General features: G+C 65.0%; 52 protein-coding genes and 1 tRNA gene (2 of these 53 running past the window's edge). 26 read left to right on the top strand and 27 right to left on the bottom strand.

Annotation, left to right across the window (positions count from 1 at the left end; all coding sequences use genetic code 11):
* The 3 genes from QO207_RS06850 to QO207_RS06860 all read right to left on the bottom strand — a co-directional run.
* Positions 1-172, bottom strand: partial view of a DUF4136 domain-containing protein gene (locus tag QO207_RS06850; protein WP_301531738.1) — the 5' portion only. It extends 326 nt beyond the left edge of the window; the window shows 172 of its 498 coding nt (coding positions 1-172); the start codon lies at positions 170-172; the stop codon falls past the left edge of the window.
* A gap of 88 nt (positions 173-260) precedes the next feature.
* Complete coding sequence (gene trmA, locus QO207_RS06855; RefSeq protein WP_301531739.1) at positions 261-1,346, bottom strand: tRNA (uridine(54)-C5)-methyltransferase TrmA; 1,086 nt, start codon at positions 1,344-1,346, stop codon at positions 261-263.
* Positions 1,347-1,537: 191 nt separating this feature from the next.
* On the bottom strand, positions 1,538-2,833 hold the full coding sequence (locus QO207_RS06860; RefSeq protein WP_301531740.1) for an NCS2 family permease: 1,296 nt from the start codon (positions 2,831-2,833) through the stop codon (positions 1,538-1,540).
* Positions 2,834-3,123: 290 nt separating this feature from the next.
* Here QO207_RS06860 and QO207_RS06865 point away from each other — a divergent pair, with 290 nt between their 5' ends.
* Positions 3,124-3,630 (top strand): hypothetical protein, encoded by a 507-nt coding sequence (locus QO207_RS06865; protein WP_301531741.1) that lies wholly within the window; start codon positions 3,124-3,126, stop codon positions 3,628-3,630.
* Positions 3,631-3,956: 326 nt separating this feature from the next.
* Here the strand turns inward: QO207_RS06865 and glyA are convergent, their stop codons facing one another.
* Both glyA and QO207_RS06875 read right to left on the bottom strand, forming a co-directional pair.
* Complete coding sequence (gene glyA / locus QO207_RS06870; protein ID WP_024763060.1) at positions 3,957-5,210, bottom strand: serine hydroxymethyltransferase; 1,254 nt, start codon at positions 5,208-5,210, stop codon at positions 3,957-3,959.
* 259 nt (positions 5,211-5,469) lie between these two features.
* Complete coding sequence (locus QO207_RS06875; RefSeq protein WP_301531742.1) at positions 5,470-9,651, bottom strand: EAL domain-containing protein; 4,182 nt, start codon at positions 9,649-9,651, stop codon at positions 5,470-5,472.
* A gap of 402 nt (positions 9,652-10,053) precedes the next feature.
* Between QO207_RS06875 and ettA the strand changes: the two genes are divergently transcribed.
* Entirely contained in the window at positions 10,054-11,718 is a 1,665-nt protein-coding gene (ettA, locus tag QO207_RS06880) for an energy-dependent translational throttle protein EttA (RefSeq protein WP_301531743.1), read from the top strand.
* A 66-nt stretch (positions 11,719-11,784) separates the two neighbouring features.
* Here ettA and QO207_RS06885 read toward each other — a convergent pair whose 3' ends face one another.
* Positions 11,785-12,081 carry a hypothetical protein gene (locus QO207_RS06885; RefSeq protein WP_301531744.1) on the bottom strand — a complete coding sequence of 99 codons (297 nt, stop codon included), beginning with the start codon at positions 12,079-12,081 and terminating at the stop codon, positions 11,785-11,787.
* A gap of 215 nt (positions 12,082-12,296) precedes the next feature.
* Between QO207_RS06885 and gdhA the strand changes: the two genes are divergently transcribed.
* Positions 12,297-13,631: an NADP-specific glutamate dehydrogenase gene (gene gdhA / locus QO207_RS06890; protein ID WP_301531745.1), complete on the top strand. Its 1,335-nt coding sequence runs from the start codon at positions 12,297-12,299 to the stop codon at positions 13,629-13,631.
* 240 nt (positions 13,632-13,871) lie between these two features.
* On the opposite strand, the gene QO207_RS06895 is transcribed toward gdhA, so the two are convergent.
* The 9 genes from QO207_RS06895 to QO207_RS06935 all read right to left on the bottom strand — a co-directional run bounded on the left by QO207_RS06895 (position 13,872) and on the right by QO207_RS06935 (position 21,133).
* Positions 13,872-14,903: a cytochrome-c peroxidase gene (locus QO207_RS06895; RefSeq protein WP_301531746.1), complete on the bottom strand. Its 1,032-nt coding sequence runs from the start codon at positions 14,901-14,903 to the stop codon at positions 13,872-13,874.
* Between the two features lie 124 nt (positions 14,904-15,027).
* Complete coding sequence (locus QO207_RS06900; protein ID WP_301531747.1) at positions 15,028-15,387, bottom strand: hypothetical protein; 360 nt, start codon at positions 15,385-15,387, stop codon at positions 15,028-15,030.
* Positions 15,388-15,488: 101 nt separating this feature from the next.
* A complete protein-coding gene (gene rtcA / locus QO207_RS06905; protein WP_301531748.1) occupies positions 15,489-16,514 on the bottom strand; it encodes an RNA 3'-terminal phosphate cyclase in 1,026 nt (341 codons plus the stop codon).
* The gene (locus QO207_RS06910; RefSeq protein ID WP_301531749.1) at positions 16,511-17,311 is read right to left on the bottom strand and encodes a nucleotidyltransferase domain-containing protein; all 801 of its coding nucleotides are present in this window, start codon (positions 17,309-17,311) and stop codon (positions 16,511-16,513) included. Before QO207_RS06910 ends, rtcA begins: the two co-directional genes overlap by 4 nt.
* Positions 17,312-17,329: 18 nt before the next feature.
* A complete protein-coding gene (locus tag QO207_RS06915) occupies positions 17,330-17,908 on the bottom strand; it encodes a hypothetical protein (protein WP_301531750.1) in 579 nt (192 codons plus the stop codon).
* A 9-nt stretch (positions 17,909-17,917) separates the two neighbouring features.
* Entirely contained in the window at positions 17,918-19,144 is a 1,227-nt protein-coding gene (locus QO207_RS06920) for an RtcB family protein (protein ID WP_301531751.1), read from the bottom strand.
* Positions 19,141-19,539, bottom strand: coding sequence for a zinc-ribbon domain containing protein (locus QO207_RS06925; RefSeq protein WP_301531752.1), 399 nt, complete (start codon positions 19,537-19,539; stop codon positions 19,141-19,143). Before QO207_RS06925 ends, QO207_RS06920 begins: the two co-directional genes overlap by 4 nt.
* A 31-nt stretch (positions 19,540-19,570) precedes the next feature.
* Positions 19,571-20,713 (bottom strand): slipin family protein, encoded by a 1,143-nt coding sequence (locus QO207_RS06930; RefSeq protein WP_239744888.1) that lies wholly within the window; start codon positions 20,711-20,713, stop codon positions 19,571-19,573.
* A 347-nt stretch (positions 20,714-21,060) separates the two neighbouring features.
* A tRNA-OTHER gene (locus tag QO207_RS06935) sits at positions 21,061-21,133 on the bottom strand.
* Between the two features lie 24 nt (positions 21,134-21,157).
* Here QO207_RS06935 and QO207_RS06940 point away from each other — a divergent pair.
* The 5 genes from QO207_RS06940 to QO207_RS06960 are packed head-to-tail and all read left to right on the top strand — an operon-like array spanning position 21,158 to position 25,619.
* The gene (locus QO207_RS06940; protein ID WP_301531753.1) at positions 21,158-21,421 is read left to right on the top strand and encodes a hypothetical protein; all 264 of its coding nucleotides are present in this window, start codon (positions 21,158-21,160) and stop codon (positions 21,419-21,421) included.
* Positions 21,418-23,028: an RNA repair transcriptional activator RtcR gene (gene rtcR, locus QO207_RS06945; protein ID WP_301531754.1), complete on the top strand. Its 1,611-nt coding sequence runs from the start codon at positions 21,418-21,420 to the stop codon at positions 23,026-23,028. Before QO207_RS06940 ends, rtcR begins: the two co-directional genes overlap by 4 nt.
* A gap of 35 nt (positions 23,029-23,063) precedes the next feature.
* Positions 23,064-23,633 carry an NADAR family protein gene (locus QO207_RS06950; protein WP_301531755.1) on the top strand — a complete coding sequence of 190 codons (570 nt, stop codon included), beginning with the start codon at positions 23,064-23,066 and terminating at the stop codon, positions 23,631-23,633.
* A complete protein-coding gene (locus QO207_RS06955; RefSeq protein WP_301531756.1) occupies positions 23,626-24,567 on the top strand; it encodes an SMI1/KNR4 family protein in 942 nt (313 codons plus the stop codon). Before QO207_RS06950 ends, QO207_RS06955 begins: the two co-directional genes overlap by 8 nt.
* Entirely contained in the window at positions 24,564-25,619 is a 1,056-nt protein-coding gene (locus tag QO207_RS06960; RefSeq protein WP_301531757.1) for a hypothetical protein, read from the top strand. Before QO207_RS06955 ends, QO207_RS06960 begins: the two co-directional genes overlap by 4 nt.
* 48 nt (positions 25,620-25,667) lie before the next feature.
* Here the strand turns inward: QO207_RS06960 and QO207_RS06965 are convergent, their stop codons facing one another.
* Both QO207_RS06965 and QO207_RS06970 read right to left on the bottom strand, forming a co-directional pair.
* Entirely contained in the window at positions 25,668-27,533 is a 1,866-nt protein-coding gene (locus QO207_RS06965) for a DUF4105 domain-containing protein (protein WP_301531758.1), read from the bottom strand.
* A 62-nt stretch (positions 27,534-27,595) separates the two neighbouring features.
* Positions 27,596-28,084: a DUF3015 domain-containing protein gene (locus QO207_RS06970; RefSeq protein ID WP_301531759.1), complete on the bottom strand. Its 489-nt coding sequence runs from the start codon at positions 28,082-28,084 to the stop codon at positions 27,596-27,598.
* Between the two features lie 237 nt (positions 28,085-28,321).
* Between QO207_RS06970 and QO207_RS06975 the strand changes: the two genes are divergently transcribed.
* The 6 genes from QO207_RS06975 (at position 28,322) to QO207_RS07000 (ending at position 33,603) form a co-directional block, all read left to right on the top strand.
* Complete coding sequence (locus tag QO207_RS06975; RefSeq protein ID WP_301531760.1) at positions 28,322-28,645, top strand: TraR/DksA C4-type zinc finger protein; 324 nt, start codon at positions 28,322-28,324, stop codon at positions 28,643-28,645.
* Positions 28,646-28,741: 96 nt separating this feature from the next.
* Positions 28,742-31,273 carry a Lon protease family protein gene (locus QO207_RS06980; RefSeq protein WP_301531761.1) on the top strand — a complete coding sequence of 844 codons (2,532 nt, stop codon included), beginning with the start codon at positions 28,742-28,744 and terminating at the stop codon, positions 31,271-31,273.
* 165 nt (positions 31,274-31,438) lie between these two features.
* Positions 31,439-31,780 carry a hypothetical protein gene (locus QO207_RS06985; RefSeq protein WP_301531762.1) on the top strand — a complete coding sequence of 114 codons (342 nt, stop codon included), beginning with the start codon at positions 31,439-31,441 and terminating at the stop codon, positions 31,778-31,780.
* A 202-nt stretch (positions 31,781-31,982) separates the two neighbouring features.
* Positions 31,983-32,477 carry a TIGR00645 family protein gene (locus tag QO207_RS06990; RefSeq protein ID WP_184592380.1) on the top strand — a complete coding sequence of 165 codons (495 nt, stop codon included), beginning with the start codon at positions 31,983-31,985 and terminating at the stop codon, positions 32,475-32,477.
* 128 nt (positions 32,478-32,605) lie between these two features.
* Positions 32,606-32,902 (top strand): DUF6482 family protein, encoded by a 297-nt coding sequence (locus QO207_RS06995; protein WP_301531763.1) that lies wholly within the window; start codon positions 32,606-32,608, stop codon positions 32,900-32,902.
* Positions 32,903-32,985: 83 nt separating this feature from the next.
* A complete protein-coding gene (locus tag QO207_RS07000; protein WP_301531764.1) occupies positions 32,986-33,603 on the top strand; it encodes an FKBP-type peptidyl-prolyl cis-trans isomerase in 618 nt (205 codons plus the stop codon).
* Between the two features lie 134 nt (positions 33,604-33,737).
* Here the strand turns inward: QO207_RS07000 and QO207_RS07005 are convergent, their stop codons facing one another.
* Together QO207_RS07005 and QO207_RS07010 are read right to left on the bottom strand one after the other, a co-directional pair.
* Positions 33,738-33,962, bottom strand: a complete 225-nt coding sequence (locus tag QO207_RS07005) for a hypothetical protein (protein ID WP_045217230.1) — start codon at positions 33,960-33,962, stop codon at positions 33,738-33,740.
* Positions 33,963-34,132: 170 nt separating this feature from the next.
* Complete coding sequence (locus QO207_RS07010) at positions 34,133-35,101, bottom strand: polyprenyl synthetase family protein (RefSeq protein WP_301531765.1); 969 nt, start codon at positions 35,099-35,101, stop codon at positions 34,133-34,135.
* A 241-nt stretch (positions 35,102-35,342) separates the two neighbouring features.
* Here QO207_RS07010 and rplU point away from each other — a divergent pair, with 241 nt between their 5' ends.
* The 5 genes from rplU (at position 35,343) to QO207_RS07035 (ending at position 39,017) form a co-directional block, all read left to right on the top strand.
* Positions 35,343-35,654 carry a 50S ribosomal protein L21 gene (gene rplU, locus QO207_RS07015; protein WP_138212169.1) on the top strand — a complete coding sequence of 104 codons (312 nt, stop codon included), beginning with the start codon at positions 35,343-35,345 and terminating at the stop codon, positions 35,652-35,654.
* A 23-nt stretch (positions 35,655-35,677) separates the two neighbouring features.
* Positions 35,678-35,935 carry a 50S ribosomal protein L27 gene (gene rpmA / locus QO207_RS07020; protein WP_017521622.1) on the top strand — a complete coding sequence of 86 codons (258 nt, stop codon included), beginning with the start codon at positions 35,678-35,680 and terminating at the stop codon, positions 35,933-35,935.
* 159 nt (positions 35,936-36,094) lie between these two features.
* Positions 36,095-37,315: an Obg family GTPase CgtA gene (gene cgtA, locus QO207_RS07025; protein WP_301531766.1), complete on the top strand. Its 1,221-nt coding sequence runs from the start codon at positions 36,095-36,097 to the stop codon at positions 37,313-37,315.
* A 116-nt stretch (positions 37,316-37,431) separates the two neighbouring features.
* Positions 37,432-38,550 carry a glutamate 5-kinase gene (gene proB, locus QO207_RS07030; RefSeq protein ID WP_301531767.1) on the top strand — a complete coding sequence of 373 codons (1,119 nt, stop codon included), beginning with the start codon at positions 37,432-37,434 and terminating at the stop codon, positions 38,548-38,550.
* 11 nt (positions 38,551-38,561) lie between these two features.
* A complete protein-coding gene (locus tag QO207_RS07035; RefSeq protein ID WP_301531768.1) occupies positions 38,562-39,017 on the top strand; it encodes a CreA family protein in 456 nt (151 codons plus the stop codon).
* Positions 39,018-39,148: 131 nt separating this feature from the next.
* Here QO207_RS07035 and rpsT read toward each other — a convergent pair whose 3' ends face one another.
* The gene (rpsT, locus tag QO207_RS07040) at positions 39,149-39,418 is read right to left on the bottom strand and encodes a 30S ribosomal protein S20 (RefSeq protein WP_009617555.1); all 270 of its coding nucleotides are present in this window, start codon (positions 39,416-39,418) and stop codon (positions 39,149-39,151) included.
* 253 nt (positions 39,419-39,671) lie between these two features.
* Between rpsT and murJ the strand changes: the two genes are divergently transcribed.
* The 6 genes from murJ to ispH all read left to right on the top strand — a co-directional run bounded on the left by murJ (position 39,672) and on the right by ispH (position 47,100).
* The gene (gene murJ, locus QO207_RS07045) at positions 39,672-41,210 is read left to right on the top strand and encodes a murein biosynthesis integral membrane protein MurJ (protein WP_301531769.1); all 1,539 of its coding nucleotides are present in this window, start codon (positions 39,672-39,674) and stop codon (positions 41,208-41,210) included.
* Between the two features lie 106 nt (positions 41,211-41,316).
* A complete protein-coding gene (gene ribF / locus QO207_RS07050; RefSeq protein WP_301531770.1) occupies positions 41,317-42,255 on the top strand; it encodes a bifunctional riboflavin kinase/FAD synthetase in 939 nt (312 codons plus the stop codon).
* 21 nt (positions 42,256-42,276) lie between these two features.
* Positions 42,277-45,111 carry an isoleucine--tRNA ligase gene (gene ileS, locus QO207_RS07055; protein WP_301531771.1) on the top strand — a complete coding sequence of 945 codons (2,835 nt, stop codon included), beginning with the start codon at positions 42,277-42,279 and terminating at the stop codon, positions 45,109-45,111.
* Entirely contained in the window at positions 45,104-45,613 is a 510-nt protein-coding gene (gene lspA / locus QO207_RS07060; RefSeq protein WP_301531772.1) for a signal peptidase II, read from the top strand. Before ileS ends, lspA begins: the two co-directional genes overlap by 8 nt.
* Positions 45,606-46,058 carry an FKBP-type peptidyl-prolyl cis-trans isomerase gene (fkpB, locus tag QO207_RS07065; RefSeq protein WP_301531773.1) on the top strand — a complete coding sequence of 151 codons (453 nt, stop codon included), beginning with the start codon at positions 45,606-45,608 and terminating at the stop codon, positions 46,056-46,058. The genes lspA and fkpB overlap by 8 nt, the downstream gene beginning before the upstream one ends.
* 97 nt (positions 46,059-46,155) lie before the next feature.
* A complete protein-coding gene (gene ispH, locus QO207_RS07070) occupies positions 46,156-47,100 on the top strand; it encodes a 4-hydroxy-3-methylbut-2-enyl diphosphate reductase (protein ID WP_301531774.1) in 945 nt (314 codons plus the stop codon).
* 67 nt (positions 47,101-47,167) lie between these two features.
* Here the strand turns inward: ispH and QO207_RS07075 are convergent, their stop codons facing one another.
* The 7 genes from QO207_RS07075 to QO207_RS07105 all read right to left on the bottom strand — a co-directional run bounded on the left by QO207_RS07075 (position 47,168) and on the right by QO207_RS07105 (position 54,676).
* Positions 47,168-47,605: a type IV pilin protein gene (locus tag QO207_RS07075; protein WP_301531775.1), complete on the bottom strand. Its 438-nt coding sequence runs from the start codon at positions 47,603-47,605 to the stop codon at positions 47,168-47,170.
* Positions 47,602-51,588, bottom strand: a complete 3,987-nt coding sequence (locus QO207_RS07080) for a pilus assembly protein (protein ID WP_301531776.1) — start codon at positions 51,586-51,588, stop codon at positions 47,602-47,604. Before QO207_RS07080 ends, QO207_RS07075 begins: the two co-directional genes overlap by 4 nt.
* Entirely contained in the window at positions 51,588-52,190 is a 603-nt protein-coding gene (locus QO207_RS07085; protein ID WP_301531777.1) for a PilX N-terminal domain-containing pilus assembly protein, read from the bottom strand. Before QO207_RS07085 ends, QO207_RS07080 begins: the two co-directional genes overlap by 1 nt.
* Entirely contained in the window at positions 52,187-53,002 is an 816-nt protein-coding gene (locus QO207_RS07090) for a PilW family protein (protein ID WP_301531778.1), read from the bottom strand. The genes QO207_RS07085 and QO207_RS07090 overlap by 4 nt, the downstream gene beginning before the upstream one ends.
* 9 nt (positions 53,003-53,011) lie before the next feature.
* Positions 53,012-53,512, bottom strand: a complete 501-nt coding sequence (gene pilV, locus QO207_RS07095; protein WP_301531779.1) for a type IV pilus modification protein PilV — start codon at positions 53,510-53,512, stop codon at positions 53,012-53,014.
* Positions 53,513-53,520: 8 nt separating this feature from the next.
* The gene (locus QO207_RS07100) at positions 53,521-54,012 is read right to left on the bottom strand and encodes a GspH/FimT family pseudopilin (RefSeq protein ID WP_301531780.1); all 492 of its coding nucleotides are present in this window, start codon (positions 54,010-54,012) and stop codon (positions 53,521-53,523) included.
* Between the two features lie 151 nt (positions 54,013-54,163).
* Positions 54,164-54,676, bottom strand: coding sequence for a GspH/FimT family pseudopilin (locus QO207_RS07105; protein WP_301531781.1), 513 nt, complete (start codon positions 54,674-54,676; stop codon positions 54,164-54,166).
* A gap of 194 nt (positions 54,677-54,870) precedes the next feature.
* On the opposite strand from QO207_RS07105, the gene thiO reads away from it, so the two are divergent.
* Positions 54,871-55,640 carry the 5' portion of a glycine oxidase ThiO gene (thiO, locus tag QO207_RS07110; protein ID WP_301531782.1) on the top strand. The gene runs 340 nt beyond the window's last position, so the window shows 770 of its 1,110 coding nt (coding positions 1-770); the start codon lies at positions 54,871-54,873; its stop codon lies off the right edge, out of view.

A 55,640-nucleotide genomic window follows, 5' to 3' on the forward strand; every position in this document is an offset into this window, starting at 1 on the left:
CGAGATCGAAGCGGTCTTCCAGGTCCTCGCGGTGGCCCTGGGCGCGCACGGCCTGGACGAAGAACGTGGTTTGCCGGCCGTTGGCGGCGGGCGAGACGCTGATGTTGGCGGGATCACTGCCGGCGCAGGCGGCCAGCAGCAGGCAGAGCAGGGGAAGGATCAGCCGGGACATGGACGTGCCTCTTGTCATTGTCCCGCAAGCGTAGCCGCCGTGTAGTGGCGCGCCGCCCAACCCTTGGTTGGGCGGCGGTGAGGCTGTGTCAGCGGCGCGTCAACAGCACGCCGGCTTCCATGTGGTGCGTGTAGGGGAACTGGTCGAACAGGGCGCAACGGCTCACCTGGTGGGTGTCGTGCAGCTGGGCGATGTTCTGCGCCAGGGTCTCCGGGTTGCAGGAGATGTACAGGATGTTGTCGAAGCGCCGGGTCAGCTCGCAGGTGTCCGGGTCCATGCCGGCGCGCGGCGGGTCGACGAACACGCTGCCGAACTCGTAGGACTTCAGGTCGACATCGGCCAGGCGGCGGAACGGGCGCACCTCGTTCAGCGCCTGGGTCAGCTCCTCGGCGGAGAGGCGTACCAGGGTGACGTTGTCCACGGCGTTGTCGGCCAGGTTGGCCAGGGCTGCGTTCACCGAGGTCTTGCTGATCTCGGTGGCCAGCACCTTGCGCACACGGGTGGCCAGCGGCAGGGTGAAGTTGCCGTTGCCGCAGTACAGCTCCAGCAGGTCGTCGTCGCGCTGGCCGAGGGCTTCGTACGCCCAGTTGAGCATCTTCTGGCAGACCTCGCCGTTGGGCTGGGTGAAGGCGCCCTCCGGCTGGCGGTAGCGGAAGAGGCGGCCGGCGACGGTGAGCTCTTCGCTGACGTAATCACGGCCGACGACAAGGCGCTTGCCACGGGAACGGCCGACGATGCTCACGCCCAACTCACTGGCCAGCTTCTCGGCGGCGGCCTGCCAGGTCGCATCCACCGGGCGGTGGTAGCACAGGGTGATCATGGCGTCGCCCGCCAGGGTGGTGAGGAACTCCACCTGGAACAGCTTGTGGCCCAGCGTCGGCTCGGCCCAGGCGGCCTTCAGGCGCGGCATCAGCGCGTTGATGCGCTGGCTGGCGATGGGGAATTCCTCGATCAGGATCGGCGTGTGCTTGTCGCCCTGCTCGAACATCGCGTAGTGGCGTGCCTCACCCTCGCGCCACAGGCGGAACTCGGCGCGCAGGCGGTAATGCTCGCGGGGCGAATCGAACACTTCCGGCTCGGGCGCGGCGAAGGGCGCCAGCAGCTCGCGCAGGCGCGCGGCCTTGTCGGCCAGCTGGCTGTCGTATTGGGCGGGATCGAAACGCGGACTGCTCATGGGGAAAACTCTTCAAAGGGCCCGGAGTTGCCGGGCCGCTTTTCATCTAATGACAACTCGGAACCATCGGGGCTCGCGAGCTAGGTCAGACAAGGCGCCAGGTCGATTCGGAAGCGGAGTTTACGACTGTAAATGAGCATTCCGGATTGACCTGGCAACGCAGTATGGCCGACGCGCAGCAGCCCCTTCACTCAAGCGTTGAACCAGCCCAGCTTGATCACGAACAGAATCGACAGGATGACCAGTGCCGGGTTCAGCTCGCGGAAGCGGCCGGACAGCAGCTTGCAGGCGGTCCAGGTGATGAAGCCGAAGGCGATGCCGTTGGCGATGGAGAAGGTCAGCGGCATGGCCAGGGCGGTCACTACCACGGGGGCGGCGACAGTCAGGTCGTCCCAGTCGATCTCGGCCAGGCCCGAAGCCATCAGCACGGCGACGAAGAACAGTGCAGGTGCGGTGGCGAAGGCCGGCACGTTGCCCGCCAGCGGGGCGAAGAACAGCGCCAGCAGGAACATCACCGCGACCACGATGGCGGTCAGGCCGGTACGGCCACCGGCGGAAACGCCCGCTGCCGACTCGATGTAGCTGGTGGTGGTGGAGGTGCCCAGCAGCGAGCCGACCATGGCGGCGGAGCTGTCGGCGATCAGTGCGCGGCCCATCTTCGGCATGTGCCCGTCCTTGCCCATCAGGCCGGCGCGCTTGGCCACGCCGATCAGGGTGCCGGAGTTGTCGAACAGGTCGACGAAGAGGAAGGCGAAGATCACGCTGAACAGGCCGATGTCCAGCGCGCCCTTGATATCCAGCTGCAGGAAGGTTGGCGCCAGCGACGGCGGCATCGACACCACGCCACCGAACTGGGAGACGCCGATGGCGATGGAGATGAAGGTGACGACCAGGATGCCGATCATCACCGCGCCGGTCACGCGGCGGGCTTCCAGGGCGACGATCAGGATGAAGCCGAGGATCGCCAGCAGCGGTGCGGGCTTGGCCAGGTCACCCATGCCCACCAGGGTGGCCTGGTTGGCGACGACGATGCCCGATTCCTTCAGCGCGATCAGCGCTAGGAACAGGCCGATGCCGGCGGCAATCGCCGAGCGCAGCGCCAGCGGGATGCTGTTGATGATCCACTCGCGGATGCGGAAGATCGAGATGATGAAGAACATGCACGCGGAGAGGAACACCGCGCCGAGGGCCACCTGCCAGGTGTGGCCCATGTGCAGGACCACGGTGTAGGTGAAGAAGGCGTTCAGGCCCATGCCGGGAGCCAGGGCGATCGGGTAGTTGGCGATCAGGCCCATCACTGCCGAGCCGATGGCCGCGGCCAGGCAGGTCGCCACGAAGATCGCGCCTTTATCCATGCCCGTCTCGCCGAGGATGCTCGGGTTGACGAAGAGGATGTAGGCCATGGTCAGGAAGGTAGTGATACCCGCCAGGATCTCGGTGCGCACGTTGGTGTTGTGCGCTTTGAGTTGGAACAGCTTTTCCAGCATGTTTGGCTCCCCGTGACGCTTTGCGCGCCGTTGTCGATCTGGCCGGGAAAAGCAAAGCACAGGCATGTCACATGCGCGTGCGATTCTTGTGGCCGGCAAAAGGCGCGCATAATACCAGCTTGCCCTGTGCCGGAGAATTTCTGACCGGACCGGCAGCATCCGTTCGTCTGCAAGCTTAGTCGCGAGCGCCGACCAAGGGAGTGCAACTTGTGTGCTGGCGGTGGTCTGACTCTTCATGACCTTGGCCATAACCCCGGCCTGACCGGGCCATCCTGTCCGATTCGTAGTCGATGAAACGCTCTATTCCGATCCTCTTGACCTCATTGCTGGTCACCTCATTGCTGAGTGCCTGCGCCGGTGCGCCGCCGTCGGCTCCGCAGCACACCTTCGATGTCCACGCCGTGGCCGAGAAGCCCACGGCCAGTACCCGCACCCTGGCCGATCCGCAGGGCAAGGCCGTGCTGGTGGCGACCCATCCCGCCCTGACCCAGCGCGATGTACAGCGCGCCGAGCTGGCCAGCGTGGCCGACGGCAAGCCGGCGGTGCGCGTGCTGTTCACCCCCGAGGCCAGCCAGCGCCTGGCGAAACTGACCCAGGAAGAGCAGGGCAAGGCGCTGGCGGTGGTCATCGATGGGCAACTGCGCCTGCTGCCGAAGGTGACGCGGGTAGTAACCGATGGGCAGGTGATGCTGCAGGGTTTTGCCAGCCAGAGCGAAGCGCAGACGCTGGTGCAGCGGCTCAACGAGCTGCGTGGTGTGCCGGTGCAGCCGGAGCAGAAGTCCGGTGGGCAGCCGTAGCTTCTTTATAGGGGCTTGAGAAAGCTGGCTCTGCGTAGGGCGAATAACCTGGAACAGGTTATCCGCCGCTTACCCGGTGGCGGATAACGCTGGCGCGTTATGCGCCCTACGAATATGCCACGCTCCCGTGGTCTACATCGGCACGGAATGCTTTTCGTAGGAGCGAGCTTGCTCGCGAACCGCACAACTCCGACGCCAGGCTGGAATCCGTTCGCGAGCAATAACGATGGCGTCCCCGCGCTCCTAATGGTCTGGCCCGCCTTCGGCCCCAATGAAAAAGCCCGGCAGATGCCGGGCTTTTTCTTTTCGCGGTTCGCGGGTTCGGCTTAGGCGCCGTACACCGGGAACTTGGCGCAGATGGCCTTGACCTTCTCGCGCACGCCGTCCACCACGGACTCGTCGCCCATGTTGGTCAGGATGTCGCAGATCCAGCCGGCCAGCTCGCGGCACTCGGCTTCCTTGAAGCCGCGGGTGGTCACGGCGGGGGTGCCGATGCGCAGGCCGGAGGTGACGAACGGGGAACGCGGGTCGTTCGGCACGCTGTTCTTGTTCACGGTGATGAAGGCACGGCCCAGGGCGGCGTCGGCGTCCTTACCGGTGATGTCCTGCTTGATCAGGGACAGCAGGAACAGGTGGTTCTGGGTACCGCCGGAAACCACGTCGAAGCCGCGCTCGATGAACACGCTGGCCATGGTCTGGGCGTTCTTCAGGACCTGCTGCTGGTAAGCCTTGAACTCGGGCTGCAGGGCTTCCTTGAAGCACACGGCCTTGGCGGCGATCACGTGCTCCAGCGGGCCACCCTGGGCACCCGGGAAGACAGCGGAGTTCAGCTTCTTCTCGATCTCTTCGTTCTTGCGAGCGAGGATCAGGCCGCCGCGCGGGCCGCGCAGGGTCTTGTGGGTGGTGGTGGTGACCACGTCGGCGAACGGTACCGGGTTCGGGTAGACGCCAGCGGCGACCAGACCGGCCACGTGGGCCATGTCGACGAACAGGTAGGCACCGACCTTGTCGGCGATGGCGCGGAAGCGGGCGAAGTCCAGCACCTGGGAGTAGGCGGAGAAGCCGGCGACGATCATCTTCGGCTTGTGCTCGACGGCCAGGCGCTCGACTTCGTCGTAGTCGATCAGGCCGGCGTCGGTGATGCCGTACTGCACGGCGTTGTACAGCTTGCCGGAGGAGGAAACGCTGGCGCCGTGGGTCAGGTGACCGCCGTGGGCCAGGCTCATGCCCAGGATGGTGTCACCGGCCGACAGCAGGGCCAGGTAGACGGCAGCGTTGGCCTGGGAGCCGGCGTGCGGCTGGACGTTGGCGTAGTCGGCGCCGAACAGTTCCTTGGCGCGGTCGATGGCCAGTTGCTCGACGACGTCGACGTACTCGCAACCACCGTAGTAGCGCTTGCCCGGGTAGCCTTCGGCGTACTTGTTGGTCAGCACCGAACCCTGGGCTTCCATCACCGCCGGGCTGGTGTAGTTCTCGGAGGCGATGAGCTCGATGTGCTCTTCCTGGCGCTGGGCTTCCTGCTCCATCGCGGCGAAGAGTTCGGCATCGTAGCGGGCGAGGGTCAAATCACGGCTGAACATGGCGGTCCTCTTAAGGATCGGGTGCTGGGGGAAAGGCGCGCATTCTAACCCAAGGCGCCGGTGCTGGCACATGAAAGGCGGTCATGTGGCGGACAAGCGGGGTTCAAGGCCAGGAGAGGCGCGGAATTAGGCGCAGATTGGCGCGCGCGTAGGAGCGGACTCCGTCCGCGATCGATTCCCGGGTGCTTCGAGCCGGCCGGTGGCACATCGCGGACGGAGTCCGCTCCTACGTTAAGCCGGAACCCAGCGCCGCTCGGCGTCAGCCGAGCAGGAACAGCGCGTTGCTGGCGAACAGCGCGGCGAACTGGTCGGGCGGTACCGGGCGGCCGAAGAGGAAGCCCTGCACCTCGTCACAGCCGTGCTCGCGAAGGAACTCCAGCTGCTCGTGGCTCTCCACGCCCTCGGCGATCACCATCAGGTTCAGGCTGTGGGCCATGGCGATGATGGCGCGGGCGATCTGCGCGTCCTGCTCGCCGTGGGGCAGGCCGTCGACGAAGCTGCGGTCGATCTTCAGCACGTCGATGGGGAACTGCTTCAGGTAGTTGAGCGAGGAATAGCCGGTGCCGAAGTCGTCCACCGCAATCGCCAGACCGAGGCGTTTCAGCCCGGACAGTATCTGCATCGCCTGGGAAACGTCGCTCATCAGGATGCTTTCGGTCAGCTCCAGCTCCAGGCAGGCCGGGGCGATGCCGGTGTCCTCGAGGATGCCGGCGATGCGCTCGCCCAGCTGGCCGTCGGCGAACTGCCGGGCCGAGAGGTTCACGGCGATCTTCGGCACCCGCACCTTGTCGCGGTGCCAGGCGCGCAGTTGCAGGCAGGCCTGCTCCAGCAGCCAGTCGCCGACCTGGGCGACCAGGCCGAGCTCTTCCAGCACCGGGATGAACTCGGCCGGCGGGATCAGCCCGCGGCGCGGGTGCTGCCAGCGCAGCAGCGCCTCGGCGCCGGTCAGGCGGCGGCCATCGCCGGTGAACTGCGGCTGGTAGTGCAGGACGAACTCGTGCTGCTCGATGGCGCGGCGCAGGTCGCTTTCCAGCTCCAGGCGTTCCAGGGCGCGGGCGTTCATCTCGGCCTGATAGAACTGGAAGTTGTTCTTGCCCATCTCCTTGGCGTGGTACATCGCCGTGTCGGCGTTCTTCATCAGTTGGCTGAGCTCGGCGCCGTCCTGCGGCGAGAGCGCCACGCCGATGCTGGCGGTGACGAAGAACTCGCGGCCCTCCAGGGTGAAGGGGCGGGCAAGGCTGGAGAGGATCTGCTCGGCAACCTGGATCGCCTGTTTCAGCGCCTTCTCGCGATCCTTCTGGCCGGGCAGCAGCAGGGTGAATTCGTCGCCGCCCATGCGCGCCACGGTGTCGTTGTCACTGACGCAATGGCTCAGGCGCTCGGCCACTTCCTTGAGCATGCGATCGCCCGCGGCGTGGCCGAGGGAGTCGTTGATCGGCTTGAAGCGGTCGAGGTCGAGGAACATCAGCACCACCCACTGCTGGTGCCGTTCGGCCTGCAGCAGGGCGGTGTGCAGGCGGTCCTGGAACAGCGTGCGGTTGGGCAGGTGGGTCAGGGCGTCGTAGTAGGCCAGGCGGTGGATGCGCCGTTCGCTGGCCTTGCGCTCGCTGATGTCGCTGAAGAAGCAGACGAAGCTGACCAGGTCACCTTCCTCGTCATGGACTGCGGTGATGCCGACCCAGCTCGGGTACAGCTCGCCGCTCTTGCGCTTCTGCAGGATCTCGCCTTCCCAGCTGCCGCTCTTGAGCAGGCTTTCCATCACATGCTTGAGCTGGTTGGCTTCCTGGCGGTCGGCGGTGAGCAGGCGCGGCAGCTGGTCCAGCACTTCGCGGTCGGAGTAGCCGGTAAGACGGCTGAACGAGTCGTTGATCTGCACGATGTAGCCGGCCGGGTCGGTGACCATGATCGCCGCCGTGGAGTGCTCGAATACCGTCGCCGCCATGCGCATCTCGCGCTCGGCGCGGCGCTGCTGGCTGACGTCGCGGGCGACGCCGAGCAGGCCCTCGAAGCGCCCGTGGTCGTCCCACATCAGGGCGATGCGCAGCTCCACCGGAATCTTGTGGCCGTCGGCGTGCAGGCAGTCGAGGCTGAACAGCTGCGGCTCGGTGCTTTCGCGCAGCTCGGCGAGGCGCTTGGGCTCGCCGATGGCGCCCTGCACGCGGTTCAGCAGTTCATCCAGGCGCTCCAGCTGCGCCGGGTTGGCGGCCACCTGCTGGAAACCGTTGGCGAGCACCCACTCGGGGCTGTAGCCGAGCACCTGCTGGATCGACGGGCTGAGGTAGTTGAGCTTGACCTGGGCGTCGGTGGAGAGGATCACGTCGCTGATGCTCTCGGCGAGCATGCGGTAGCGGCGGCCGCTCTCGCGCAGGGAGTTGTGCGCCTCGACGGTGTCGGTGATGTCCTTGGCCACGCCGATCAGGCGCGCCACGCGGCCGGCGGCGTCGCGGGTGAAGGCCTGCTCGCGGATGTCGAACCAGTGCCAGCTGCCGTCGCGATGGCGCCAGCGCAGCTGGCTGTCCAGCAGCAGGCCATCGCCCACCACCTGCTGCAGGTTGCGTACGCGCCAGTAGTACTCGACGTCGTCCGGGTGCAGGACCTTTTCCCAGAAGCGCTCGCCCATCTCGCGCAGCTCGTCGTTGTCGTAGCCGAGCTGGTGGCCGAGGTTGTGGTTGCTGAAGATCACCCGGCGTGCGGCGATGTCGTGGATGTACAGGGTGTCGGGCACCGCGCGCACCGCGTCGGACCAGAACTTCTCGCGTTCGATCAGCGACAGCTCGACCTGCTTGCGGCTGGTGATGTCCGACAGGCTCAGGGTGACGGCGTGGAAGTCCTGGATCATCTCCGGCACGCGCAGCTGCAGCCAGAGGTGGCGCTGCTCGCCCTGGCGGGTATGGATGCAGGCTTCCAGCTCGACCATGCCGTGGCCGTGCAGCACCGCTTCGAGCACCTTGCTGCGCACGCCGTCCGGGCGCATGCCGGCGTTGCCGATCAGCACCTGCCAGGCCTGCTCGGTGCTGCTCACGCCCATCAGGCGCTTTGCGACGTTGTTGATCTCGGTGATCCGCGCCTGGCGCAGCAGCCAGGGCAGGCGCTCGGGCTGCGAGGCGATCCACTCGCGCAGGTCGCTCTGGCGGCGCAGGTTGAGGTCCACCAGGCTCTGGCGCAGGGCGGAGAGGTCGAGCACGCAGAGCGCGACGCCGACGCCGTCGAAGATGTCCTGGTAGCGCCGACGGGTCTCTTCGAGGATGTGCAGCGCCTGCTGCTCCTCGGTGACGTCACGCAGCACCCAGACCTGCCCGCCCTGGGGCAGGTTGCCACGCAGCACCCAGGTCTGCTCCGGCGACAGCGGGCTGTCGTCCAGCGAGTGCTGGCTGACGGCGAACAGCCGTGGCTGGCCGGTGTGGTTGACCCGTACCAGCTCGGAGCCGTTGTCCGTTGCACCCTCGGCGCCGTTGAGCAGCGCCCCCAGGCCGGGCAGCAGCTCCAGCAGGTGGTGCTCGCCGGCCTTGTCGGCGGAAATCCCGAACAACTGCTCGGCCTGCGGGTTGAGATAGGCCAGGCGGCCGTCGGCGCGGGTCACCAGCACCCGCTCGTCGATGGCGCCCAGCGCCTGCGCGGCCTGGCGCAGGCTCTGCTGGGACTCGGCGGTCAGCGCACGCAGGTTCTGCTGTTCGCGTTGCAGGCGCAGCAGGGCGCCACCGGCGATCCCGGCGAGCACCAGCAGCAGCGCCAGTTCGCCGCCCAGGCGCGGCAGCAGGGTGGCGCGTATCTGCTGGCTGTCGAACTGCGGGCGCAGGTGCCAGTCGGTATTGGGGATTTCCAGGCCTTCCAGGCTCTGCGCCTGTTCCATCGGCGAGGCAGCAGACAGCGGGCCAGGGCGGTAGCCGCTGGAGCGGCCGAGGACCTTCTGCTGCACCTCGTCGACCAGGATCCAGCCGGGCGTTTCCGGGCGGATCTGCTCGGCCCAGCCGCGCCGGGCGATCTTCTCGTCGAGGCGGATGACGCTGTCGCCCTCGTCGGGCTCGGTCGCCTTCAGCCAGACATAGAAGTGGCCGCCATTCTCTTCGCTGAAGGCGTAGTGATAGTCCTCGCTTGCGCTGCGCTGGCGCAGGGCCTCGATGAAGGCAGCGTCCTTCATGCCACTGGTCGTATCGTGCACGGCGCGGCCGTCGGCATCCAGCCGCACCAGGCTATGGAAGGACGGGTAGATGTGTTTGAGGCCGGCAGTCAGCGCGGTGCGCGCCTCGCCATCGTTGTGCTCGCCTTCCTGCTGGAGCAGGGCCTGGGCCGCCACCGCCTTCAGGCCCAGGGTCAGCGACAGGCGCTGGGCCATCTGCTCACCGTGCAGGACCACCCGCTCACGCTCGAAGCGCTCCTGATTGCGGAACTCCTGATGCAGTTGCCAGCCGAGCAGGCCGAGCATCAGCAGCACCAGCAGCATCAGGGCTGTCCGGGTCGCGACGCGGCCAGGCCTGGCCAGTGCTTCCGGCGGAGTGCGGGGGGAAATAGACAAGGACTTAAGGACCTGGGGCGATACGGCTGAATTCGGCGCAGGCTAGGATGCCCGGAAAGGCGGCGAAGTGCCAGCATGGCCGACGAGCGTCGTTTGCCCTTCCCGGCTCATTCCGGTAGCTTTGCCGCACGCGCGCGTGATGTGCAGCGAAAAGTTCGACGCATAAAGTACATCCCCGCAGAGTCCCGCGCGAAGGGCCGTCCATCGGCCGTTCGCGCCCGCAGGCAGCCAGCCGTGCTGCCGATTCCGGCCCAGATGCCGGCGTCCCGGAACCCGAAGTCATCCGTTCCGGCCATCCCGATCACTCTTTATCCCAGAAGTCAGGTATCCATGGCTCAATACGTCTACACCATGCACCGGGTCGGCAAGGTCGTGCCGCCCAAGCGTGAAATCCTCAAGAACATCTCCCTGTCGTTCTTCCCCGGCGCCAAGATCGGCGTGCTCGGTCTGAACGGCGCGGGTAAATCCACCCTGCTGCGCATCATGGCCGGCGTCGACACCGAGATCGAAGGTGAAGCCCGCCCGATGCCGGGCATCAACGTCGGTTACCTGCCGCAGGAGCCGCGCCTCGATCCGCAGGCCACCGTGCGCGAAATCGTCGAAGAGGCCGTTGGCCAGATCAAGGCCGCCCAGGCGCGCCTGGACGAGGTCTACGCCGCCTACGCCGAGCCGGACGCCGACTTCGACGCCCTGGCCGCCGAGCAGGCCAAGCTGGAGGCCATCCTCCAGGCTTCCGACGGCCACAACCTGGAGCGTCAGCTGGAAGTCGCCGCCGACGCCCTGCGTCTGCCGGCCTGGGACGCCAAGATCGAGCACCTCTCCGGTGGCGAGAAGCGCCGCGTGGCCCTGTGCCGCCTGCTGCTGTCCGCCCCCGACATGCTGCTGCTGGACGAACCGACCAACCACCTGGACGCCGACTCCGTCGCCTGGCTGGAACACTTCCTCCACGACTTCCCCGGCACCGTGGTAGCGATTACCCACGACCGCTACTTCCTCGACAACGTCGCCGGCTGGATTCTCGAACTCGACCGTGGCCAGGGCATCCCGTTCGAAGGCAACTACTCCGGCTGGCTGGAATCCAAGGCCAACCGCCTGGCCCAGGAAGCCAAGCAGGAAGCCTCCCACGCCAAGGCCATGAAGGCCGAACTGGAGTGGGTACGCCAGGGCGCCAAGGCTCGCCAGTCCAAGTCCAAGGCCCGTCTGCAGCGCTTCGAGGAACTGCAATCGCAGGAATTCCAGAAGCGCAGCGAGACCAACGAGATCTACATCCCGGCCGGTCCGCGCCTGGGCGACAAGGTCATCGAGCTGCACAACGTCACCAAGGGCTACGGCGAGCGCGTGCTGATCGACAACCTGTCGCTGAGCATTCCCAAGGGCGCCATCGTCGGCGTGATCGGCGGCAACGGTGCGGGTAAATCCACCCTGTTCCGCATGCTGACCGGCAAGGAGCAACCGGACTCGGGCACCATCGAGATCGGCGAAACCGTGCAGATCGCCAGCGTCGACCAGAGCCGCGAAGTCCTCGAAGGCAACAAGACCGTGTGGGAACAGGTGTCCGACGGCTTCGAGCAGATCAAGATCGGCAACTACGAAGTCCCGTCGCGCAGCTACGTCGGTCGCTTCAACTTCAAGGGCGGCGACCAGCAGAAGTTCGTCAAGGACCTCTCCGGTGGTGAGCGCGGCCGTCTGCACCTGGCCCTGACCCTGAAGCAGGGCGGCAACGTGCTGCTGCTCGACGAACCGTCCAACGACCTCGACGTGGAAACCCTGCGTGCGCTGGAAGAAGCGCTGCTGGACTTCCCCGGCGCCGCCATCGTGATTTCCCACGATCGCTGGTTCCTGGACCGCATCGCGACCCACATCCTTTCCTACGAGGACGACGGCAAGGTGACCTTCTTCGAAGGCAACTACACCGAGTTCGAAGCCGATCGTAAAAAACGCCTGGGCGACGCTGCCTCGCAGCCGCACCGCGTGCGTTACAAGAAGCTGGCGTAAGCCGCTTCTGCATGAAAACGGGGCCTTCGGGCCCCGTTTTTTTTGCGCGCGCTTTTCCGCCGGCAGTCAGCGGCTGCGCTTGAGATCGTCCAGTGCGCGGCGCTGGTCTTCCAGCTGGCGCTGCAGTGTGTCGATTTGCCGCGCCTGGTCCTGCAGGGTGCGTTGCTGGTCTTCCAGCTGGCGCGACATGCGCTGTAGGTCGCTGCTGCTGAAGTCCGACTTGTGGATCACTTCCCTGTCGAATCTATCTGCCACCAGCAGTGCGCCGGAATCGGTGAAGTCACCCAGTTTCATGGCCCCGTAGGCGGGCAGGGCGAGGGCGCAGGTGAGTGCGGCGAGGAGAGCTGGCGTGCGTGCGGGCATGAATCGTCCTCAGGCTATTGCACTGGTTGAGTGCTTTTTCTATTGATTTTGTATACAAAAATCTGTTTTTCTGCCGGTCCGGCAGAAGTGGGATTTATATTTTTGCACCATAAAGATTCATAAAAGCGTCACGCTGCACTATCTCGGGGCGGCGTGGGTTGTTAGAGTCTGCCGGCAAAAAAGCATCACATAACCAGAAAAGTACCGGTGTAGACATGACGCAATCCGTTGACTCGTTCCTCGAGCGCCTCAAGCGGCGCGACCCCGATCAGCCCGAATTCCACCAGGCGGTGGAAGAGGTGCTGCGCTCCCTCTGGCCCTTCCTCGAAGCCAACCCGCATTACCTGCAGGCCGGCATCGTCGAACGCATCGTCGAGCCCGAACGCGCGATCCTGTTCCGCGTACCGTGGGTGGATGATGCCGGACGAGTGCGGGTCAACCGTGGTTTCCGCATCCAGATGAGCAGCGCCATCGGCCCGTACAAGGGCGGCCTGCGCTTCCACCCATCGGTGAACCTGGGCGTGCTGAAGTTCCTCGCCTTCGAGCAGGTCTTCAAGAACTCGCTGACCTCGCTGCCCATGGGCGGCGGCAAGGGCGGCTCGGACTTCGACCCGAAGGGCAAGAGCGACGCCGAAGTCATGCGCTTCTGCCAGTCGTTCATGAGCGAGCTGTTCCGCCACGTCGGCGCTGACCTCGACGTGCCGGCCGGCGACATCGGCGTGGGCGCCCGCGAGATCGGCTATATGTTCGGCCAGTACAAGCGCCTGTCCAACGAGTTCACCTCGGTGCTGACCGGCAAGGGCATGTCCTACGGCGGCAGCCTGATCCGCCCGGAAGCCACCGGCTACGGCTGCGTGTACTTCGCCCAGGAAATGCTCAAGGCCCGCGACAGCGGCTTCGACGGCCAGCGCGTGGCCATCTCCGGCTCCGGCAATGTGGCCCAGTACGCCGCGCAGAAGGTCATGGAACTGGGCGGCAAGGTGATCTCGCTGTCCGATTCCGAAGGCACCCTGTTCTTCGAGGCCGGCCTGACCGTCGAGCAGTGGGAAGCAGTGATGGAGCTGAAGAACGTCCGTCGCGGCCGCCTCAGCGAAATGACCGGCCCCGGCCTGCGCTTCATTGCCGGTGAACGTCCGTGGTCGCTGGCCTGCGACATCGCGCTGCCCTGCGCCACCCAGAACGAGCTGGACGCCAACGACGCGCGCACCCTGCTGGCCAACGGCTGCATCTGCGTGGCCGAGGGCGCGAACATGCCATCGACCCTGGAGGCTGTGGATATCTTCATCGAGGCCGGCATCCTCTACGCGCCGGGCAAGGCTTCCAACGCCGGCGGCGTCGCCACCAGCGGCCTGGAAATGAGCCAGAACGCCATGCGCCTGCTGTGGACCGCCGGTGAAGTGGACCAGCGCCTGCACGGCATCATGCAGAACATCCACCATGCCTGCGTCGCCTACGGCGAGGAGAATGGCCGGATCAACTACGTGAAGGGCGCGAACATCGCCGGCTTCGTGAAAGTCGCCGATGCGATGCTGGCCCAGGGCGTGGTCTGACCGTTCCCGCAGCAAGAAGAACGGGCCCATCGGGCCCGTTTTTCATTTCTGCTGATGACACATCGCTTTGGTCGGGCAACCGCCCTTATCTGATTGCGCTGCCACTGAAGGGATAGGGGCGTGTGCAGGGATTACCCTTGTAGGAGCGGATCTTATCCGCGATCCGGCCGGTAGGCCGGCGATCGCAGACTGCACCGCTGTCGCGGTGTTCGCGGACAAGGTCCGCTCCTACGGGGTGGTTCAATCCACCGGGCGCGGGGTTTCCGCGGTGCTCGGCGGCAACAGCGGGTACTCCACCTTCGGCTGCTTGCCGGTGACGCTCTTGAGGAAGGCGACGATATCGCCGACTTCCTCGGCGTTGAGCTGCTTGCCCAGCTGCGCGGTGCCCATGATCGCCACGGCTTCCTCCAGGTCCCAGACCTTCCCGCTGTGGAAATACGGCGCGGTCAGCGCGATGTTGCGCAGGGGCGCTGCGCGGAACACGTACTGGTCATTCTGCGTCTTGGTCACCTCGAAGCGGCCCTTGTCGCCGCTGGGCAGGATCTTGCCATCGGGCTTCTTCACCAGGCCGAACGGGAAGTAGGCCTGGCCGCCGAGGTTCACGCCGTTGTGGCAACTGATGCAGCCCGAGCTCATGAAGGTTTGCAGGCCCTTTTTCTCCCTGGCATCAAGGGCCTTGTCGTCGCCCTTGAGGTAGAGGTCGAAGCGCGAGTCCGGGGTGATCAGGGTTGACTCGAAGGCCTGCAGCGCGCGGGCCATGTTGTCGAAGCTGACTGCCTGCTTGTCGGCGGGGAAGGCCTTTTCGAAGGCGGCCACGTACTCGGGCATGCTCTGTAGCGTGGCCTCGACGTTCTTCGGCGTGTTGTGCATTTCCACCGGGTTCTGCACCGGGCCCTTGGCCTGTTCTTCCAGGTCCTTGGCGCGGCCATCCCAGAACTGTGCGACGTTGAACACGGCGTTGAACACGGTGGGCGAGTTGCGCGCACCCTTCTGCCAGGCATGGCCACTGGAGGTGGGCACGTTATCTGCGCCGCCGGTGCCGATGTTGTGGCAGGTGTTGCAGCTGATCACGTGACTGGCGGACAGGCGCGGCTCGAAGAACAGCTGCCGGCCGAGGTCGACCTGGTTGGGGTCGAGCTTGTCGCTGGCCTGCTCCGGGATCGGTTTGAAGATGCTGTTGGCGCTGTCGCGCAGGACGTCGGCATTGGCGTGCGCTGCCGCCGTGCTCACGGCCAGCAGCAGGCTGCCCAGGGCCAGTTTGATGGGCTGCATGTGGAGTCTCCTTGTCTCAGGCTTTGGTTTCTTCTGAGTTCAAGGAGAGGCCAGGTGGGCGGCAGTCGGCTTGACCGAAATCAAGCGAGCGGCCCGATGCAGGTGCGGATGGTTGCCGCAGCGGTCAGTTGCCGCGCAGGGCACGGGACAGCGCGCGGTCCTTCTGCTGTTCCCAGTCGCGGTCCCGGTCGCTGTTGCGCTGTTCTTCGTACTCCTGGCGTTCCTGGCTGACGCGCATGGCCTGGCACTGCTGGAAGCCGTCGTTCCAGCCCAGGGCGTATTTCGCTTCGCCGAGGTAGCGCGGCACGTCCTTGCGGAATTCGCCGGTGATCGCCCCGGCCGCCTGGCGACCGCTGCCGCAGCCGTCGTCGTAGCCGTCGGCATAGGCCGGCGGGTAGCCCTTGGCGATGAGGGTTTCGTGGGTGGTTTCACAGCCGGCGAGCAGGGCGGCGCAGATCAGGACGAGGGCGGCGCGGCGCGCCATGGGGGCTCCCGTGTGCCGATGGGCGGGCACACACGCCGGAAGAGTTGGCGCCACTCGAGGTGACTTGGCGCCAATCTAGCCAGCGGCTCGTGAGGAAAGCGTCAAGCCGGCGTGATGCGGATGTGCTGGCCCTGTGCCGCGCGCGCCTCGCAGGAGATGCACACCGGCAGGAAGGCTTCGATCACCGCACGGTTGCTCAGCAGATGATCGCTCAGCAGCGGCGTGCTGAAGCTGCCGCCGCCGGCCAGGGCCATGGGCAGCAGCAACTGGTCGGCGAGATGCTCCTCGACGCTGGTGCCACTGCGGCGCCAGTTCTCCGCCTGGCGCAGCGCCTGGCTGGCGACGCGCTCGGCGCTGACGCCGGACTGGCCGAAGGCGCAGAACACCAGGCTCAAGTGCTCGCACTCGATCTCCAGCAGCAGGGCGTTGCCCGGCCCCTGGTCTTCCGGTAGGCGGACGACCTGGGTCGACGCCGCATACCAGTCCTGGTGCCGCTTCACCTTCTCCAGCTCGCGATCCCCGACGTGGCCGGGGATCGCCGCCAGCAGCGCACGGGCCGAGCGCGAGCGCTCGCCACCAGCTTCCAGCAGGTGCAGCGGCTGCAACTCGCCGGGCTCGATGCGCACCTGCAACTCACCGCCGCCGGCCGGCATGAAGCCATGGCGCAGCAGCTCGAAGTCTACCTTCGCGCCCATGCGCCGCAGCAACGGCAGCCAGCTGCGCTCGATGAAGTCCGCCGGCGGCGCCAGCGGGTTGTGCGTGCCACCGCTGATCGCCAGGCTGCTCGGCCCATCGGCGAACAGCAGTGCTGGCAGAAGCGTCTGCAACACCAGCACGGCACTGCCCGCGCTACCGATGGCGAAGCGGTAGTCACCGCCGCGAATCGCGCCGGGGCGGAAGGTCAGGCTGCGCGAGCCCAGCTCGTCGCCTTCCACTGCCGCGCCGCAGATTTCCGCTGCGGCGCGTACGGCCGTCAGGTGCTGGCGCAGCAGCCCCGGCCGCGAGCGGCGGCCACGGATGTTGACGATGCGCAGCGCCTTGCCGGTGATCATCGACAGGCTCAGCGCGCTGCGCAGTATCTGCCCGCCGCCTTCGGCGCCGTCGAGTTCGATCAGGTGCTTGTTCATCTGGCGTATTTCCTCACCTGCTCGCGCAGGAAACGGTCCAGGCGCTCCGTGTCGTGACAGCCGCCACGGGGTGCGCCGAGGGTTTCCGCGCGTTGCAGTTCTTCCTCGATCAGTCGGTGCAGGGCCGGGCGCGCCGGGCCGTACTCGGCCTCGACCGCCTGGCGCTTGAGCACCAGCAGTTCCTCGACTTCGGCGCGCTGGGCGGCATCGTCGAGGGTCGCTTCCATCAGTGTCTCGAAGACCATCGGCGGCATGCCGAGGCCCTGGTCGATCCAGCGCACCGCCAGCAGCGGGCGCAGCACGTAGAGGTACTTCTTGTAGCGAACCTCGTCGCCCTGCAGATAGCCGCGGAAGTTCTTCTTCGCCATCGACAGGTAGTGCGCCCTTGCCGCGGCGGGCGAGTAGAAATCCCGCGCCAGCTGGCGCAGGCCTTCGGTCGCTGCTGGTTCGCTGCGGTACACCAGCGGCGAGTCCAGCCACTCCAGCAGCGTCGGGTTGGACTTGCGCAGCAGCCGCAGCGTCTTGCGCAGTTCCCAGCCGCTGAGGTCCAGTTCGTCGGTCAGCGGGCGCTCCAGCACGTCGCGCGGCTCTTCTACGCGCAGGTACCAGTCCGGCTGGTGCACGTAGACGAAGCGCACGTCGTAGTCGCTGTCCGGTGAGGCGAAGCCCCAGGCGCGGCTGCCGGATTCGCATGCGTAGAGCACGGTCACGCCGCGCTCCTGTTCCAGTCTTGCCAGTTCTTCCAGCACCCGTTCGCGCATGGCGGCGGGGAGTGGATGGCGTTCGTCCCTGTTCATCGGGTGTTCCTTGTTCTTTCAGTCCGTCGCGCTGGCGGCCAGCGCGGACAATGTTCGTCGTCGCGGGTTGTACAGGGTGAGGCACCAGATGCCCCACCACTCCTTGCCGTCATCGAAGTAGCAGCTCCAGCTGCTGCGGTGCGGCTCGGCATCGCCGTCGCCGACCCAGTCGAGCACCTGTAGGCCTTCGTCCGGGTGCAGCCGCAGCGCCTGCAGCCATTCGCGGAAGTCCGCGACCTGCAGCTGGGTGCCATAGGGCGGATCGCGGAAGGCGCGGCACAGCGGGCCGTCGTCCTGGGCCAGTTCGCGCACTGCTTCGGCGCTGAGAGCTTGCGGGCGGGCCTGGGCCAGGTCCGGCGTCAGGTCCGCCCATTCGTGGGTGGCGTACTGCGGGTGGCGGGCGATGACTTCCGCTTGCCACTTGCGTGCGCGTTCCTGGATGGATTCGAACAGCAGCTGCAACGCCAGGCGATGTTCCGCCTCGCCGGGCGTGGCGGTCGGGTCGAGCGTCAGCACGCGGAAGTCGAAGACGCAGCGCTCCTGTTCCAGGCGGCTGCGCAGCTCCTGCATGCGCTGGTTCTCCATGGGTTGCAGCATGTCCTCACCTCATCCTTTCACGCATACCACCTGACGCAGGGTATGCAGCACTTCCACCAGCTCGCGCTGGGCGTCCATCACGGCGTCGATGTCCTTGTAGGCCATCGGGATCTCGTCGATCACGTCGGCATCCTTGCGGCATTCGACGTGGGCGGTGGCGCGAATCTGGTCCTCGACGCTGAACAGCTTCTTCGCCTTGGTACGGCTCATGGTGCGGCCGGCACCGTGGCTGCACGAGCAGAAGGCTTCCTCGTTGCCCAGTCCGCGGACGATGAAGCTGCGAGCGCCCATCGATCCCGGAATGATGCCGAGCTGGCCCTTCTGCGCAGACACCGCGCCTTTGCGTGTTACCAGTACCTCTTCGCCGAAGTGGCGCTCCTTCTGCACGTAGTTGTGGTGGCAGTTCACCGCTTCCAGGCTCGCTTCGAACGGCTTGCGGATGATCTGCCGCGCCGCCGCGATCACCGAGTGCATCATCAGCTCGCGGTTCTGCCGGGCGAAGTCCTGGGCCCAGCCGACGGCTTCCACGTAGTCGTCGAAGTGCTGGCTGCCTTCCTCGAAGTAGGCCAGGTCACGGTCCGGCAGGTTGGCGATGTGCTGGCGCATATCGGCCTGGGCCAGTTCGATGAACAGGTTGCCGATGGCGTTGCCCACGCCGCGCGAGCCGCTGTGCAGCATGAACCAGACGCGGTCCGCTTCGTCGAGGCAGACCTCGATGAAGTGGTTGCCGGTACCGAGGGTTCCCAGGTGCTTGCGGTTGTTGGTCTTCGTAAGCTTCGGGTGCTTGTCGGTGATCACCTTGAAGCGGCCGGCCAGTGCGCGCCACGCGTCGTCGGCGTGCTCGGGCACGTTTTCCCAGGCACCTTTATCGCGCCCGGCTCGGGTGTTGCTGCGGCCGTGCGGCACGGCCTTCTCGATGGCGGTACGCAGGCCGTGCAGGTTATCCGGCAGGTCGGCGGCCACCAGCGAGGTGCGCGCAGCGATCATCCCGCAGCCGATATCCACACCCACGGCGGCCGGGATGATGGCGCCCTTGGTGGGAATCACGCTGCCGATGGTCGACCCCTTGCCCAGGTGCACGTCCGGCATCACGGCGAGGTGCTTGAAGATGAAGGGCATCTTCGCGGTGTTCATCAGTTGCTGCCTGGCGTCGTCTTCCACCGGCACGCCCTGGGTCCAGAGCTTGATCGGTTTGCCGTTGGCGATTTCCAGCAGTTGGAAGGTCTTGGTGCTCATGTTTCGTCTCTCTTCTGTTGCGTGGCGAGCTGGCCAGTAGCGGGTTGTGCCCGGCCATCGCGAATTCGTTTGTTCAATCGACAGGTGCGGCAGCGTATCGCCGTGGAAAACACCTGTCCCTTACAGTCTTCGTACCACCACTTCTGCTGGGCGGCGGTCCAGGTCTGCTCGGCGCCGCAGTCGTGGCAGGTGAAGTCCTGGTCCTCGTACCAGCCGCGGCGCACGAAATGCGGATCGCCGTAGCTGTTGTAGGGCGCCAGGTTCGAGCGGTTCACCGGCAAGCTGCCGGGCGGCGCCAGGCGGCTTTCCGGCTGCCTGGCCCGTTCGGCCTTCCAGGCCTTGCGCCGCTCGCGCTTCTGGCGGATTTCCTGGCGGCGCTGCTTGTTGCTCTTCACCGTGCTGTCTCCTGCGCCGGGCAGGCCTTTGTCAGGCCTGCTTCAGCGTCACCAGTCCATTCAATACCTGATCCAGGCCACCGAATACCGAGATGCGGTCGATCCGTTCGGCCACCCGCTCCAGGGTTTCCAGCTCCTTCAGGCGCAGGGCGGTGGGGTTGTCTTCCATCACCTTCGCCGTGTTCAGCAGCGAGCGGGTCGCCGAGGTCTCCTCGCGACGACGGATCACGTTCGCCTGCGCGGCCTTCTCCGCCTCCACCACCTGGGCCAGCAGGGTCTTCATCTCGCCCGGCAGGATGATGTCGCGCACGCCCAGGCCGCTGACCTCGATGCCGGTGCCCGGCAGCCGTTCCTTCAGGTAGGCGCTGACCGAGTCGTCGATGAGCTGCTTGTTCTCCAGCAGCTCATCCAGCGAACGGGTGCCCACCGCCGCGCGCAGGCCGAACTGCAGCTCGCGGTAGAGGTGCTCCAGCGGCTTGGACAGGCTGGAAAACGCCGTCAGCACGTCGCTGTAACGCCAGTTGGCGGCCAGGTTCAGGCGCAGGCTCACCTTGTCGCGGGTGAGGATTTCCTGGCCGCTGACTTCCAGCGCCTGGATCCGCGTATCGATCAGCTCCACGCTGACCTGGCGGTTGTAGCGCCAGAAACCGTACTGGCCTGCCGGCAGCAACTCGACCACTGCGCCATCGACCTTCAGCACGCCGACCTGGTACGCCGGGACCAGGGTCACCAGCAGCGCCTCGACGCCGATCACGCTGCGGCCGCGCAGGTTGCCCTGCATCTGCTGCAACAGTGCCGGAGCCACGCGGTACTCCTGGCTCAGGTCGATGCGTTCCAGGCGCTGTTCGGTCTGGCCTTTCCAGTACAGGCGGCGGCTGCCCGGCGCGAGGATTTCCGCCAGCACGCCGTCCTCGAAGCGCAGGCCGGCCTCGTTTTCGGCCAGGTCCATGCGGGTGAAGTAGCGTTCGACCAGCGCAGGCTCGGACTGGCGCAGGTAGCCGGCCAGGCGGTGCTCGAACAGCGGGGTGTTGAGGCTGAAGGTTTCCACGCTCAGGCGGTTGTACAGGTCCAGATGGCGGTGGATGCCCGGTTCGAGGATCGCCAGGAAATCACCCTCCGAGTACAGCAGGCCGCGTTCGTTCTTCTTCACGGTAAAGCGCTTCAGCAGTTTCATTTCTCTCTTCCTTTTTCTGTTGTGCAGGGTGCCGGTGTCCGCCAGTCCGTCGGGTGGCGAGGCGGGGGCCTGCGAGAGCCAGGTGCTGCGGACTGCCTGTCCATCACGCCGAATCCATCGGCCAGCACTTGCCTTGTCGCGGGCCCGGTCCTCGTACCGGGCGGGCCGGCGGTGGCTTCGGGTCCCTGGCGTTTCCGGCCTTCCTGGCCTGTTTGCGCCTGTCCCGTCGCCCACCGGCGGGGTGTTGCATTCATGAGTAGCTGCCTTAACAGGGCAGTGTTCGAGCGGGAGTCGAACCCGCGACAGGCCATCCGAAAATGGCTGCTCTACCGGACTGAGCTATCGAACGGCGCGGGCAGGATTCGAACCTGCGACGGCTCCATCCAAGTGGAGTGCTCTACCGGACTGAGCTACCGCGCCATCGACCGTGACTGCTGCAGCGGCATGCACGAAGCCGACACCAGGGGTGGGCTCGGGCACCGGCGGGAGTTGAAGTCCCTGCCCGTGGGCTGCATCAGCGATGCGGTCGAAGGAGATATAGCGAGGGGCGTGCCAGGTTTGTTTTCGGTTTGTGCTGAATTTTTTAACTTGTTGATAAATAACGATTTAATTTTATTTTATGAGCGAGTGGCCGTGTTTTTTGATTGGTCGATTGCGCGATTAATGGATATGCTGGGATCGTTATTTATCTTTATGGATAAAAGATGAAAGCCAAGAAAACCGTCGCCATCGGCTTCCTCGGGTCCACCCTGGATCGCGTCGGCAAGGGCGCAGCGCGCTGGCAGAAGTGGCGGCCCACGGTCGGCTTGTGCCAGCAGCAGGACCTGCTGGTCGACCGCCTGGAGCTGATCCACGGGCTGGACGCGCGGGATGTCGGGCTGGCCGAGCGCATTGCCGCCGACGTGCGACTCGTCTCGCCGGAGACCGAGGTGCGCCTGCAGCCCATGGCGCTGCGCAATCCGTGGGACTTCGAGGAGGTCTACGGCGCGCTGCACGATTTCGTCGGCGGCTACGCCTTCGATACCGAGCACGAGGACTACCTGGTGCACATCACCACCGGGACCCACGTCGCGCAGATCTGCTGGTTCCTCCTCACCGAGGCGCGCTACCTGCCGGCGCGGCTGGTGCAGGCTTCGCCGTCGCGGCGCCAGGACGAGGCGCGGCAGCCGGAAGGAACGGTCACGGTCATCGACCTCGACCTGTCGCGCTACGACCGCATCGCCACGCGCTTCCGCCGCGAGCAGGAAGAGAGTCTGGCTTTCCTCAAGTCCGGCATCGCCACGCGCAACGCCGAATTCAACCGCTCCATCGAACAGATCGAGCGGGTCGCCGGGCGCTCCCGCGCGCCGATGCTGCTGATCGGCCCGACCGGCGCGGGCAAGTCGTTCCTCGCTCGCCGCGTCTACGAACTCAAGCGCGCGCGGCACCAGTTCCAGGGCCGCTTCGTCGAAGTGAACTGCGCGACCTTGCGCGGCGACGGTGCCATGTCTGCGCTGTTCGGCCACATCAAGGGCGCCTTCACTGGCGCGCAGAACGCCCGCGAAGGCCTGCTGCGCGCAGCGGATGGCGGCATGCTGTTCCTCGATGAGATCGGTGAGCTGGGCCTGGACGAACAGGCCATGCTGCTCAAGGCCATCGAGGAGAAGCGCTTCTTCCCGCTGGGCTCGGACCGTGAGGTGGGCAGCGACTTCCAGCTGATCGCCGGCACCCACCGTGATCTGCGCGAGCGCGTCGCCGAGGGGTTGTTCCGTGAGGACCTGTTCGCCCGCATCAACCTCTGGACCTTCGACCTGCCGGGCCTCGCCGGCCGCCGTGAGGACATCGAGCCGAACATCGATTTCGAGCTGGAGCGCCACGCCCGCGAGCAGGGACGTCTGGTGCGTTTCAACCGCGAGGCGCGCATGCGCTACCTGGCTTTCGCCAACTCGGCGCAGGCGCTATGGAGCGGCAACTTCCGCGAGCTGTCGGCATCGATCACGCGCATGGCAACCCTGGCCGACAGCGGACGTATCGACGAGGCGCTGGTGGAGGAAGAGATTGGCCGGCTGCGCCGCTCCTGGGGCGCTACCCAGGCGCAGAGCCTTTTGGATGACTTGCTGGGGGAGGGCGCCGCAGCGCTGGACCTGTTCGACCGTCTGCAACTGGAGGCAGTGATCGGCGCCTGTCGCCAGGCGCGCAGCCTATCCGATGCCGGCCGCCAGCTGTTCGCCGTTTCGCGCCAGGACAAGCAGAACCCCAACGACGCCGACCGCCTGCGCAAGTACCTGGCGCGCTTCGGCCTGGATTGGGCCGGCATCATCGAAGGGGTGCGGTAGACTCGGGGTTTTGCACCAGCGGCAAGGAGCCGATCATGGAAGAACCGATGAGCGTCGAGCAGCTGTGCCGACGCATCGAGGCGGGCGAGGCCTTCAAGTACGTGTATTTCTGGGGGCACCGTCCGAAGCGCTCCGGGGAGGTCGACAAGAGCTGCTTCAGCCAGTGGTTCGAGGCTGACTTCGTGATCGATGGTGAGACCTACCGCAGCGCCGAGCACTACATGATGGCCGGCAAGGCCCGGCTGTTCCGCGATGAGACGGCGCTGGCGCGGATTCTCGCGGCGCGCACGCCAGCCGAGGCAAAGTCCATCGGCCGCGAGATCCTCGGCTTCGACGAGGCGGCCTGGAATGCCGAGCGCCTGGCCATCGTCACCCGCGCCAACCACGCCAAGTTCGGGCAGAACCCGGCCCTGCGCGAATTCCTGCTGGGCACTGGCGACCGCGTGCTGGTCGAGGCCAGCCCGGTGGATGCGATCTGGGGCATCGGCCTGGCGCTGGATCACCCCGATGCGGGCAACCCGGCGCGCTGGCGCGGGCTGAACCTGCTGGGCTTCGCCCTGATGAGCGCGCGTGATGCGCTACGCCAGGAGAGTGGCGATGCCTGAGTTCACTCCTGCACAACAGCAACTGCTGCGCGAGCACCGCCTGGCCTGCTTCGCCGGGCGCATCATCCACGACGCACAGCCGCCGATCAGCGACGCCCAGCTCGCGGAGGTCGAGTTGCGCCTGCGCAGCAAGCTGCCGCCGGAGCTGGTCGCCCTGTGGCGCTGCACCTTCGGCGGTCGCCTGGATTACGAGCTGTGCGTGGACTACGACGGCCACTTGCATCCGTACTCGTTCAACGAGCTGTTCTACCCGGACAGCGATGGCTACCACGACCTCTGGGGCTGGTTGGAGCACGAGCAGGAGTGCGCCGCGGAAGTCGCGGAAGAGAATGGCCAGGAGTGGGACGGTTGTGTCGGCTTCCTGCCTATCGGCGGCTTCGAGTATCTGGAGCGAGTGTATGTCTGCGTCGAGCCGGAAGAGTTCGGCGCCATCTACGCCTGGAGCCGTGCGCTGCCGCCGGCCTGGCCGCTGCGCCTGCACCAGGACGCGCTGACCCGGATCGCCGACGATCTGCACGGCCTGTTCGCGCTGCTGGGCTTCGATGACGACCCGTTTGTCGAGGGCGCGGATGCCGGGCAGGAATTGCTCGAGGCCCTGGATGAACTGGCCGCCTCGGGCGCCGAGGGCGCAGCGCTGGCGCAACAGCTGCAGGATTCGCTGCGGCCGCTGGTACGCGATTGGCGCGCGGCGCTGGAGCAGGGGAATATCGCTGGCGCGGGAGAGTTGCAGCGCCTGGCGCTGACCCACGCGGTGCGCAGCAGTGATATCGAGTTGCTGGAGCAGCTGCGCGCCCAGGGCTGCGACCTGGGCCAGTTGCTGACCGGTGGCGGCAATGGGCCGGTGCATGCGCGGGTGATGCAGCGCGAGGCGGTGATCGGCTGGTTCGCCAAGCAGGGCGTCGCGGAGTATCAACTCGACGGAGACGTGGCATGACGCTGGCGACAGGTTTGCCGGAGTCGCTGGTGGAGTTTCTGCGCCAGCCGGTGGCGGTGCCGGAGGATCGAGTCGAGGCGCAGGATTTCGTCCGCCGTACCGACGTGCGCGAACTGTACCGCGGGACCCTGGGGACGCCCCGCGCAGACGAGATGCTTGCCCTTTGCGCGGAGCTGTTTGCCGAACTCAACCCCAACCGCGCGTCGCTGCTGGCGCTGTTCTGTGGCAGTTGGGTTGAGGGCGGCGCGAGTCCGCGCATTGCCTTCGCAGCGGTGCTGGAGGCGTTGGGGCGCGCGCTGGCTGTTGTGCGTCCCTATTGCGCCGATGAAGACGTGGAAGATGACGAGGAAGCGCAAGCCGCGGCCGGGCTGGCCCGTGCGCAACTCGACAGCCTGACGCCGGCGCAGTCATTGCAGGTCGACAGTGCCCACGCCGCGGTCGATCTGCTGGTGCTGCCGCTGATGACCATGCTGATGCGTTCGCGGGAAAATCACCGCGACTTCCTGGCCAGCGGCGAGCTACTGCGTGACATCGATGCGATGGTGAAATCCAACACCACGCTGCCGTTCGACAACTTGCACTTTCTCGACCACGCCGCGGCGCTGACCTACGACGACGAACTGGTGGTGGTCCTGCCGACGACACGCACGGGGCTGGTGGTGAGCGCGCAGGGCATCAACTGCAACTTCCACGCGTTTTCCCTGCTGCAACCGCTGCTGGCGGCCCATGGTGAGCGGCTCGGGCTGCAAGTCACCGCGCCTGTCGCAGCGGATGAAGTGCCGCGGGAAGACAGCGCGCAGTACCTGTGGCTGCAGGCCTTTGCCTTCGAGAAGGGCGAGCTGGTCAACAGCCTGGCCTGGGCCTGGGGTGAGGCGCCGCTGCGCAGCAATAGCCGCAAGCACGGCCATTGTGTGCTGATCGCGCTGGATACCGAGGAGGGTGTGTCGCGCTCCTGGTCGGGCTTCGCCGACCGTCTGCATGACGCGCATCAACCGTCGGTGGAGCTGGTGCGTTTCCTCAGCGCCGAAGAAGTGGCGGCCTACCTCGACTGATACTGGAAAGGGCGCGCCGCGGCAGTGGCCGCGGCGCGCGGGTTCCGATCAGTAGTGGTACCAGCGCAGTTCCAGCATCACTTCGTTGCGCGGGCTGGCCTCGTGGCTGAACTCGCGCTGGGCCGACAGGCGCAGGCCGAGGTTGCGGCCCAGTTCCACCTGCTGGCCGAAGCTCAGGCTGCGGCGCACCTCGCCGTTGTGGAAGAAGTCACCCTTGCCTTCGAGGCTGAGGTTGCCCAGCGGGTTGCTCCACAGCACGCCAGTATCGAAACCCATGGCTGGCGCGATGGTGGCGGCGAAGTCCGGGTTGTTCTCGATGCGTGCGGTGCCCAGGGCATAGGCCTGCAGGTCGTCGGTGAGCTTCCAGCTGCCGCCGGCGCCGCCATTCAGATGGCCGGCCAGGGTATCGTGGTCGTTGTCGCTGTGCTTGCCGATCACCCGTTCCCAGCCGCCGGATACCTGCCAGGACAGCGGTTGCAGCAGCTCGTTGCGCGGCGTCATGGAGCGGATGGTGACCAGGTCGAGCTGCTGCAGCTGCCAGCGGTTGCCTTCGTACTGGCGCAGCTTGAGCTGGCCGATCTCGATCTGCGCGCCGAGGGGGAAGCCGAAGGCGTTGTCTTCGAGGTCGTGGTAGGCCATGCGCAGGCCGTACTGGGCGAAGGCCTGGCCATCGCGGCTGCCGGCGCCCAGCTGCCAGGTACGTGACTGGTGGCCTTCCTCGGGCTGGCCGGGGCGCTCCACTTGCAGTGCTGGCGGTGGGTTCTGGTTGATCGCCTTGAGCAGGTTGTAGCTGCGCGAGGCGGTGGACTGGTCGCGCTCCTGGCCGGTGGCGCGATAGCGCACCAGGCGGAAGGCGGTGTCCTGCACCAGCGCCTGGCGGTCGGCGGGCAGGGCGGCGAATTCGGGGCTCTGCAGCAGGCTGTCGTCATCGGCGAGGTGCCGCGCCAGGACCTTCTCGTCGTGGCTCAGCGGTTCGCTGCGGGCGAGCAACTCGCGCTCGCGGGAGGGGCGGTAGTCGACGCGGTCGATCATCCCGGCGTTCTTCACTGCGCGCACGGTGTCGGTGGGGATGGCGGTGAGCGGGAAGTGGTCGGTCAGTTCGACACCGGGGCGGGCGATCTCCAGCAGCTCCAGCAGGCGGAAGGAGCAGTTCTCGTCGAAGAAGTAGTACTTGAAGCGGATCTGCTTCAGCTCCCAGACGTGCTCGACCATCCGCGCGGTTTCCTCCGGCGTCAGGTTCAGGCGGTATTCCCAGAGGTCGCGGTTTTCCAGGCGGCTGTATTCGGCGAGCTTCTCGCGGTAGGGCACCAGGGCGAACAGGCCGGGGTAGCCGCCCATCAGGCCCTTCCAGGCGTAGAGGATGCTGTTGTCCATGCCCTCGATATAGGCGCCGAAGTTGAGCGCGTAGCTGAGCAGGGCGGTGTTGTCGGAGTCGACATCGGCCTGGTCGATGCGCAGCAGGGTGTGGCCGAACATCGACGACGGGCTGTTCAGGTAGGCGGCCGGGAACACCAGCACGGCGCTGTGCGGGTTGATGTCCTGGTACCAGGTGGTGAATTCCTTGCACTCCACCTGCGGCAGGTCGGTGAGCTGCAGTTGCTGGCGCAGCCAGCGGGTGCGCGCCGGATAGACGCACTGGGCGTGATTGCCGGCCTTGCTCGCGGGGGCGTAGAGCGCCTTCACGGTGGCGGCCAGTTCCGCTTCGGGATGGCTCTCGCCGTCCTTGGCCAGGAAGAATTTCGGGTCGTCGACAAAGCTGCGCCAACCGCCCAGCTTGGCGTGCTCGTAGTGCCCCAGGGCCAGCCAGTAGGGTTCGGCGGCCAGTTGCTGCAGGCGTTGCGGGTCGGGCTGTGGAGCGGCAAGGAGCGGGGTGCAGGCGCACAGCGCCATCCAGGGCAACAGGCGTTTGGGCATCGAGTGGGCTTACTGGAAGGGAAGGATGAGCCCGCCCGATCGGGGCGGGCTCGCGTCGGCCATCAGGCCTGTTCGGCGTACTTGGCCAGGGTGCTGTCCTGTTTCAGGACGGCCTGGGTGTTGGCGTAGACGTCCTCGGCGGTGACGTCGGACTTGTTGAAGATCTGCGCGAAGTGCTGGTGGGTGACCTGGGCGAAGTGCGCGCGGTCTTCCGGCTTCACGCCCAGTACCACGGCGTAGGTGGTCAGCGCTTCGCCGTCACCCTTGGCCATGTCTTCGGAGAGCTCGTCCATCATGCTGCTGAGCACGATCATCGGCTTGCCGCCATAGGTCAGCGCGCCATTGGTGTGGCAGCCGTTGGTGCCGGTGGTCATGCCGAAGGTGTTGTTGCCGCTGGTGCCGTTGGTGGTGGCGGCCAGCACGTGGGTGGCCGTGCCGCGCTGGCCCTTGAACAGCATGTTGCCCCAGCCGCAGCCGTCGCTGCCGGGTGCATCGGCGAGCGCGCTGAGGGAGGCGGTGGCGAGGAGGGTACCGAGCAGAATCCTTTTCATCGTTTTTCTCTCTTTATTTATTTGAGGTCGGGGACCGTTGAAAAGTCGCTGACAGCAGTAACAGCGCCTGTCAGAGCTTTCATCCATTGCCTTGAAGGTGTCAAGGCAACTGCTGCCGCATGCAGTATGGTCCAGCCTGGCTCTCCTGGCCCGCATGACGGGCAGTTGATCGGCATCAGCGGCGGAAGTCTTGGAACCGGCCACACTTCAATCAGTTCCCTCTGCGAGGTAGTTGCCATGGTCGATTTCGATCCCCGGCCCGCTCTGGACCAACTGGCGGCGGAGTATTCCCGGCGCGCCGAAGCCATCCGCCGCGACCTGGGCCAGGCGCATTCGCCGGACTTCGCCGAACAGGCCCAGCAGCGGCAGAACGATGACGTGCTGCGCGCGCTGCTGGCCGAAGCCGAGGCCGGCATGCGCCTGGTGGGGCTGGCGCGCCTGCGCCTGGCCGATGGCAGCTACGGCGAGTGCGCGCGTTGTGGCGAGGCCATCGAGGAACGCCGCCTGCGCGCGTTGCCGGCAGCCGAGCACTGCCTGCGCTGCGCCGATGCGCTGGACTGAAACTGTCACCAATACTGCCTTGCCAGTGGCGCGCGGGCGGCGCGAGAATGCGGGCGACTCTCCGCGGCCTCGAGCCGCCCGAAGCAAGGACTTCCAATGCCCGATTCCGTTGCTGCCGGCCTGCGCCTGGCGCCCGATGAACTGACCCGCCCCTTCACTCCCGAACAGTTTCCCTTCAAGACCACCGAAGAACTGGAGCCTTTCCTGGGCGTGCTCGGACAGGAGCGCGCGGTGGAGGCGCTGCAGTTCGGCGTGGCGATGCCGCGTCCGGGTTACAACGTGTTCGTCATGGGCGAGCCGGGCACCGGACGCTTCTCCTTCGTGCAGCGCTACCTGAAGGCCGAGGGCAAGCGCCTGCCGACGCCGGCCGACTGGGTCTACGTCAACAACTTCGATGATTCGCGCGAGCCGCGGGTGATCGAGCTGCCGCCGGGCAGCGCCGCCGAGTTCGGCGCCGATATCGACCACCTGATCGACAACCTGCTCTCGACCTTCCCCTCGGTATTCGAGAACCCGGCCTACCAGCAGAAGAAGAGCGCCATCGACCGCGCCTTCAACCAGCGTTACGACAAGGCCCTGGACACCGTCGAGCGCCTCGCGCTGGAGAAGGAAGTCGCCCTGTACCGCGACAGCGCCAACATCGCCTTCACCCCGATGAAGGACGGCAAGGCGCTGGATGAAGCCGAATTCGCCCAGTTGCCGGAAGAGGAGCGCGAGCGCTTCCATGCCGACATCGCCGACCTGGAGGAGCACCTCAACGAAGAGCTTTCCAGCCTGCCGCAGTGGAAGCGCGAGTCGAGCAACCAGCTGCGCCAGCTCAACGAAGAAACCATCACCCTGGCGCTGCAGCCGCTGCTGGCGCCGCTGGTGGAGAAGTACAACAACAACTCCGGGGTCAATACCTACCTGCAGGCCATGCAGCTCAACCTGCTGAAGACCGTGGTCGACCAGTTGGTGGACTCCGAGCGCACCGACCCGCAGCGCAAGCAGGGCCTGGAAGAGCAGTACGCGCCGAACCAGGCCATCGCTCACCACGCCACCAGTGGCGCGCCGGTGGTGTTCGAGTCGCACCCGACCTACGACAACCTGTTCGGCCGGATCGAATACGCCTCCGACCAGGGCGCGCTCTACACCAGCTACCGCCAGCTGCGCCCCGGTGCGCTGCACCGCGCCAACGGCGGTTTCCTGGTGCTGGAGGCGGAGAAGCTGCTGAGCGAACCCTTCGTCTGGGACGCCCTCAAGCGCGCGCTGCAATCGCGCCAGCTGAAGATGGAGTCGCCCCTGGCCGAACTGGGTCGCCTCACCGCCATGAGCCTGACGCCCCAGGTGATCCCCCTGAATCTCAAGGTGATCATCATCGGCTCGCGGCAGATCTACTACACGCTGCAGGACCTCGACCCGGACTTCCAGGAGATGTTCCGCGTGCTGGTGGACTTCGACGAGGACATCCCGCTGGCCGAGGACAGCCTCGAACAGTTCGCCCAGTTGCTCAAGACCCGGACTTCCGAGGAAGGCCTGGCACCGCTCAGCCGTGAGGCCGTGGCGCGCCTGGCGACCTACAGCGCCCGTCTGGCCGAACACCAGGGCCGCCTCTCGGCGCGCATCGGTGATCTGTTCCAGCTGGTCAGCGAGGCGGACTTCATCCGCCAGCTGGCCGGCCAGGAAGTGACCGACCTGGGCCACATCGAGCGTGCCCTGAAGGCCAAGGAAACCCGTACCGGTCGCGTGTCGGCGCGAATTCTCGACGACATCCTCGCCGGCATCATCCTGATCGACAGCGAAGGCGCGGCAGTAGGCAAGTGCAACGGCCTGACCGTGCTGGAAGTCGGCGACTCCGCCTTCGGCATGCCCGCGCGCATCTCCGCCACCGTCTATCCGGGCGGCAGCGGCATCGTCGACATCGAGCGCGAGGTCAACCTCGGCCAGCCCATTCACTCCAAGGGCGTGATGATCCTCACCGGCTACCTCGGCAGCCGCTACGCCCAGGAATTCCCCCTGGAGATTTCCGCGAGCATCGCCCTGGAACAGTCCTACGGCTACGTCGACGGCGACAGCGCCTCCCTCGGCGAGGTCTGCACGCTGATCTCCGCGCTGTCGCGCACGCCGCTGCGGCAATGCTTCGCCATCACTGGCTCGATCAACCAGTTCGGTGAAGTGCAGGCGGTCGGCGGGGTCAACGAGAAGATCGAAGGCTTCTTCCGCCTTTGCGAGGCACGGGGCCTGACCGGCGAGCAGGGGGTGATCATCCCGCGCGCCAACGTCGCCACCCTGATGCTCGACGAGCGCGTGCTGCAGGCGGTACGCAACGGCCAGTTCCACATCTACGCCGTGCGCCAGGCCGACGAGGCACTGAGCCTGCTGGTCGGTGAGCCGGCCGGTGCGCCGGATGCCAAGGGGCACTTCCCCAAGGGCAGCGTCAACGCCCGTGTCGTCGAGCGCCTGAAGGAAATCTCCGAGCTGGGCATGGACGAGGAGGAGAAGGAAAAGCCAGCCAAGGAAGCCGCTGCCGCCAAGCCCGCCAGCAAGCCGAAGAAGGCGCCAGCGGAAAAGGCTCCTGCGGAGAAAGCTCCGGTGGAGAAGGCTCCTGTGGAAAAGGAGCGCGCCCGCAAGAAGAAGGACGCCGATTGAGCAGAAGCTGAGCAACTGCTCGCAACCCAGGCGGGGCGCCGCTGCGGCGCTCCTGCCCCCGCACTTTTCACACAGTTGTCCACAGGCTGGGTGGATAAATCCGTGCTTTCGCGTGTCAGAACCTGGGTGTAGTCTCGAACTCAGGACAACCGCGAGGGTGCCGCCATGCCGCGTAACCTCTGCCTTATCCGCCCCTGTCTGGGGCTGACCACGCGCATCGAGTGCGAGATCAGGCCGCTGGCCGGAGAGAATGGACTCTGGACCTTGTTGTGCGCCGCCGGCATGTCCGGTGCGCAGCCCACCGCCATCAAGGCGCAGGGCCCGTTCTTCGGGCCTTTCGTTGCCGAGGGCGTGCTTGAGGCGATCTCCGACTGCCTGGCCCAGCAGGGCTACATCGTGGCAGACGATCCCCCGATCTGGCAGCTGCACTTGCAGGGCGAATTGCGCCGGCTCAACGGCGAACGCTCGCGCCCGCTGGGCAACTTCCAGTCCCGCCCCGAAGGCTGAGGTTTCAGGGCCGAGAGTGGGATTGCGCAGCCCCTGCACAATCCGCTGAAGGCCGCGGGGCGCCTTGTCGCTACGGTTTCATACCGTGGCCGCCCGGATATTTATCCACAGACATATTTATCTATAGAAAGCCGGGATAACTGGCAAAAGCCATCCGCTATACTGCCGCCGCCCTTCCTCTGAGACTTTTCCTACGAGAGCCATGGAACGATTCATCGAGAACTCCCTGTACGCCGCGCGCTGGCTGCTGGCGCCGATCTACATCGGCCTGTCGCTGGCCCTGCTGGCGCTGACCATCAAATTCTTCCAGGAAATCATCCACATCCTGCCGAGCATCTTCTCCATCGCCGAGGCGGACCTGGTGCTGGTGATCCTCTCGCTGATCGACATGGCGCTGGTCGGCGGCCTGCTGGTGATGGTGATGTTCTCCGGCTACGAGAACTTCGTGTCGCAGCTGGACATCGACGAAGGCAAGGAAAAGCTCAACTGGCTGGGCAAGATGGACGCCGGGTCGCTGAAGAACAAGGTGGCCGCGTCCATCGTGGCGATCTCCTCGATCCACCTGCTGCGCATCTTCATGGATGCCAAGAACGTCCCCGACAACAAGCTGATGTGGTACGTGATCATCCACCTCACTTTCGTTCTGTCGGCGTTCGCCATGGGCTACCTCGATAAGCTCACACGCCACGACCACTAAGGCCTCCAGGCTGTTATCCACACCGCCCGGCCGTTGCAAAACGGACGGGCGGTTGCGTTTCGGGCTTGCGGTGAGCGGCTGCTGTACAAGACTTTCCCGCGTGGCTCAACCCGCAGGAGGTGCTGTACATGAATCTGCAGGAACTGACCAATCGGTCCCTCGCCGGCGACATCGACGAGATCAACCTGGTGTCGCTGGAAGGCGATATCTACGTGCTCGAAGCGCGCATGGGCGACCGCTTCTACCCGGTCCACGATGTGGGCGGGCAAGTCGTCAGCGTGCGCTCGGTGGCCCATGCCCGCGAGGTACTGCGTGCGGTGCCGCCGCTGCCGTTCCACCTGGTGCATGCGGTGGTGCATGACGAGATGTGCGGCATGCTCGATGAGCGCGACATCGGCGCCGGGGTCACCATGCCGCTGCGTTAGGCCCGCAGCCCCGGCGGTGGGGGAGGCGAGGCATCTGTGCTAGGCTGGCGGCCCTTTTTTGAACCCCCTAGCGGAGCGCCGCCATGAGCGAACTCAACCTTTCCACCGACGAAGCCCGCGTCAGCTACGGTATCGGCCGTCAGCTGGGCGACCAGCTGCGCGAGAACCCGGTTCCGGGCATGACCCTCGACGCCATCGTGGCCGGCCTGTCCGACGCCTACGCCGGCGCTGACAGCCGCGTGCCGGGCGAAGTCCTCTCCGCCAGCTTCCAGGTGATCCGCGAGCGCATGCAGGCCGAAGCCCAGGCGAAAGCCGAAGCTGCCGCCGCCGTCGGCCGCGAGTACCTGGTGGAAAACGCCAAGCGCGAAGGCGTGACCGTCCTGCCATCCGGCCTGCAGTACGAAGTACTGACCAGCGGCGAAGGCGCCAAGCCGTCCCGCGAAGATACCGTGCGTACCCACTACCACGGCACCCTGGTCGACGGCACTGTCTTCGACAGCTCCTACGATCGCGGCCAGCCGGCCGAATTCCCGGTGGGCGGCGTGATCGCCGGCTGGGTCGAGGCCCTGCAGCTGATGAACGCCGGTAGCAAGTGGCGCCTGCACGTACCGAGCGAGCTGGCCTATGGCGGCCAGGCCGTCGGCAGCATCCCGCCGCACAGCGTGCTGGTGTTCGACGTCGAGCTGCTGGAAATCCTCTGATTTCCCAGAGGTTCGCTGCGCAATGACATCCTTGTCGATTGCGCAGGAAGAGGGGCGCTCAGGCGCCCCTTTGTGCATCCGCCTCCCGGGCGGCGGAGCACCGACGGCGCATCCTGCGCCATCGTAAACAGCGTCTAGCGCAGTGCGCGGGCGTAACAGAACAGGAACAGGTTGCGCACCAGCTCCTTGAGCACCAGCGGCTCGCTGGTATTGAGCTCGGACAGCTCCAGGCCGCCCTGTTCGCGCAGCTCGTCCAGCGCTTCTTCTTCCAGTACCGCGCAGACTTCCCCGGTGTCCCGATGCAGGATGCGCAGGTAGGGGTGCGGGCGATCCAGCCAGGCGTCGATCATGTAGGTCATGGCATGTTCCTCCGTGCAGACTGTTTAATGAGAATAATTCTTATTATCTTAATAGCAAGCCTGAATTGGAAAAATTTTCACGCGGGCGCCTATCCGTTGTTCCCGGTCAAAAGACGGGCAACAAAAAGCCCGCCGCGGCGAACCGGGGCGGGCTTTGGCGAAGCGGCGGATCAGTGCGTGCGGGCGACGGCGAACTCGGCCAGCTCGATCAGCGCGGCGCGGTATTCGTTGTCCGGCAGTGCCTTCAGGCAGTCGACGGCGCGGGCTGCGTACTCGCGGGCCAGGTTGGCGGTGTAGTCCAGCGCGCCGGCGGCTTCCACGGCAGCGCGGATGCCTTCCAGGTCCTGGCTGCCGCCCTGCTGGATGGCCTTGCGCACCAGCGCGGCCTGTTCCAGGGTGCCGTCGCGCATGGTGGCGATCAGCGGCAGGGTGGGCTTGCCTTCGGCCAGGTCGTCGCCGACGTTCTTGCCCAGGCTGGCGGCGTCGCCGCGGTAGTCGAGCAGGTCGTCGACCAACTGGAAGGCTACCCCTAAGGCATCACCGAACAGGCGCAGCGCTTCGGATTGCTCCGGCTGGGCGTTGGCCAGCGCGGCGGCGCTGTGGGTGGAGGCTTCGAAGAGCATCGCGGTCTTGCCGCGGATGACTTCCATGTAGGTTTCTTCGGTGGTGCTGGCGTCGCGGACCTTGGACAGCTGCAGCACTTCGCCTTCGGCGATCACGCGGGTGGCCTGGGAAATGATGCGCATGACCGGCATGGAGCCCAGCTCGACCATCATTTCGAAGGAGCGCGCATAAAGGAAGTCGCCCACCAGCACGCTCGGCGCGTTGCCCCACTGGGCATTGGCGGTGGCGCGGCCGCGGCGCAGGCCGGAGGCGTCGACCACGTCGTCGTGCAGCAGGGTGGAGGTGTGGAGGAATTCGATGGTGGCGGCCAGCAGCTTCAGGTCATCGCCCGAATAGCCCAGCGCCTTGCCGGAGAGGAGCACCAGCAGCGGGCGAAGACGCTTGCCGCCGGCGGAGATGATGTAGTCGCCGATCTTTTCCACCAGGGGAACGCGGGAAGTGAGTTGGCGACGGATAATGCCGTCGACGGCGGTGAAGTCGTCCGCCACCACGCGATAGAAAGCCTGGGGTTGCATTAAAGACAGCGCTCCTCGTAGATTGCGCGGCATGCTAGGTGGCGCTGTTTGGGCTGTCAAGGCAAGGCCCCATGGGGCTTGATCCGCACCGGGGCTTTGCGTACAATCGCGGCCCCGAACTTCCCTGGCATATCCTGCCTTACGCAATTGCACGGGCGTCCTTTCCGGCCCCATGCAGCCATGCCGACCGATTCCTCTTTCTATAAAGCGTCGGGTGAGCAGGTCTAACGGAGACATCCAGATGTACGCAGTAATTGTTACTGGTGGCAAGCAATACAAAGTCACCGAAGGCGAATTCCTCAAGGTCGAGAAACTCGACGTTGCCACCGGCGAAGCGATCAACCTGGATCGTATCCTGCTGGTTGCCAACGGCGATGACGTCAAGATCGGCCTGCCGGTGGTAGAAGGCGCGAAAGTGACTGCAGAAGTGGTTTCCCACGGTCGTCACGATAAAATCCGCATCATCAAGTTCCGCCGCCGCAAGCACCACATGAAGCGTCAGGGCCACCGCCAGTGGTTCACTGAAATCAAGATCACCGGCATCCAGGCCTAATTCCTCTTCAGGAGAATTGACTCATGGCACACAAAAAAGCTGGCGGTAGTACCCGCAACGGCCGCGACTCAGAAAGCAAACGCCTTGGCGTGAAGCTGTTCGGTAGCCAGGCTGTGAAAGCAGGCAACATCATCGTGCGTCAGCGCGGTACCCAGTTCCACGCTGGCTACGGCGTTGGCATGGGCAAGGATCACACCCTGTTCGCTAAAGTCGACGGCGTGATCAAGTTCGAAGTGAAAGGCGCCTTTGGCCGTCGCTATGTAAGCGTCGTCGCTGCCTAAGCGAGCTCTCACTGAAAAAGCCCTGTCTCGCGACGGGGCTTTTTTGTTTCTGGCGTTTCCAGGCGAGGTGCTGTCGGTTCGGGCGTTTGCGCGGACTTGGCTGTATCCTATGCTCCTTTTCTTATTTTCAACCCGCCAGTTCGGCGGGAGGCGTTCGCAATGAAATTCGTCGACGAAGTATCCATCCACGTGAAAGCCGGTGACGGCGGCAACGGCCTCATGAGCTTCCGCCGCGAGAAGTTCATTGAGAAAGGCGGTCCCAACGGCGGTGACGGTGGTGACGGCGGCTCGGTGTACCTCGAGGCCGACGAGAACCTGAATACCCTGGTGGACTATCGCTACACCCGTCGCTTCGACGCCCAGCGCGGCGAGAACGGCGGCAGCAAGGACTGCACTGGCGCCAAGGGTGACGATCTCGTCCTGCCCGTGCCGGTCGGCACCACCATCATCGATGCCAACACCCAGGAAATCATCGGTGACCTGACCACTGCCGGTCAGCGCATCATGGTTGCCCAGGGCGGTTGGCACGGCCTGGGTAACACCCGCTTCAAGTCCAGCACCAACCGCGCGCCGCGCCAGACCACTCCGGGCAAGCCGGGTGATGCGCGTGACCTCAAGCTGGAGCTGAAGGTCCTGGCCGACGTCGGTCTGCTGGGCCTGCCGAACGCAGGCAAGAGCACCTTTATCCGCTCGGTGTCTGCCGCCAAGCCGAAGGTCGCCGACTATCCCTTCACCACCCTGGTGCCGAACCTGGGCGTGGTCAGCGTCGGTCGCTTCAAGAGCTTCGTGGTTGCCGACATTCCCGGCCTGATCGAAGGTGCCGCCGAAGGTGCCGGCCTGGGTATCCGCTTCCTCAAGCACCTGGCGCGTACCCGCCTGCTGCTGCACATCGTCGACATGGCGCCGCTGGACGAAAGCGATCCGGCCGATGCCGCGGAAACCATCGTCCACGAGCTGGAGAAATTCAGCCCGGCGCTGACCGAGCGTGACCGCTGGCTGGTGCTGAACAAGATGGACCAGATCCTCGAGCCCGAGGAGCAGGAGCGTCGCAAGCAGGCAGTGGTCGAGCGACTGGGCTGGGAAGGTCCGGTCTACGTGATCTCCGCCCTGGAACGCAACGGCACCGAGGCCCTGAGCCAGGACATCATGAAGTACCTCGACGAGCGCGCTCTGCGTATCGAGGAAGAGCCGGCCTATGGCGAAGCCCTGGCGGCCCTGGATCAGCGCATCGAAGACGAGGCTCGCGCTCGTCTGCAGGCCCTGGACGATGCGCGTGCCCTGCGTCGTTCCGGTCTGAAGAATGTCGACGATGTGGATGACGATGATTTCGAGGATGACGAAGACGACGGCGACGGTCCGGAAATCTTCTACGTGCCCTGACCGGCGCGTTGTCAGTCCTCTGGTTGTAGCGTGTAGCCCGGCGACCCTGGTTGCCGGGTCCTCCAGTGTTCCCCGTGGATGCGGGGACGAACCGCCTGATTGTTAAGGTTGCGGCTATGCGTGAGAAGGTCACTGGCGCCAAGCGCTGGGTAGTCAAGATTGGCAGTGCGTTGCTGACCGCTGATGGTCGCGGTCTGGATCGCGATGCCATGGCGGTTTGGGTCGAGCAGATGGTCGCGCTGCACTGCGCGGGCGTCGAGCTGGTGCTGGTGTCCTCTGGCGCTGTCGCGGCGGGCATGAGTCGCCTAGGTTGGGTTTCCCGACCGAGTGATATGCACGAGCTGCAGGCGGCTGCTGCGGTGGGGCAAATGGGTCTGGTGCAGGCCTGGGAGTCCAGCTTCGGCGTGCACGGCCTGCAGACCGCGCAGGTGCTGCTGACCCATGACGACCTGTCCGATCGCAAGCGCTACCTGAACGGTCGCAACACTCTGCGTACGCTGGTCGATCTCGGCGTGATCCCGGTGATCAACGAGAACGACACCGTGGTCACCGACGAAATCCGCTTCGGCGACAACGACACCCTGGCGGCGCTGGTGGCCAACCTGGTCGAGGCCGACCTGCTGGTGATCCTTACCGATCGCGACGGCATGTTCGATGCCGACCCGCGCAACAACCCCGATGCCGAGCTGATCTTCGAGGCGCGCGCCGATGACCCTGCCCTGGATGCGGTGGCTGGCGGCACCGGTGGTGCGCTGGGTCGTGGTGGCATGCAGACCAAGCTGCGTGCGGCTCGTCTGGCGGCGCGCTCTGGTGCGCACACTGTCATCGTCGGTGGCCGTATCGAGCGCGTGCTGGATCGTCTGCGTGTCGGTGAGCGTCTCGGCACGCTGCTGACTCCTGAGCAAAGCCGCAAGGCGGCGCGCAAGCAGTGGCTGGCGGGGCACCTGCAGATGCGCGGCACCCTGGTGCTCGACGATGGTGCGGTCAAGGCGATTGCCCAGGATCACAAGAGTCTGTTGCCGGTTGGTGTGAAGGCCGTGCAGGGCGGCTTCCGTCGCGGAGAGATGGTGGTCTGTGTGGATCAGCAGGGTCGCGAGATTGCTCGTGGTCTGGCGAACTACAGCGCTCTCGAAGCGCAGAAGATCATTGGTCAGCCGACCGATGCCATCGAAGGCATGCTGGGCTATGTCGATGGCCCCGAGCTGGTGCATCGCGACAACCTGGTGCTCGTCTGAGGAGATTCTCCATGCGCAAGGGATGGATGGCGGCGCTGATGCTGCTGCCGGCGCTGGCCCGGGCCGACGTGGTCGGCGAGGTGTCCACGGTGTTCAAGTGGGTCGGGCCGAACGACAAGATCGTCGTCGAGGCCTTCGATGATCCGAAGGTGCAGGGTGTCAGTTGTTACCTGTCCCGCGCCAAGACGGGYGGKGTSAAGGGYGGYCTGGGGYTGGCGGAGGATCGCGCCGAGGCGTCGATCTCCTGTCGCCAGGTCGGGCCGATCCGCTTCTCCGGTGAGCTGAAGGATGGCGAGGTGGTCTTCCAGCAGCGCACTTCGCTGGTGTTCAAGACCATGCAGGTGGTGCGCTTCTTCGACAAGAAGCGCAACGCGCTGGTCTATCTGGTCTACAGCGACCGGGTGATCGAGGGCAGTCCGCAGAATGCGGTGACGGCGATTCCGATCATGCCGTGGCCTGAGCAGTAGAAAAGAGAAGGGCGGGTGACCGCCCTTTCTTTTTGCCTGTGCAAAAGTGCGCCTGTGGATAACGGTGCGCTGAACAAATCGCAGGCAATAAAAAAACCGGCCCTGGGGCCGGTTTTTCAAGAACGGAACGCTTACGCGGTGGCCAGGGCCTTCACGTGGGCGTTCAGGCGGCTCTTGTGGCGAGCGGCCTTGTTCTTGTGGATGATGCCTTTGTCAGCCATACGGTCGATGACCGGTACAGCAGCAACCAGAGCGGCCTGGGCCTTCGGCAGGTCCTTGGCGTCGACTGCTTTGACTACGTTCTTGATGTAGGTACGAACCATGGAACGCAGGCTGGCGTTGTGGCTGCGACGCTTCTCAGCCTGTTTGGCGCGTTTTTTGGCGGAAGGTGTGTTGGCCACCGTCGAGCTCCTCGAAAAAAACTTGGGATGTTGCGAATAAATTAAGGCCGCGAATAATGCCGTTGCATCAGGGCCTTGTCAAGGGTATGCGCGGCCTCCGACGAGTGGTGCGACGGGCGCACGCTGTCCGGCGGATGGGGTGATTTATTCGCCCCGCGGCCCTACACTGCTGCGCTTCGCCTGACGGTCGAGCAATCGCTCTAGGCCAGGGCTGCACCTTGCAGGGGCGGCCATTCTACCAGTTCTGGACGCTATGAACCTACTCAAGTCGCTGGCCGCGGTCAGCTCGATGACCATGATCTCGCGGGTGCTCGGCTTCGTGCGCGACACGATTGTCGCCCGCATGTTCGGTGCCGGCATGGCCACCGACGCCTTCTTCGTTGCCTTCAAACTGCCCAACCTGCTGCGCCGCATCTTCGCCGAGGGCGCGTTCTCCCAGGCTTTCGTGCCGATCCTTGCCGAGTACAAGACCCAGCAGGGCGAGGAGGCGACCCGCACCTTCATCGCCTACGTGTCCGGCCTGCTGACCCTGATCCTGGCGCTGGTTACCGCGCTGGGCATGCTCGCCGCGCCCTGGGTGATCTGGGTGACGGCGCCCGGCTTCGTCGACTCGCCGGAGAAGTTCGAGCTCACCAGCTCCCTGCTGCGGGTGACCTTCCCTTATATCCTGCTGATCTCGCTGGCGTCCCTGGCGGGGGCGATCCTCAATACCTGGAACCGCTTCTCGGTGCCGGCCTTCGTGCCGACCCTGCTGAACGTCAGCATGATCCTCTTTGCGCTGTTCCTGACGCCGTACTTCGACCCGCCGATCATGGCGCTGGGCTGGGCGGTGCTCGCTGGTGGCCTGGCGCAGCTGCTCTACCAACTGCCGCACCTGAAGAAGATCGGCATGCTCGTGCTGCCGCGCGTCAATCTGCGTGATTCCGGCGTCTGGCGTGTGCTCAAGCAGATGGGCCCGGCGATCCTCGGCGTCTCGGTCAGCCAGATTTCGCTGATCATCAACACCATCTTCGCTTCCTTCCTGGTCGCCGGTTCGGTGTCCTGGATGTACTACGCGGACCGCCTGATGGAGCTGCCGTCCGGCGTGCTCGGCGTCGCGCTGGGCACCATCCTGCTGCCGTCGTTGGCCAAGACCTACGCCAGCGACGACCGCCACGAGTACTCGCGGCTGATGGACTGGGGCCTGCGTCTGTGCTTCCTGCTGGTGCTGCCGTGCTCCCTGGCGCTGGCGGTGATCGCCGAGCCGCTGACCGTCGCGCTGTTCCAGTACGGCAAGTTCAGTGCCCATGACGCCCTGATGACCCAGCGCGCGCTGATCGCCTACGCGGTCGGCCTGCTCGGCATCATCCTGGTGAAGGTGCTGGCGCCGGGCTTCTATGCGCGGCAGAACATCAAGACGCCGGTGAAGATCGCGCTGTTTACCCTGGTTTCCACCCAGTTGATGAACCTGGTGTTCATCGGCCCGCTCAAGCATGCGGGCCTGGCCCTGGCGATCAGCCTGGCGGCCTGCCTGAATGCCGGCCTGCTGTTCTGGCAGTTGCGCAAGCAGCAACTGTTCGAGCCGCAAGCAGGCTGGGGCAAGTTCATCGGCAAATTAGTCGTATCTGTACTGGTGATGTGCGCCGTGCTGATCGGCATGATGTATTTCATGCCGGCCTGGGATCAGGGCGGTATGCCGATCCGCCTGGTGCGCCTGGGTGCGCTGGTGGTAGCCGGTGTGCTTGCCTATTTCGGTATGCTGGCGCTCCTCGGCTTCCGCCTGCGGGACTTCTCCCGCCGCGCGGTGCTGTAACCTTCGCCGGACAAAGCATTGCATCGGTTTGCGGCGACGGCATTTTGCCTGTCGCATGGCAACGGGTGCAGGTATAATCGACCACTTTCTGAGCAATACGCGCGCTATGCAGCTGCTTCGAGGCCTTCACAACCTGCGGCCCCTGTCCGGGGGCTGTGTCGCCACCATCGGTAACTTCGACGGCGTCCACCTTGGCCACCAGGCGATCCTGGGGCGTCTGCGCGAGCGCTCGCTGGAGCTGGGCGTGCCCAGCTGCGTGGTGATCTTCGAGCCGCAGCCGCGCGAATACTTCGCTCCCGATGCCGCCCCGGTGCGCCTGACGCGCCTGCGCGAGAAGCTCGAACTGCTGCGCCAGTACGGCGTCGACTTCGTTCTCTGCCTGGCCTTCAACCGCCGCCTGCGCGAGCTGTCGGCCGCCGAGTTCGTCCGCCAGGTGCTGGTGGAGGGCCTGCGGGTCCGCCATCTGGAAGTGGGCGACGATTTCCGCTTCGGCTGCGACCGTTCCGGCGACTTCACCTTCCTGGTCAACGCCAGCGCGGAGCAGGGCTTCACCGTCGAAGCCGCGACCACCGTGGAAGTCGACGGCATGCGCGTGAGCAGCTCGCGTATCCGCAAGGACCTGGCCGATGGCGACCTGCACCGGGTCGAGCGCCTGCTGGGTCGTCCGTATCGCCTGAGCGGCCGCGTGCTGCACGGGCAGAAGCTGGGTCGTACGCTGGGTTCGCCCACCGCGAACATCCAGCTCAAGCGCCGCAAGGCGCCGCTCAATGGGGTCTACCTGGTCAGCACGATGGTGGCTGGCCAGCGCCGCAACGGGGTTGCCAACATTGGCACCCGACCGTCCGTGAACGGTGACGGCCAGCCCCACCTGGAAGTGCATCTGCTGGATTTCGCTGGCGATCTCTACGGCCAGCATCTGGACATCACTTTCCACCAGAAGCTGCGTGATGAGCAGCGCTTTGCCTCGCTCGAGGCACTCAAGGCGGCCATCCTCGCCGACATCGCCGCCGCCCGAGCCTTCTGGCTGGGCCAACCGCTTGATTGAAGATCCTGAACAGGCCCTGAGATGACCGATTACAAAGCCACTCTGAACCTTCCCGAAACCGACTTCCCGATGAAAGCCGGCCTGCCGCAGCGCGAGCCGCAAACTCTCAAGCTCTGGAACGACATTGGCCTGTACCAGAAGCTGCGGAAGATTGGCGAAGGTCGCCCGAAATTCATCCTGCACGATGGCCCGCCCTACGCCAACGGCAGCATCCACATCGGTCACGCGGTCAACAAGATCCTCAAGGACATCATCGTCCGCTCCAAGACCCTGGCTGGCTACGACGCCCCCTATGTGCCGGGCTGGGACTGCCACGGCCTGCCGATCGAGCACAAGGTCGAGACCACCCACGGCAAGAACCTGCCAGCGGACAAGACCCGCGAACTGTGCCGCGAATACGCCGCCGAGCAGATCGAGGGTCAGAAGGCCGACTTCATCCGCCTGGGCGTGCTGGGCGAGTGGGACAACCCCTACAAGACCATGAACTTCTCCAACGAGGCCGGCGAAATCCGCGCGCTCGCCGAGATGGTCAAGCAGGGCTTCGTGTTCAAGGGCCTGAAGCCGGTGAACTGGTGCTTCGATTGCGGTTCGGCCCTGGCCGAAGCGGAAGTCGAGTACGCCGACAAGAAGTCCGACGCCATCGACGTCGCCTTCCCGGTGGAAGATGAAGGCAAACTGGCCGCCGCCTTCGGCCTGGCCAGCCTGCCGAAGCCGACCGCCATCGTCATCTGGACCACCACCCCCTGGACCATCCCGGCCAACCAGGCGCTGAACGTCCACCCGGAATTCACCTATGCGCTGGTCGACACCGGCGAGCGCCTGCTGGTGCTGGCCGAGGAACTGGTCGAGTCGAGCCTGGCCCGCTACGGCCTGGAAGGCCAGGTCATCGCCACCGCCCAGGGCGAGGCGCTGGACCTGATCCGCTTCCGCCATCCTTTCTACGAGCGCTTCTCGCCGGTCTACCTGGCCGAGTACGTCGAGCTGGGCGCTGGCACCGGCGTGGTTCACTCCGCCCCGGCCTACGGCGAGGACGACTTCCGTACCTGCAAGCAGTACGGCATGAGCAATGACGACATCCTCAGCCCGGTGCAGAGCAATGGCGTTTATGTGGCCGACCTGCCGTTCTTCGGCGGCCAGTTCATCTGGAAAGCCAACCCGAATATCGTCGCCAAGCTCGATGAAGTCGGCGCGCTGCTCAAGCACGCCAGCATCAGCCACAGCTACATGCACTGCTGGCGCCACAAGACCCCGCTGATCTACCGCGCCACCGCGCAGTGGTTCGTCGGCATGGACAAGCAGCCGCAGACCGGCGCCACCCTGCGCGAGCGCGCGCTGGAAGCCATCACCGAAACCGAGTTCGTGCCCAACTGGGGCCAGGCGCGCCTGCACGGCATGATCGCCGGTCGTCCGGACTGGTGCATCTCGCGTCAGCGCAACTGGGGCGTACCGATCCCGTTCTTCCTGCACAAGGCCACCGGCGAGCTGCACCCGCGCACCGTCGAGCTGATGGAAGCCGTCGCCCAGCGCGTCGAGAAGGAAGGCATCGAGGCCTGGTTCAAGCTCGACGCTGCCGAACTGCTGGGCGATGAAGCCGCGCAGTACGACAAGATCAACGACACCCTGGACGTCTGGTTCGACTCCGGCACCACTCACTGGCACGTGCTGCGTGGCTCCCACGCCGAGCTCGGCCACACCAGCGGTCCGGTCGCCGACCTCTACCTGGAAGGCTCTGACCAGCACCGCGGCTGGTTCCACTCGTCCCTGTTGACCGGCTGCGCCATCGACGGCCACGCGCCGTACCGCCAACTGCTGACCCACGGCTTCACCGTCGATGAGTCCGGCCGCAAGATGTCCAAGTCCCTGGGTAACACCGTGGTGCCGCAGACCGTGATCGACAGCATGGGCGCCGACATTTTGCGCCTGTGGGTCGCGTCCACCGACTACTCCGGTGAGATCGCCGTTTCCCAGCAGATCCTCCAGCGTAGCGCCGACGCCTATCGTCGTATCCGCAATACCACGCGCTTCCTGCTGTCCAACCTGTCCGGCTTCGATCCGGCCAAGGACCTGCTGCCCAACGACCAGCTGCTGGCCCTGGACCGCTGGGCCATCGACCGCGCCCTGCAGCTGCAGCGCGAGCTGGAAGAGGCTTACCGCGACTACCGCTTCTGGAACGTCTACTCCAAGGTGCACAACTTCTGCGTGCAGGAGCTGGGCGGCTTCTACCTGGACATCATCAAGGACCGCCAGTACACCACCCAGGAGAACAGCGTTGCCCGCCGTTCCTGCCAGACCGCGCTGTTCCACATCGCCGAGGCCCTGGTGCGCTGGATCGCGCCGATCATGGCGTTCACCGCCGAAGAGATCTGGAGCTTCATGCCGGGCGAGCGCGCCGAGTCGGTGATGCTCAGCACCTGGTACGACGGTCTCTCCGAGCTGCCGGCCGATGCCGAGCTGGATCGCGCCTACTGGGACGAAGTCATGGCTGCCAAGGCTGCCGTGAACAAGGAACTGGAAAACCTGCGCAGTGCCAAGACCATCGGCGGCAACCTGCAGGCCGAGATCACCCTCTACGCCGAAGACTCCCTGGCCAAGCGCCTGGAGAAGCTGGGCAACGAGCTGCGCTTCGTGCTGATCACCTCTGCCGCCACCGTGGCGCCGCTGGCCGATGCGCCGGCCGATGCGGTCGAGAGCGAACTGCCGGGCCTGAAGCTGAAGGTGGTCAAGTCCGCCCACGCCAAGTGCGGCCGCTGCTGGCACTTCCGCGCCGACGTTGGCAGCCATGCCGCGCACCCGGAACTGTGCGGCCGTTGCGTCGAGAACATCGAAGGTGCGGGCGAGGTGCGTCACTATGCCTAATGCCGATCGCTTCGGCCGCCTGCCCTGGCTGTGGATCACCGTGCTGGTGTTCGTCCTGGATCAGGTCAGCAAGGCCTTCTTCCAGGCCGAATTGAGCATGTACCAGCAGATCGTGGTCATCCCTGACCTGTTCAGCTGGACCCTGGCCTACAACACCGGCGCCGCGTTCAGCTTCCTGGCCGACAGCTCGGGCTGGCAGCGCTGGCTGTTCGCCCTGATCGCCATCGTCGTCAGCGTCGTGCTGCTGGTCTGGCTCAAGCGCCTCAAGCGTGGCGAGACCTGGCTGGCCATCGCCCTGGCTCTGGTGCTGGGCGGCGCGCTGGGCAACCTGTACGACCGCATGGTCCTGGGGCACGTAGTGGACTTCATCCTCGTGCACTGGCAGGACCGCTGGCGCTTCCCGGCCTTCAACCTGGCCGACAGCGCCATTACCGTCGGTGCCATCATGCTGGCGCTGGACATGTTCAAATCGAAGAAATCCGGAGAGACCGCCAATGGCTGATTCTTCTGACACCATTCAGCGCATCGGCAGCGACTCCAGGGTCACCCTGCACTTCGCCCTGAAACTGGATGACGGCAACGTCGTCGACAGCACCTTCGACAAGCAGCCGGCTACCTTCAAGGTCGGCGACGGCAACCTGCTGCCGGGCTTCGAGCAGGCGCTGTTCGGCCTCAAGGCCGGTGACAAGCGCACCCTGACCATCGAGCCGGAGCAGGGCTTCGGCCAGCCGAACCCGGCCAATCTGCAGGTGATGCCGCGCGACCAGTTCCAGGACATGGAACTCGCCGAAGGTCTGCTGGTGATCTTCAACGATGCCGCCAAGACCGAGCTGCCAGGTGTTGTGAAAGAGTTCGACGAGCAGCACGTCACCATCGATTTCAACCATCCGCTGGCCGGTAAAACGCTGGCGTTTGAAGTGGATATTATCGACGTACAACCAGCCTGATTGGCTGCGCGGCCCGCCGCTGGCGGGCCGTTACGCTCCAGGCGAAGTATTCCTACCGGCCCCTTGTGGGCCGGCTTGCGTAGCACCCGAGGCCACCATGCAAATCAAACTCGCCAATCCCCGCGGCTTCTGTGCCGGCGTCGACCGGGCGATCGAGATCGTCAACCGCGCCCTCGATGTCTTCGGCCCGCCGATCTACGTGCGCCATGAAGTGGTGCACAACAAGTTCGTGGTGGAGAACCTGCGCAACCGTGGCGCCGTGTTCGTCGAGGAACTCGACCAGGTGCCGGACGACACCATCGTCATCTTCAGCGCCCACGGCGTTTCCCAGGCGGTACGCAAGGAAGCCGAGAGCCGCGGCCTGAAGGTCTTCGACGCCACCTGCCCGCTGGTGACCAAGGTGCACCTGGAAGTCGTGCGCTACAGCCGCGACGGTCATGAATGCATCCTGATCGGCCACGAAGGCCACCCGGAAGTCGAAGGCACCATGGGCCAGTACGACGCCTCCAACGGCGGCGCCATCTACCTGGTGGAAGACGAGGCAGACGTTGCCGCGCTGGAAGTGCGCAATCCCGAGGCGCTGCACTTCGTCACCCAGACCACCCTGTCGATGGACGACACCTCCAAGGTGATTGACGCCCTGCGCGAAAAATTCCCTGCGATCATGGGCCCGCGCAAGAACGACATCTGCTACGCCACCCAGAACCGCCAGGATGCGGTGAAGGAACTGGCCGACCAGTGCGACCTGGTGCTGGTAGTGGGCAGCCCGAACAGCTCCAACTCCAACCGCCTGCGCGAGCTGGCCGAGCGCATGGGCACCCCCGGCTACCTGATCGATGGCGCCGAGGACATGCAGAAGGAGTGGTTCGACGGCGTGCAACGCATCGGCATCACCGCCGGCGCGTCAGCTCCGGAAGTGCTGGTGCGTGGCGTTATCCAGCAGCTGCGCGACTGGGGCGCCGAACCCGAAGTGGAGCTGGATGGGCGCGAAGAGAACATTACTTTCTCGATGCCCAAGGAGCTGCGGGTCAAGGCGATCTGAGCCGAGCCTCGCAAGCGGACAAGAAAAAGCCCGATCGGTTGATCGGGCTTTTTTGTTGCTCGCGGAATTATCTCCAGCAGTCGTTGACACTGGCACCTGTCGCGCTGACGCCCTTAGTTCCTGCTGCGTCGAGGGTAAGGTTGCCGCACTTGGTGTCCTTGGCCTGAACGCCCTGAGGCGTTGCGGTCAGCGTGTAGGTGTTGGTGCCACTGACCGACAGTGCATACTTGCCCGTATCAGATGCAATTGATGTGGAGCTACCCGTTCCGGTGGTATTGCGCATTCCCAGCTTGCCAAGATCTGCGGCGCTGGTGACGTAAGCGTAGTTCTGGGCGTAATAGCGTTCCTGGCGGGCGGCAGCATCGTTGAGCATCGCCTGCCCCTCTGCGCGATTCCCGCGCAAGATGTAGCTCTGGTAGCTCGGATAGGCGACGGCTGCCAGGATGGCGACAATGGCCGCAGTGACCATCAGTTCAATCAGGGTGAAGCCGTACTGGTTTCTCATCTTGCTTCCTCGGGAATAACTCGCCAGGTCTGGCGCCCGGTGGAGGTGGGACCGGAGCTGTACATCATGCCGCTGCCCAGGCCGGGGGACGTGTAGATTTCGCCATTGTTAGTGGTGAAGCCACCGGCGCCGGGCTTCTTGTAGCCGGATACCACGACGTTTCCGCTGCCATAGGTGTCGCCGTCGCTGATCGTCTTGTCGTTGTTCAAGTCGAACACGTTGTAGCGGGTGCGTCCACCGGTGTAGGGATCAAGGCCGTAGATCCAGGAGTCGACGCCTTCCTTGCAGGGGTCGGCGTTGGGAGTCAGCGTGTTGGCCAGCAGCGTGGTGCCACGGGTCGCCATCGGGTTGATCATCATCTCGCCGCTCAGGGTACTCGAACCGTCGATCTTCAGGTCCAGCACCCAACCCCACTTGCTCACACTGCTGTCGGCAGTGTCAGTGGCGCCAGTGGTATACCACTGGATCGAATTCTGGCTGACAGTGCGGATGCCTTCCACGTTGGTGTTGGCAGCAAACGGATTGCTTGCGGCTTCTTCGGTGATGGTCTGGCTGACGAGGTTGGTGCGAGCCAGTACCGTGGAGGGCGCCGAAGTGCTTTGAGCCCGGGTTTTCCTGTCCCAGATCCCGTAGATGCTCTGTGCACGCGTCGAGTCGACGTTGCCGTCGGTGGTCTCGAAATACTTGCCAGTGCCGAAGATCACCAGATAGCCAAGGGTCGTCGGATGGCGTACCAGCGACGGCGCAGCCATGATGGTCTGCCCGGTTGCGCCGCTGCCGCGACTGTCCTTGGCGGAGTAGATCGGCTTGCCGCCATAGGAAATGGCGAAGTCATTGGCATTGCTCGCCGAGTCGCTGATGCCGCCCGTGCCGCGTTTGAACGGATCGGTTCCGGTGCCGTCCCGCGCACTCGCCGGGAACAGATCGAAGCGCCACATGTTGCCCTGCAGGTCGCCTGCATAGGCATAGTCAGCGACGCCATCACTGTTGTTGTCGGCCAGCTTCACGCTGGACATGCCGTTGGCCTTGGTATTGTCGCCGGTGACGACCAGCTCCCTGATCATGTCGCCGGTCTGCACGTCGAGAATCATCAGCGAGGCCTTGTCGGCGTCGGTGGCGCTCTGGTTGCCGTAACCATTGCCAGTGACTACTGCCCATTTGCCATTGTGCAGGCGGGCGATGGACGGCGTCGGGAAGGTGTAGCCCATGTTGGTGTAAGTGCTGCTGGTGTCGAAGCTCTTCTCCCAGAGCAGGGTGATGGCATTGGGATTGGTGATGTCCAGGGCGAACATCGAACGACCGCCAGCGCGCAGGGTGCCGACCAGGACGGTATGCCAGGCATCGCCGTAGTAGACGTCCGAGACCACCGGAGTGCCGTCCACATAGAACTGGTGAGCGCCGCCCTTGTACTTCTTGGCCGGCAGCTTGTAGAGGTTTTCGATCACTGCCGTAGGCACGTAAGCGAATACTTCTGCGCCGGTGCGGGTATCGAAGCCGTGCAGCATGCCGTCGTTGCCGCCTACGTAGACCATTGGCCGGCGTGCAGGGTTGGTGCCGTCAGCGCTATTGGCGGTGCGGAAGGCGGCGTATTTGCTGGTGCCGTCCGTGGTGGCGCCATCGATGGCGTCGGCCAGATAAGCCAGGTACTTGGGCGTTCCGACCAGGACCGGCGAGGAGTTGATGATGTCGCCGACCACGCTGCTGCGCTCGCGGAACTGGTTGCTGGCGCTGCCCTCGTTGCCCTGGTCACCGCGAACGTAGGCGACGCGTTGCGCACCGCGGGTATCGGCGGTGGAGTTGGTAGTGTCGTAGTCGCGGTTGAGCAGGGTCTGTTGCGCGGCGCTGAGGTTGTCCCAGGTGAAGTCCTTCAGCTTGCTGGTGCCGCTGCTGCTGAACATCTTGATATTGCGCCCGGAAGCCTGCACGCCGTTGAGGGTAGTCGCCAGGTCCCAGGACTGGGTGCGTGCGCCGTTGCCGTCGATGGTGTATTTGATCAGGTTGCCGGACCAGTCCTCGCTGTTGAACTGGGTCTCGTAGACCTCGCGAGTGATGGTGTCCTCCACCACCGAGGCGGTCACGCCTGGGGCGCTGGCCGAGGCCGTGCGGTTACTGATGCGGTTGATGATGGTGCGGAAGGCTTCGACGATCTTGTCCGGACTGTCGGCGCTGAAGAATTCGCCGCGGGAGTTGATCGCGGTGTGCCAGAGGTCGTAGACGTTGTTGGCGCTGTCGGCGCTGGCAGCGGGCCAGGCCGTACCGTTCTTCAGCGCCGTATAGCCGGCACCGCCATAAGTATCGCCGCTCCAGGGAATGCCAGGTTTGTCCAGGGCGCTGGTCAGGCCCAGCCCGATCGTGTAGTTGACCAGATGCTGCCAGGTGGCCGGGTCGTTGCGGGGGTCCCAGTATTCGGCAGTGGCATCGCTGGTGTTGGGGGCAACCAGCAGCGGTTTCACATCGTTGTCCAGATTGGTATTGGCGTCGGTTGCCCAATAATGGAATGCCAGATCCGCCAGGGTGTTCTGTGTGGAGTCGTTGAACGGTGCCTGCTTGCTGTAGGTCTTGCTGTCGGGCAGCGTGGTGTTGCTCTGGTCAGGTTTGAGCGTTGCACTGGTTGTGCCGTTATCGCCGTTCCACATGCCGTCGGTCATCATGATCTGGTAACTCGGCCGGCATGCGTAGGTGGGGCTCTGCACGGTCGTGCCACGTCCGCCATTGGCGGTGAATGGGTTGGGATCGTAAGCCCAGGCATCGTTGCTCTTGAGGAACTCGCCGGCACGGCTCATTGCCTGGCGCAGCGAGGTACCATTGACGAAGGGGACACCAGAGAGCCAGGTGAAGAAGTTGCCGCGGTGCTGGTCGGAGAACTTGCGGAAGTAGTTCGTGCCGCAGCTGCTGGAGTTCAGCGTCGTACAGTCGTTCAGGGTCTGCCAGGTCAGGCGGATGCTGCTCGGCAGGCTGTTGAAGGCCAGGTTGGCGGCGCTCAGCGTGGCCAGCGCACGGGTGCGGTAGAAGGAGTACCAGATGGCGAAGTTCAGGCGCTCGTCAGTGTTGCCGACGCCGGAGGTTGCGCTCACCGTGACCAGCCGATAGCAGTTGTCATCGGCGGTGCTCGAGGTGCAGCCGGTCAGGGTAGTGTCATAGACGTAGTAGTAAGCCGGCACTCTGGCCTGAGTCTTGTCAGCGCTCTTGGTCGTAACGGTTGTCGTGGTGGTGGTGCTGGTGGCAACCGTCACCTTGTAGCGCAGGCGGGTGCCACTGCCGGAGGCATCGCAACGTATGTTGGAGTACGTCGTCGTGGTGCTCGTATCCGTGGTGGTGGTTGATCCGTCGTTGGCAGTCGTCGTATTCGAGTTCGTCGAGTTGCTCGGCGAAATACTGCCAGGGCAGGTCCGGGAGCTGCTGTCGTAAACGTAGTTGTTATTGGTTGTAGCCGGTGAGGTCGAGCTGTTCTGGCTCAGTACTTTCGGTGCGAAGTCAGCGTCCGGGTTCTGTACATACTGGCGCCATCCATAGACCGCATCAGTGGCGGTGAAGCTGGTGCTCGGTGCAATCGCGGGATCGGAGTTACGCGTCACCCAATACGAACTGCTCAGGTCCGTGGTCCCGGTGCTGGTCTTGAACCCGTTGGAGTAGGCAGCGGTGAACGCGGTGCTGTAGCCGGGGTTGGCGCGCGAGCCGTCGCTGTTGACCTTGGTGGGAACCAGGTAGGTCACGGCCGGGTTGTAGTACATCGGGTTGAACACCGCTGCCTTGAAGCGGCGGTAGGCGCCGTTGTCACCCATGCTGTCCGGCGCGAAGGCGTAGCGCATGCTGCCGGAGTCATCAAGGGTGAGGACCAGGTTCGGCGCTACCGACTCCGAAAGGATCAGTGGCGATTGCGCAATGCTCAGCAGCGTGGCCTGGGCCTGTTGCGTGGCGCTGAACAGAGCGGAGCTCAGCAGCAGGCTGAGTGCGGCCTTGCGGGAGAAAGTCCTGGTTTTCATCAACGGTCACCGTTGTCGAAGAGTTTTGCGGTGGTCGAACGCAGGTAGGTGGCGTTGCTGGTGGCCGTGGTGGTGGCCTTGGCGTTGACTTCGTAACGGAAGGTGCCGGTCTGGTTCATCATGTTGCCGTATTCGGGGTTCTCCGCTTCGCCTGATTCGGCGCCGCCCGGAGCGGGCAGGGCGTACCACAGCACGGGGACGGTGCTGTCTGGCTGGGTACCGTCCTTGGGGTAGTAGGCGCGCGAGAGGTTGGCAGTGCCAAACAACAGCGAGTAGGTCGCGGCGTTATTTCGAAGCGTCAGCAAGCACGGGTCCGGCACTGCGCCCGCCGCTGCCGCCGCGCAGGTACTGGTCGGCTCCAGCGGCCGCAGCCGGTTGACCATGGAGTACTCACCGTCGCGCAAACCAGCCTCGGCGCTGTTGGCCAGGCGTTGCTGCTCGACGAAATTGGCGGTGATGCGCGACTCAAGCGCGACTTCGCGAGTGCTGGAGAGCGCCAGGATGGTGACCAGCAGGAGGATGATCAGCGCGATGAACAACGACGCGCCTTTCTGCTTTTGCCGCGAGCCTGAAGAGGTGTGATGGGGCCGGGCGGTCATCATGGCGTAAGGTTCCTGAGGGTGACGGTGTTCTGGCTGAACTGGTAGAGCTGGCTCTTGTCGGCGTTTTTCAGCGCAGTAACTTCGGCTGCAGTGGCGCCGCTGTAGTTCTTCCAATTCAACAGGGCGTCGTCGACGGAACTGGCATCACGCACATAGTTGCCGGTGCTGCGGGTCAGGGTGACGAAGCGTACCGCCAGGATCGGCTGGGTTGTCGTAGGACTGGCCAGGTACTGCGTGACGTTGCGTGGACTGGCTGCGCTGCCCACGCCGAAGATGAAACGCAGGTCAGCCAGGCCGCCCATCATCACCGCATCCTTGGGCTGGCCTCCGCTGACCTGACGCGTGCAGACGAGGTTGTTGTTGGCGCTGTCGAACCAGATGCGCTCAATGAAGTTCTCGGTCGACTTGGTGTAAGGCGAGGTGAAATTGGCAGCCGTACCAACGGCAGTGCCCTGGCAGTCACGATCATTGCTATCGCGAGGCTGATAGCGGATGCACACCGATGTGGCGCTGATGCGCATCACGGTCTGGCCGGTGGTGAAGTTGCAGCCAGACAGGTTCTCGGCCGGGAAGGCATTTTCCATCGGCTCATCGGGGCGGCGACGGTAGCCCGCCTTGGCCAGTTCCTGTTGCAGGAAGATCAGCGCATAACGCGAGCCCTCCTGGTTCTCCGACTGGCTCTGCTGGAAGCTGTAGCTGCGCTTGTTGTCGATGTAGATCTGCGTCACCCCGATGATCAGAAAGCTGCTGATGGCAAGTGCCACCATCAGTTCGATCATCGACAGGCCGCGCTGCAGGTATCGATTATTCATCGCGAGTTCCTAGATTTCCGTACGCAGGCGGTAGTAACAGGTGGTGGCCGTGCTGTTATCCATGCACTCACCAGCCTTCACCGTCCAGGCCAGTTGGATCTCCACAGCCGAGCCGTTGCCACAGCTGTTGGCATTGAGAGAGCGGCAGACGTAGAAGTCGCTGGTGAGCAGCGAACTCGCCCCTGGCAGCAGCTTGCCGGCCTTCTGCCCCCAGCAGGCCAGTTGCTCGGCTGGGACGTTGGTCGTGCTACTGCATCCCGCGGAGGGGGCATCGGGGAATGCGCTGTTGGCGGCCTTGTAGAATCCCGAACTGGCTGGCAGGCCGGTGGGATTGGCGCGAATCATCTCCATCAAATCATTGGCCAGTGCGGCAGCGGTATTGCGTTGCACCGAGTCCTGCGTGTAATTCACGGTCCGACCTTGCAGGGCGACCATGCCCAGTACGCCGATGCAGACCAGCACCAGCGTAATCAGCACTTCGATCATGCTGAAGCCGCGTGTTTTCTTCATCGTGAACCTCACGAGGCAGTGCAGGAGCTCAGGGCGGCAGTGCCATCCTTGCCCTGGGCGTTGAGTCGAACGAATCCGCTGGTCTGGACACTCAGCTTGTAGCCGGTGGCTGCCGCGTTGTTGGTGCAGGCAACCAGGCTGGCGGTGGCGCTGGCAGTGCCGTTGGATCGGAAAGTGAGGCTGGTCACCGTGGCGGATATGGTCACGCTGCTGGGGGGGGTGAACGACCGGAGGACGGTTGCATTGGCGTCAGTGCAGCTCTTGCGCACAGACCAGACACCGCTGCTGACACAGATGTTCATGCTCTGGTTGTTCTGGACGGCGATGCTTCGCGCGTACTGAATCAGGCTAACCAGCTCGTTGCTGGCGGATTGCAGGCGGGAGTTGGTAAGAGAAGTGTTGAAGCTCGGCAGCGCGATGCTGGCAAAAATTGCCAGTAGCACTACCACAATCATCAACTCTATCAGCGTAAACCCCGCCGATGCCTTGGGCCGCGACATAGGCGCATTCCTCACATTTTCGATAGCGGCAATGCTGCCCGTTCTTGTGGGAAATGTCCTTTTTCTATGGATGACCGTTCGCGATACGGCGATATCCGGTCACGGCTGTGAAGGATGTGTGAAGCCCATCGCAGAGGGAGTGAGAGGTCGGTCAGCGCGGGCAGAGAGTCTCGGTCGCGCCACTCTCGGTGCGAATGCGGCCGGCCTTGTTGATCACGATGCGAAAACTGCTATCGCCGTCGCCGCAGAGGGTGAGCGTGCCGGAGTGAAAGGCGCCGTTGGGCTGGATGCTGTTGCCGCGTGAGGTGAAGTGGATGTAGCGGCGCGAGGTGCTGTCGGTCTGGATCTGTCGAATACCCAGCGGTCCATGGATGATGAGCGGTGGATTGGCCGGAGCGCGTACACCACGATTGTCCGGGTCGACGAAGACCTCCCAGCCCGAGGTCCAGTTGCCTTCCAGCGGTGCGATGGTCAGTGGTTGCCCGCTGTGCACGGCGGATTCGCGGGCGAAATCCAGTGTGCTGCGCAAGTCCTGGGTGGCGGTGCTCGCCTTGTGGTTGCTCAGCAGTTCGCTGAAGGACGGCGCGGCAATCGACAGGGCGATGGCCAGGATCGCGACGGTGAAGAGCAGTTCGACCAGCGTGACGCCCCGATTCCTCGGCATGCCTGGCTCCCGGTTGAGTGAGGTGCCGGGAAGTATTGGTCGGGAGGCGACGAATGCCCTTATTCGAGTTGGACGGCGCTTGTAGGAGCGGTCCGATGCCGCAGCGACTTCTGTCGTGCTCCGTCGTGGGTTCTTGCCCGGTATAGTGTGCGGCTGGCGATTGGCCTTGGATTTCCTTCAGTGGTGGGCGTGGTATGCCGGATGTGATCGTTGTGGGTGGTGGGGTAGTCGGCATGCTGACTGCCTGGACGCTGGGACAGGCGGGGGCCGAGGTGGTCCTGCTGGAGCGCGGCGAGACCGGGCGCGAGGCGTCCTGGGCCGGAGGCGGTATCGTTTCGCCGCTCTATCCCTGGCGCTACAGCGCGGCCGTGGCCAACCTGGCGCACTGGTCGCAGGACTTCTATCCGCTGCTGGGCGAGCGGCTGCTCGCCGATACCGGCCTCGATCCGGAAGTGCATGTCACCGGCCTGTACTGGCTCGATCTCGACGATCAGGTCGAGGCGCTGGCCTGGGCGCGGGCTCACGGTCGACCGCTGGCCGAAGTGGATATCTCGGCGGTGCACGACGCCGTTCCGGTGCTGGGCGAAGGCTTCGGCCGCGCCGTCTACATGTCTGGCGTGGCCAACGTGCGCAACCCGCGCCTGGCCAAGTCGCTGCGCGAGGCGCTGGTACGGCTGCCGAATGTCAGCGTGCACGAGCAGGCCGAGGTGACCGGCTTCGTACAGGACGGTGATCAGGTGCGCGGCGTACGCACGGCGCAGGGTGATTTCAGCGCGGATGCCGTGGTGCTGGCTGCCGGTGCCTGGAGCGGCCGGATGCTGGCACAGCTCGGCCTGGAGCTGCCGGTGGAGCCGGTGAAGGGGCAGATGATTCTCTATCGCTGCGCGCCTGATTTCCTGTCCAGCATGGTCCTGGCGAAGGGGCGTTACGCGATTCCCCGCCGCGACGGGCACATCCTGATCGG

Source organism: Pseudomonas sp. CAN1, assembly GCF_030462585.1.
In the GTDB taxonomy this organism is placed as follows: domain Bacteria; phylum Pseudomonadota; class Gammaproteobacteria; order Pseudomonadales; family Pseudomonadaceae; genus Pseudomonas.

Bases quoted from the DNA above. Each gene is read 5' to 3' on its own strand.
- QO207_RS06930 (WP_239744888.1), bottom strand. From the start codon at position 20,713: ATGAAACTGCTGAAGCGCTTTACCGTGAAGAAGAACGAACGCGGCCTG.
- fkpB (WP_301531773.1), top strand. From the start codon at position 45,606: ATGGCTGATTCTTCTGACACCATTCAGCGCATCGGCAGCGACTCCAGG.
- QO207_RS06965 (WP_301531758.1), bottom strand. From the start codon at position 27,533: ATGCCCAAACGCCTGTTGCCCTGGATGGCGCTGTGCGCCTGCACCCCG.
- QO207_RS06910 (WP_301531749.1), bottom strand. From the start codon at position 17,311: ATGAACAGGGACGAACGCCATCCACTCCCCGCCGCCATGCGCGAACGG.
- QO207_RS07085 (WP_301531777.1), bottom strand. From the start codon at position 52,190: ATGATGACCGCCCGGCCCCATCACACCTCTTCAGGCTCGCGGCAAAAG.
- QO207_RS06860 (WP_301531740.1), bottom strand. From the start codon at position 2,833: ATGCTGGAAAAGCTGTTCCAACTCAAAGCGCACAACACCAACGTGCGC.
- ettA (WP_301531743.1), top strand. From the start codon at position 10,054: ATGGCTCAATACGTCTACACCATGCACCGGGTCGGCAAGGTCGTGCCG.
- QO207_RS06940 (WP_301531753.1), top strand. From the start codon at position 21,158: ATGCACGAAGCCGACACCAGGGGTGGGCTCGGGCACCGGCGGGAGTTG.
- QO207_RS06885 (WP_301531744.1), bottom strand. From the start codon at position 12,081: ATGCCCGCACGCACGCCAGCTCTCCTCGCCGCACTCACCTGCGCCCTC.
- ispH (WP_301531774.1), top strand. From the start codon at position 46,156: ATGCAAATCAAACTCGCCAATCCCCGCGGCTTCTGTGCCGGCGTCGAC.
- QO207_RS06960 (WP_301531757.1), top strand. From the start codon at position 24,564: ATGACGCTGGCGACAGGTTTGCCGGAGTCGCTGGTGGAGTTTCTGCGC.
- QO207_RS06900 (WP_301531747.1), bottom strand. From the start codon at position 15,387: ATGGCGCGCCGCGCCGCCCTCGTCCTGATCTGCGCCGCCCTGCTCGCC.
- rplU (WP_138212169.1), top strand. From the start codon at position 35,343: ATGTACGCAGTAATTGTTACTGGTGGCAAGCAATACAAAGTCACCGAA.
- rpmA (WP_017521622.1), top strand. From the start codon at position 35,678: ATGGCACACAAAAAAGCTGGCGGTAGTACCCGCAACGGCCGCGACTCA.
- QO207_RS06980 (WP_301531761.1), top strand. From the start codon at position 28,742: ATGCCCGATTCCGTTGCTGCCGGCCTGCGCCTGGCGCCCGATGAACTG.
- pilV (WP_301531779.1), bottom strand. From the start codon at position 53,512: ATGAAGAAAACACGCGGCTTCAGCATGATCGAAGTGCTGATTACGCTG.
- rtcA (WP_301531748.1), bottom strand. From the start codon at position 16,514: ATGAACAAGCACCTGATCGAACTCGACGGCGCCGAAGGCGGCGGGCAG.
- QO207_RS06995 (WP_301531763.1), top strand. From the start codon at position 32,606: ATGAATCTGCAGGAACTGACCAATCGGTCCCTCGCCGGCGACATCGAC.
- QO207_RS06950 (WP_301531755.1), top strand. From the start codon at position 23,064: ATGGAAGAACCGATGAGCGTCGAGCAGCTGTGCCGACGCATCGAGGCG.
- QO207_RS07075 (WP_301531775.1), bottom strand. From the start codon at position 47,605: ATGAGAAACCAGTACGGCTTCACCCTGATTGAACTGATGGTCACTGCG.
- QO207_RS07080 (WP_301531776.1), bottom strand. From the start codon at position 51,588: ATGAAAACCAGGACTTTCTCCCGCAAGGCCGCACTCAGCCTGCTGCTG.
- glyA (WP_024763060.1), bottom strand. From the start codon at position 5,210: ATGTTCAGCCGTGATTTGACCCTCGCCCGCTACGATGCCGAACTCTTC.
- ileS (WP_301531771.1), top strand. From the start codon at position 42,277: ATGACCGATTACAAAGCCACTCTGAACCTTCCCGAAACCGACTTCCCG.
- QO207_RS06865 (WP_301531741.1), top strand. From the start codon at position 3,124: ATGAAACGCTCTATTCCGATCCTCTTGACCTCATTGCTGGTCACCTCA.
- proB (WP_301531767.1), top strand. From the start codon at position 37,432: ATGCGTGAGAAGGTCACTGGCGCCAAGCGCTGGGTAGTCAAGATTGGC.
- QO207_RS07100 (WP_301531780.1), bottom strand. From the start codon at position 54,012: ATGTCGCGGCCCAAGGCATCGGCGGGGTTTACGCTGATAGAGTTGATG.
- QO207_RS07090 (WP_301531778.1), bottom strand. From the start codon at position 53,002: ATGAATAATCGATACCTGCAGCGCGGCCTGTCGATGATCGAACTGATG.
- QO207_RS07010 (WP_301531765.1), bottom strand. From the start codon at position 35,101: ATGCAACCCCAGGCTTTCTATCGCGTGGTGGCGGACGACTTCACCGCC.
- QO207_RS07105 (WP_301531781.1), bottom strand. From the start codon at position 54,676: ATGCCGAGGAATCGGGGCGTCACGCTGGTCGAACTGCTCTTCACCGTC.
- rtcR (WP_301531754.1), top strand. From the start codon at position 21,418: ATGAAAGCCAAGAAAACCGTCGCCATCGGCTTCCTCGGGTCCACCCTG.
- trmA (WP_301531739.1), bottom strand. From the start codon at position 1,346: ATGAGCAGTCCGCGTTTCGATCCCGCCCAATACGACAGCCAGCTGGCC.
- ribF (WP_301531770.1), top strand. From the start codon at position 41,317: ATGCAGCTGCTTCGAGGCCTTCACAACCTGCGGCCCCTGTCCGGGGGC.
- lspA (WP_301531772.1), top strand. From the start codon at position 45,104: ATGCCTAATGCCGATCGCTTCGGCCGCCTGCCCTGGCTGTGGATCACC.
- QO207_RS06955 (WP_301531756.1), top strand. From the start codon at position 23,626: ATGCCTGAGTTCACTCCTGCACAACAGCAACTGCTGCGCGAGCACCGC.
- QO207_RS06975 (WP_301531760.1), top strand. From the start codon at position 28,322: ATGGTCGATTTCGATCCCCGGCCCGCTCTGGACCAACTGGCGGCGGAG.
- gdhA (WP_301531745.1), top strand. From the start codon at position 12,297: ATGACGCAATCCGTTGACTCGTTCCTCGAGCGCCTCAAGCGGCGCGAC.
- QO207_RS06875 (WP_301531742.1), bottom strand. From the start codon at position 9,651: ATGCTGCTGGTGCTGCTGATGCTCGGCCTGCTCGGCTGGCAACTGCAT.
- QO207_RS06990 (WP_184592380.1), top strand. From the start codon at position 31,983: ATGGAACGATTCATCGAGAACTCCCTGTACGCCGCGCGCTGGCTGCTG.
- QO207_RS06895 (WP_301531746.1), bottom strand. From the start codon at position 14,903: ATGCAGCCCATCAAACTGGCCCTGGGCAGCCTGCTGCTGGCCGTGAGC.
- QO207_RS06985 (WP_301531762.1), top strand. From the start codon at position 31,439: ATGCCGCGTAACCTCTGCCTTATCCGCCCCTGTCTGGGGCTGACCACG.
- QO207_RS06915 (WP_301531750.1), bottom strand. From the start codon at position 17,908: ATGCTGCAACCCATGGAGAACCAGCGCATGCAGGAGCTGCGCAGCCGC.
- QO207_RS07000 (WP_301531764.1), top strand. From the start codon at position 32,986: ATGAGCGAACTCAACCTTTCCACCGACGAAGCCCGCGTCAGCTACGGT.
- QO207_RS06920 (WP_301531751.1), bottom strand. From the start codon at position 19,144: ATGAGCACCAAGACCTTCCAACTGCTGGAAATCGCCAACGGCAAACCG.
- cgtA (WP_301531766.1), top strand. From the start codon at position 36,095: ATGAAATTCGTCGACGAAGTATCCATCCACGTGAAAGCCGGTGACGGC.
- QO207_RS06970 (WP_301531759.1), bottom strand. From the start codon at position 28,084: ATGAAAAGGATTCTGCTCGGTACCCTCCTCGCCACCGCCTCCCTCAGC.
- QO207_RS07005 (WP_045217230.1), bottom strand. From the start codon at position 33,962: ATGACCTACATGATCGACGCCTGGCTGGATCGCCCGCACCCCTACCTG.
- murJ (WP_301531769.1), top strand. From the start codon at position 39,672: ATGAACCTACTCAAGTCGCTGGCCGCGGTCAGCTCGATGACCATGATC.